At 65.8% G+C, this 55368-nt stretch carries 56 protein-coding genes and 2 tRNA genes (2 of these 58 cut by a window edge); 29 read left to right on the top strand and 29 right to left on the bottom strand.

Translation table 11 applies throughout. The features are described 5' to 3' along the window. From A9973_RS16400 to A9973_RS16365, 8 genes are all read left to right on the top strand, one after another. A protein-coding gene (locus A9973_RS16400) for an alpha/beta hydrolase (protein WP_183014794.1) crosses the window boundary here: on the top strand, positions 1–353 show its final stretch. It extends 535 nt beyond the left edge of the window; only the last 353 of its 888 coding nucleotides appear in the window; its start codon lies beyond the left edge, outside the window; it ends in the stop codon at positions 351–353. Positions 354–549: 196 nt separating this feature from the next. Continuing rightward, positions 550–1461: a dihydrodipicolinate synthase family protein gene (locus A9973_RS16395; protein WP_183014793.1), complete on the top strand. Its 912-nt coding sequence runs from the start codon at positions 550–552 to the stop codon at positions 1459–1461. A gap of 104 nt (positions 1462–1565) precedes the next feature. Further along, the gene (locus A9973_RS16390; RefSeq protein WP_183014792.1) at positions 1566–2321 is read left to right on the top strand and encodes an ABC transporter ATP-binding protein; all 756 of its coding nucleotides are present in this window, start codon (positions 1566–1568) and stop codon (positions 2319–2321) included. Next, positions 2314–3039, top strand: a complete 726-nt coding sequence (locus tag A9973_RS16385; RefSeq protein WP_183014791.1) for an ABC transporter ATP-binding protein — start codon at positions 2314–2316, stop codon at positions 3037–3039. Before A9973_RS16390 ends, A9973_RS16385 begins: the two co-directional genes overlap by 8 nt. Before the next feature lie 59 nt (positions 3040–3098). Further along, on the top strand, positions 3099–4304 hold the full coding sequence (locus A9973_RS16380; RefSeq protein ID WP_183014790.1) for an ABC transporter substrate-binding protein: 1206 nt from the start codon (positions 3099–3101) through the stop codon (positions 4302–4304). A gap of 19 nt (positions 4305–4323) precedes the next feature. Further along, positions 4324–5226 (top strand): branched-chain amino acid ABC transporter permease, encoded by a 903-nt coding sequence (locus tag A9973_RS16375; RefSeq protein WP_006217401.1) that lies wholly within the window; start codon positions 4324–4326, stop codon positions 5224–5226. A 1-nt stretch (position 5227) separates the two neighbouring features. After that, positions 5228–6193, top strand: a complete 966-nt coding sequence (locus A9973_RS16370; RefSeq protein WP_183014789.1) for a branched-chain amino acid ABC transporter permease — start codon at positions 5228–5230, stop codon at positions 6191–6193. After that, positions 6193–6843, top strand: coding sequence for a GntR family transcriptional regulator (locus A9973_RS16365; RefSeq protein ID WP_169274004.1), 651 nt, complete (start codon positions 6193–6195; stop codon positions 6841–6843). Before A9973_RS16370 ends, A9973_RS16365 begins: the two co-directional genes overlap by 1 nt. Here the strand turns inward: A9973_RS16365 and A9973_RS16360 are convergent. Continuing rightward, the gene (locus A9973_RS16360; protein ID WP_183014788.1) at positions 6830–7315 is read right to left on the bottom strand and encodes a multidrug/biocide efflux PACE transporter; all 486 of its coding nucleotides are present in this window, start codon (positions 7313–7315) and stop codon (positions 6830–6832) included. The two genes, A9973_RS16365 and A9973_RS16360, sit on opposite strands and share 14 nt — an antisense overlap. A gap of 109 nt (positions 7316–7424) precedes the next feature. On the opposite strand from A9973_RS16360, the gene A9973_RS16355 reads away from it, so the two are divergent. After that, positions 7425–8288, top strand: coding sequence for a LysR family transcriptional regulator (locus A9973_RS16355; RefSeq protein ID WP_183014787.1), 864 nt, complete (start codon positions 7425–7427; stop codon positions 8286–8288). 19 nt (positions 8289–8307) lie between these two features. Here A9973_RS16355 and A9973_RS16350 read toward each other — a convergent pair whose 3' ends face one another. Continuing rightward, on the bottom strand, positions 8308–9123 hold the full coding sequence (locus tag A9973_RS16350; protein ID WP_183014786.1) for a ChbG/HpnK family deacetylase: 816 nt from the start codon (positions 9121–9123) through the stop codon (positions 8308–8310). Between the two features lie 36 nt (positions 9124–9159). Between A9973_RS16350 and A9973_RS16345 the strand changes: the two genes are divergently transcribed. Further along, complete coding sequence (locus tag A9973_RS16345; RefSeq protein WP_183014785.1) at positions 9160–9555, top strand: GtrA family protein; 396 nt, start codon at positions 9160–9162, stop codon at positions 9553–9555. Here A9973_RS16345 and A9973_RS16340 read toward each other — a convergent pair. Next, the gene (locus A9973_RS16340; RefSeq protein ID WP_183014784.1) at positions 9515–11101 is read right to left on the bottom strand and encodes a glycosyltransferase family 39 protein; all 1587 of its coding nucleotides are present in this window, start codon (positions 11099–11101) and stop codon (positions 9515–9517) included. The genes A9973_RS16345 and A9973_RS16340 overlap by 41 nt on opposite strands. A 2-nt stretch (positions 11102–11103) precedes the next feature. Continuing rightward, positions 11104–12156 carry a glycosyltransferase family 2 protein gene (locus A9973_RS16335; RefSeq protein ID WP_183014783.1) on the bottom strand — a complete coding sequence of 351 codons (1053 nt, stop codon included), beginning with the start codon at positions 12154–12156 and terminating at the stop codon, positions 11104–11106. 273 nt (positions 12157–12429) lie between these two features. Here A9973_RS16335 and A9973_RS16330 point away from each other — a divergent pair, with 273 nt between their 5' ends. The 5 genes from A9973_RS16330 to A9973_RS16310 all read left to right on the top strand — a co-directional run bounded on the left by A9973_RS16330 (position 12430) and on the right by A9973_RS16310 (position 16603). Further along, positions 12430–12936, top strand: a complete 507-nt coding sequence (locus A9973_RS16330) for a GNAT family N-acetyltransferase (RefSeq protein WP_183014782.1) — start codon at positions 12430–12432, stop codon at positions 12934–12936. Between the two features lie 164 nt (positions 12937–13100). Continuing rightward, complete coding sequence (gene gltS / locus A9973_RS16325) at positions 13101–14309, top strand: sodium/glutamate symporter (protein ID WP_183014781.1); 1209 nt, start codon at positions 13101–13103, stop codon at positions 14307–14309. 2 nt (positions 14310–14311) lie between these two features. Next, positions 14312–15823 carry a TAXI family TRAP transporter solute-binding subunit gene (locus A9973_RS16320; protein ID WP_183014780.1) on the top strand — a complete coding sequence of 504 codons (1512 nt, stop codon included), beginning with the start codon at positions 14312–14314 and terminating at the stop codon, positions 15821–15823. 42 nt (positions 15824–15865) lie between these two features. Further along, the gene (locus tag A9973_RS16315) at positions 15866–16132 is read left to right on the top strand and encodes a hypothetical protein (protein WP_183014779.1); all 267 of its coding nucleotides are present in this window, start codon (positions 15866–15868) and stop codon (positions 16130–16132) included. 6 nt (positions 16133–16138) lie between these two features. Then, positions 16139–16603: a YaiI/YqxD family protein gene (locus A9973_RS16310; RefSeq protein WP_183014778.1), complete on the top strand. Its 465-nt coding sequence runs from the start codon at positions 16139–16141 to the stop codon at positions 16601–16603. Here A9973_RS16310 and A9973_RS16305 read toward each other — a convergent pair. From A9973_RS16305 to A9973_RS16275, 7 genes are all read right to left on the bottom strand, one after another. Continuing rightward, a complete protein-coding gene (locus A9973_RS16305; RefSeq protein ID WP_183014777.1) occupies positions 16590–16757 on the bottom strand; it encodes a hypothetical protein in 168 nt (55 codons plus the stop codon). The two genes, A9973_RS16310 and A9973_RS16305, sit on opposite strands and share 14 nt — an antisense overlap. Before the next feature lie 330 nt (positions 16758–17087). After that, positions 17088–17162 (bottom strand) — tRNA-Val (locus A9973_RS16300). A 61-nt stretch (positions 17163–17223) separates the two neighbouring features. Continuing rightward, positions 17224–17946, bottom strand: coding sequence for a DNA polymerase III subunit epsilon (dnaQ, locus tag A9973_RS16295; protein ID WP_183014776.1), 723 nt, complete (start codon positions 17944–17946; stop codon positions 17224–17226). Between the two features lie 3 nt (positions 17947–17949). After that, complete coding sequence (locus tag A9973_RS16290) at positions 17950–21066, bottom strand: efflux RND transporter permease subunit (protein WP_183014775.1); 3117 nt, start codon at positions 21064–21066, stop codon at positions 17950–17952. A gap of 33 nt (positions 21067–21099) precedes the next feature. Further along, complete coding sequence (locus A9973_RS16285; RefSeq protein WP_183014774.1) at positions 21100–22182, bottom strand: efflux RND transporter periplasmic adaptor subunit; 1083 nt, start codon at positions 22180–22182, stop codon at positions 21100–21102. Positions 22183–22360: 178 nt separating this feature from the next. Continuing rightward, the gene (gene rnhA / locus A9973_RS16280) at positions 22361–22822 is read right to left on the bottom strand and encodes a ribonuclease HI (RefSeq protein WP_183014773.1); all 462 of its coding nucleotides are present in this window, start codon (positions 22820–22822) and stop codon (positions 22361–22363) included. A 52-nt stretch (positions 22823–22874) separates the two neighbouring features. Beyond that, positions 22875–23654 carry a methyltransferase domain-containing protein gene (locus A9973_RS16275; protein ID WP_183014772.1) on the bottom strand — a complete coding sequence of 260 codons (780 nt, stop codon included), beginning with the start codon at positions 23652–23654 and terminating at the stop codon, positions 22875–22877. A gap of 22 nt (positions 23655–23676) precedes the next feature. Here A9973_RS16275 and gloB point away from each other — a divergent pair, with 22 nt between their 5' ends. The 3 genes from gloB (at position 23677) to fabI (ending at position 26831) form a co-directional block, all read left to right on the top strand. Then, entirely contained in the window at positions 23677–24498 is an 822-nt protein-coding gene (gloB, locus tag A9973_RS16270; RefSeq protein ID WP_183014771.1) for a hydroxyacylglutathione hydrolase, read from the top strand. A gap of 7 nt (positions 24499–24505) precedes the next feature. Further along, positions 24506–25924 (top strand): transglycosylase SLT domain-containing protein, encoded by a 1419-nt coding sequence (locus tag A9973_RS16265; protein WP_183014770.1) that lies wholly within the window; start codon positions 24506–24508, stop codon positions 25922–25924. A gap of 121 nt (positions 25925–26045) precedes the next feature. Continuing rightward, entirely contained in the window at positions 26046–26831 is a 786-nt protein-coding gene (gene fabI / locus A9973_RS16260; RefSeq protein ID WP_183014769.1) for an enoyl-ACP reductase FabI, read from the top strand. Between the two features lie 70 nt (positions 26832–26901). Here the strand turns inward: fabI and A9973_RS16255 are convergent, their stop codons facing one another. Further along, positions 26902–27300, bottom strand: coding sequence for an OsmC family protein (locus A9973_RS16255; RefSeq protein ID WP_183014768.1), 399 nt, complete (start codon positions 27298–27300; stop codon positions 26902–26904). Positions 27301–27457: 157 nt separating this feature from the next. On the opposite strand from A9973_RS16255, the gene A9973_RS16250 reads away from it, so the two are divergent. Beyond that, on the top strand, positions 27458–28150 hold the full coding sequence (locus tag A9973_RS16250) for a tellurite resistance TerB family protein (protein ID WP_183014767.1): 693 nt from the start codon (positions 27458–27460) through the stop codon (positions 28148–28150). A 7-nt stretch (positions 28151–28157) separates the two neighbouring features. Here A9973_RS16250 and A9973_RS16245 read toward each other — a convergent pair whose 3' ends face one another. The 3 genes from A9973_RS16245 to A9973_RS16235 form a co-directional block, all read right to left on the bottom strand. Continuing rightward, positions 28158–29144, bottom strand: a complete 987-nt coding sequence (locus A9973_RS16245; RefSeq protein ID WP_255469185.1) for a tripartite tricarboxylate transporter substrate binding protein — start codon at positions 29142–29144, stop codon at positions 28158–28160. A 78-nt stretch (positions 29145–29222) separates the two neighbouring features. Continuing rightward, positions 29223–30107, bottom strand: coding sequence for a carboxylating nicotinate-nucleotide diphosphorylase (gene nadC / locus A9973_RS16240; RefSeq protein ID WP_183014766.1), 885 nt, complete (start codon positions 30105–30107; stop codon positions 29223–29225). Between the two features lie 82 nt (positions 30108–30189). Continuing rightward, positions 30190–31167, bottom strand: coding sequence for a hypothetical protein (locus tag A9973_RS16235; protein WP_183014765.1), 978 nt, complete (start codon positions 31165–31167; stop codon positions 30190–30192). 173 nt (positions 31168–31340) lie between these two features. Between A9973_RS16235 and A9973_RS16230 the strand changes: the two genes are divergently transcribed. Then, positions 31341–31571, top strand: coding sequence for a hypothetical protein (locus tag A9973_RS16230; protein WP_183014764.1), 231 nt, complete (start codon positions 31341–31343; stop codon positions 31569–31571). Between the two features lie 43 nt (positions 31572–31614). Here A9973_RS16230 and A9973_RS16225 read toward each other — a convergent pair whose 3' ends face one another. Beyond that, positions 31615–32526, bottom strand: coding sequence for a LysR substrate-binding domain-containing protein (locus tag A9973_RS16225; RefSeq protein WP_183014763.1), 912 nt, complete (start codon positions 32524–32526; stop codon positions 31615–31617). A 140-nt stretch (positions 32527–32666) separates the two neighbouring features. Here A9973_RS16225 and A9973_RS16220 point away from each other — a divergent pair, with 140 nt between their 5' ends. After that, entirely contained in the window at positions 32667–33656 is a 990-nt protein-coding gene (locus tag A9973_RS16220) for a tripartite tricarboxylate transporter substrate binding protein (RefSeq protein WP_183014762.1), read from the top strand. Positions 33657–33728: 72 nt separating this feature from the next. Beyond that, on the top strand, positions 33729–35003 hold the full coding sequence (locus A9973_RS16215; protein WP_183014761.1) for a hypothetical protein: 1275 nt from the start codon (positions 33729–33731) through the stop codon (positions 35001–35003). Positions 35004–35058: 55 nt separating this feature from the next. Here A9973_RS16215 and A9973_RS16210 read toward each other — a convergent pair whose 3' ends face one another. Together A9973_RS16210 and A9973_RS16205 are read right to left on the bottom strand one after the other, a co-directional pair. Beyond that, positions 35059–35709, bottom strand: a complete 651-nt coding sequence (locus A9973_RS16210; protein WP_183014760.1) for a DsbA family protein — start codon at positions 35707–35709, stop codon at positions 35059–35061. 62 nt (positions 35710–35771) lie between these two features. Continuing rightward, entirely contained in the window at positions 35772–36575 is an 804-nt protein-coding gene (locus tag A9973_RS16205; RefSeq protein ID WP_255469184.1) for a LysR substrate-binding domain-containing protein, read from the bottom strand. Between A9973_RS16205 and A9973_RS16200 the strand changes: the two genes are divergently transcribed. Continuing rightward, the gene (locus tag A9973_RS16200; protein ID WP_255469183.1) at positions 36559–36681 is read left to right on the top strand and encodes a hypothetical protein; all 123 of its coding nucleotides are present in this window, start codon (positions 36559–36561) and stop codon (positions 36679–36681) included. The two genes, A9973_RS16205 and A9973_RS16200, sit on opposite strands and share 17 nt — an antisense overlap. A gap of 20 nt (positions 36682–36701) precedes the next feature. Here the strand turns inward: A9973_RS16200 and A9973_RS16195 are convergent, their stop codons facing one another. Next, positions 36702–38564 carry a PhoX family phosphatase gene (locus A9973_RS16195; protein WP_183014758.1) on the bottom strand — a complete coding sequence of 621 codons (1863 nt, stop codon included), beginning with the start codon at positions 38562–38564 and terminating at the stop codon, positions 36702–36704. A gap of 230 nt (positions 38565–38794) precedes the next feature. Between A9973_RS16195 and A9973_RS16190 the strand changes: the two genes are divergently transcribed. Beyond that, positions 38795–39145: a hypothetical protein gene (locus A9973_RS16190; RefSeq protein WP_183014757.1), complete on the top strand. Its 351-nt coding sequence runs from the start codon at positions 38795–38797 to the stop codon at positions 39143–39145. A gap of 126 nt (positions 39146–39271) precedes the next feature. On the opposite strand, the gene A9973_RS16185 is transcribed toward A9973_RS16190, so the two are convergent. The 6 genes from A9973_RS16185 to A9973_RS16160 form a co-directional block, all read right to left on the bottom strand. Further along, positions 39272–39739, bottom strand: coding sequence for a hypothetical protein (locus tag A9973_RS16185; RefSeq protein WP_183014756.1), 468 nt, complete (start codon positions 39737–39739; stop codon positions 39272–39274). A gap of 172 nt (positions 39740–39911) precedes the next feature. After that, positions 39912–40002, bottom strand: a tRNA-Ser gene (locus tag A9973_RS16180). 137 nt (positions 40003–40139) lie between these two features. Further along, positions 40140–41693: a SpoVR family protein gene (locus tag A9973_RS16175; protein ID WP_183014755.1), complete on the bottom strand. Its 1554-nt coding sequence runs from the start codon at positions 41691–41693 to the stop codon at positions 40140–40142. Continuing rightward, the gene (locus A9973_RS16170; protein ID WP_183014754.1) at positions 41690–42949 is read right to left on the bottom strand and encodes a YeaH/YhbH family protein; all 1260 of its coding nucleotides are present in this window, start codon (positions 42947–42949) and stop codon (positions 41690–41692) included. The genes A9973_RS16175 and A9973_RS16170 overlap by 4 nt, the downstream gene beginning before the upstream one ends. A gap of 12 nt (positions 42950–42961) precedes the next feature. Continuing rightward, entirely contained in the window at positions 42962–44878 is a 1917-nt protein-coding gene (locus A9973_RS16165; RefSeq protein WP_370539497.1) for a PrkA family serine protein kinase, read from the bottom strand. 537 nt (positions 44879–45415) lie between these two features. Continuing rightward, a complete protein-coding gene (locus A9973_RS16160; protein WP_183014752.1) occupies positions 45416–45727 on the bottom strand; it encodes a hypothetical protein in 312 nt (103 codons plus the stop codon). A gap of 76 nt (positions 45728–45803) precedes the next feature. Between A9973_RS16160 and A9973_RS16155 the strand changes: the two genes are divergently transcribed. Together A9973_RS16155 and A9973_RS16150 are read left to right on the top strand one after the other, a co-directional pair. Continuing rightward, positions 45804–47003: a DUF3142 domain-containing protein gene (locus tag A9973_RS16155; RefSeq protein WP_370539496.1), complete on the top strand. Its 1200-nt coding sequence runs from the start codon at positions 45804–45806 to the stop codon at positions 47001–47003. Continuing rightward, a complete protein-coding gene (locus tag A9973_RS16150) occupies positions 46990–49506 on the top strand; it encodes a hypothetical protein (protein WP_183014750.1) in 2517 nt (838 codons plus the stop codon). The genes A9973_RS16155 and A9973_RS16150 overlap by 14 nt, the downstream gene beginning before the upstream one ends. A 25-nt stretch (positions 49507–49531) precedes the next feature. On the opposite strand, the gene ribD is transcribed toward A9973_RS16150, so the two are convergent. Continuing rightward, a complete protein-coding gene (gene ribD, locus A9973_RS16145; protein WP_183014811.1) occupies positions 49532–50647 on the bottom strand; it encodes a bifunctional diaminohydroxyphosphoribosylaminopyrimidine deaminase/5-amino-6-(5-phosphoribosylamino)uracil reductase RibD in 1116 nt (371 codons plus the stop codon). 215 nt (positions 50648–50862) lie between these two features. Between ribD and A9973_RS16140 the strand changes: the two genes are divergently transcribed. Continuing rightward, positions 50863–51426: a cysteine hydrolase family protein gene (locus tag A9973_RS16140; protein ID WP_183014749.1), complete on the top strand. Its 564-nt coding sequence runs from the start codon at positions 50863–50865 to the stop codon at positions 51424–51426. A 31-nt stretch (positions 51427–51457) separates the two neighbouring features. After that, positions 51458–52423, top strand: a complete 966-nt coding sequence (locus tag A9973_RS16135; RefSeq protein WP_183014748.1) for a GlxA family transcriptional regulator — start codon at positions 51458–51460, stop codon at positions 52421–52423. A 49-nt stretch (positions 52424–52472) separates the two neighbouring features. On the opposite strand, the gene nrdR is transcribed toward A9973_RS16135, so the two are convergent. Next, complete coding sequence (nrdR, locus tag A9973_RS16130) at positions 52473–52952, bottom strand: transcriptional regulator NrdR (RefSeq protein ID WP_183014747.1); 480 nt, start codon at positions 52950–52952, stop codon at positions 52473–52475. Between the two features lie 216 nt (positions 52953–53168). After that, positions 53169–54419 (bottom strand): serine hydroxymethyltransferase, encoded by a 1251-nt coding sequence (gene glyA / locus A9973_RS16125; RefSeq protein ID WP_183014746.1) that lies wholly within the window; start codon positions 54417–54419, stop codon positions 53169–53171. Positions 54420–54623: 204 nt separating this feature from the next. On the opposite strand from glyA, the gene A9973_RS16120 reads away from it, so the two are divergent. Further along, positions 54624–55262 (top strand): LysE family translocator, encoded by a 639-nt coding sequence (locus A9973_RS16120; protein ID WP_183014745.1) that lies wholly within the window; start codon positions 54624–54626, stop codon positions 55260–55262. A gap of 73 nt (positions 55263–55335) precedes the next feature. On the opposite strand, the gene A9973_RS16115 is transcribed toward A9973_RS16120, so the two are convergent. Continuing rightward, positions 55336–55368, bottom strand: the 3' portion of a protein-coding gene (locus A9973_RS16115; protein WP_183014744.1) for a YbhB/YbcL family Raf kinase inhibitor-like protein. It continues 621 nt past the right edge of the window; the window shows 33 of its 654 coding nt (coding positions 622–654); the start codon falls outside the window, past its right edge; the stop codon is at positions 55336–55338.

The raw sequence follows: 55368 nt of genomic DNA, 5'->3' as shown, positions 1-55368 counted from the left end.
TGATCGTGGAATCCAGCTTCACCAGCATCGGCGCCATGCTGGGCACGCTGCGTTGGGGCAAGGTACCGGGGGCCGGCCTGCTGGTCACGCAGCCCTTCGATTCGGTGGACAAGCTGGCCCGCATGCACACGCCCATGCTGTTCATGCACGGCACCGCCGACCGCGTGGTGCCCCACACGATGAGCGACGAGCTGTTCGCGGCCGCCCGCAACGTGGCGCCGGACCTGAAGCGGCTGGTGAAGATCGAGGGCGCCTCGCACTCGGGCGCCTTCCGCAGCGGTCCGCAGTACGACGCCGCGGTCAAGACGTTCATGCAGGACGCGACCCGGGCCTACACGCGCAAAGCCGGCTGAACGCCCTGCCGTGCTTGCGGCCCCGCCACCGCGCGGGGCTTTTTTCTTGTCTGCCTGATCCGTGATGCCGCCGGGAAAACCCGATCTCGGGAAACCCCCATGCAAAAATATCTATTAAATATATTTAACGAATATTAGACTTTGCTTCAGCTCGCCGCTCCGCCATTGAAGCGACGGCATCCTGAGGAGAAGCCAGTTGAGTAACGTGCGTTGGCAGGGCGTATTTCCTGCCGTCACCAGTAAGTTCCATGCCGACGAATCCCTCGACTTCGAAGCGATGCAGAAGCACTTCGGCTTCTTGATCGACAACGGGGTCCACGGCCTGGTCACCTGCGGCTCGCTAGGCGAAGCCAGCACGCTGACACTCGAAGAAAAACTCGAGGTCACGCGCTGCGCGGTGCAAGTCAGCGCCGGCCGCGTTCCCGTGCTGGCCAACGTGTCGGAAACCAGCACCCGCGAAGCGCTGCGCTTCATCAAGGCCGCCGTCGCACTCGGCGTGGATGGCTTCATGCTGATGCCGTCGCTGATCTACGTGGCAGATGCACGCGAGGCGATGCAGAGCATCCGCACGATGGCGGAAGCGGCGCAAAAGCCCTGCATGATCTACAACAACCCGGTCGCCTACCGCGTCGACCTGAAGACCGAGCACATGGCCGAACTGGCCGACTGCCCGTGGCTCGTCGCCATCAAGGAAAGCAGCGACGACATCCGCCGCCTGACCGACCTGCGCAACGCGCTGGGCACGCGCTACCAGCTGTTCATCGGCGTGGACGACCTGTCGTTCGAAGCGCTGGCGCTGGGCGCGGACGGGCTGCTGGCCGGCCTGGTCACCGCCTTCCCCCGCGAAACCGTGGCGCTGTACGACCTGATGAAGGCCGGCAAGTGGCAAGAGGCGCTGGCGCTCTACCAATGGTTCACGCCGCTCTTGCACCTGGACGTGTCGACCAAGCTGGTCCAGAACATCAAGCTGGCCGAAACCCTGGCCGGCGTCGGCAACGAGCACGTGCGCCGCCCCCGCCTGCCGCTGGTCGGCGCGGAACGCGAACGCTGCACGGCCATCATCCAGGCCGCGATCGCCAAGCGCCCCAAGCAGTACCAGTCGACGTAAGCGCCCGCTCCGGACGCAGCACCCCCGCAAGCACGAACCCTCCGCCGCGCGGCCTGGCCGCCGGGCGCGGAGGGGCCTGTCCCCCTGCACGCCTATCGGACACCATGCCAAGCGACATCATCCTTCAGACCCGGGGCCTGACCAAGGAATTCCGCGGATTCGTGGCGGTCAACAACGTCGACCTGAGCGTGCGCCGCGGCGCCATCCACGCGCTGATCGGCCCCAATGGCGCGGGCAAGACGACGTTCTTCAACCTGTTGACCAAGTTCCACATCCCGACGCGCGGCGAGATCCTGTACGACGGCGTGGACATCACGCAGGAACGGCCCGCGCAGACCGCGCGCCGCGGGATCGTGCGTTCTTTCCAGATATCCGCCGTGTTCCCGCAACTGTCGGTGCGCGAAAACGTGCGCGTGGCGCTGCAGCGCAAGCTGGGCGTGGACTACTGCTTCTGGCGCTCGGAACGCACCCTGGAAAGCCTGCACCACCGCGTCGAGGAACTGCTGGACCAGGTCGGACTGCGCACCCACCTGGACGTGGCGGCGGGCGATCTGCCCTACGGCCGCAAGCGCACCCTGGAGATCGCGACCACGCTGGCGCTGGAACCCGAACTGCTGCTGCTGGACGAACCCACGCAAGGCATGGGCCACGAGGACGTGGACCGGGTCAAGCACCTGATCAAGCAGGTGTCGGCGGGGCGCACGATCCTGATGGTCGAACACAACATGAAGGTGGTGGCGGACATCTCCGACACCATCACCGTCCTGCAACGCGGCGAGATCCTGGCCGAAGGCCCCTATGCGACCGTGTCGGAGAACCCCGCGGTGCGCGAAGCCTACATGGGAGCCGAAGATGAATGAAGCCGTGGCCGGCGCCGCCGCGAACATGCTGGAAGTCCGCAACCTGCACGCCTGGTACGGCGAATCGCACATCCTGCACGGCATCGATCTGGACGTGAAGGCCGGCGAATGCGTGACGCTGCTGGGCCGCAATGGCGCGGGCCGCAGTTCGACGCTGAAATCCATCCTGGGACTGGTCGGCCGCCGCAGCGGTTCGATCAAGCTCCAGGGGCAGGAAACAGTGGGCATGCCCACCCACAAGATCGCGCGCCGGGGCATCGGCTATTGCCCCGAGGAACGCGGCATCTACGCGTCGTTGACCGCCGAGGAGAACCTCATGCTGCTGCCTTCGGTGGGGCCGGGCGGGATGTCGGTGGAAGAGATCTACGCGATGTTCCCTAATCTGAAAGAACGCGCGCACAGCCCCGGCACGCGGCTGTCGGGCGGCGAGCAGCAGATGCTGGCGATGGCGCGCATCCTGCGCACCGGCGCCCGCTTGCTGTTGCTGGACGAAATCACCGAGGGCCTTGCCCCGGTCATCGTGCAGTCGCTGGGCCGCGTGATCCGGCAATTGAAAGAGCGCGGCTACACCACCGTGCTGGTCGAGCAGAACTTCCGTTTCGCGCAGCATCTGGCCGACCGCCACTACGTCATCGAGCACGGCCAAGTCGTCGCCGTGATCGACCGTGCCGAGGTCCAGCAGTCGCAAGACAAGCTGAACGCCCTGCTCGGCATTTGATGTCTTCCGCTGTATTCCTTCCGACCGCAGTCCCCCCTTCCTACACGGAGCGTAGTCAGATGAAATTGAATCGAATCGCAGCAGCGCTGCTTACCCTGGGCGCGGCCGGCGCAGTCCATGCCCAGGCCAAGATCAGCGACGACGTCGTCAAGGTCGGCGTGCTGACCGACCTGTCCGGCGTGTATTCCGACCTGGCCGGCAACGGCTCCGTGATCGCCGCCCGCCTGGCTGCCGAAGAGATGGGCAACAAGGTGCTGGGCAAGCCCGTGGAAGTGGTCGCCGCCGACCATCAGAACAAGCCCGACGTGGCCGCCAACCTGGCCCGCGAATGGTTCGACCAGGGCAAGGTCGACATGATCACCGACTTCCCCACCGCGTCCACCGCGCTGGCCGTAATGGAGATCGCCAAGCAGAAGAACCGCGTGACGATGCCGTCAGCCGGCCTGTCCACGGCGATCCTGGGCGAGAAGTGCTCGCCGCTGAACGCGCAATGGACCACCAACACCTACGCGCTGGCGGCCGGCACGGCGCGCGCGCTGGTCCAGGAAGGCAAGAAGACCTGGTACTTCATCACCGCCGACTACACCTTCGGCCACTCGCTGGAAAAGGACGCGACCGAGGTCATCAAGGAAAACGGCGGCACCGTCGTGGGCGTGTCGCGCCACCCCTTCCCGGGCAACGACTTCTCGTCGTTCCTGCTGAAGGCGCAGGCCTCGAAGGCGGACGTAATCGCGTTGGCCAACGCCGGCAACGACACCGTCAACGCCGTCAAGCAGGCCAACGAATTCGGCATCAACAAGAAGCAGATCGTGGCGCCGCTCTTGACCTACATTTCGGACGTGCACAGCATGGGCCTGCCCAAGGCGCAGGGCATGTACCTGACCGAGGCGTTCTATTGGGACTACGACGACGCATCGCGCGCCTGGGCCAAGAAGTTCTTCGAAAAAGCCAAGAAGATGCCGACGGCTTCGCAGGCCGGCGTGTACTCGGCCACGCTGTCGTACCTGAAGGCGGTCGAAGCCGCAGGCACCGACGATGCGCCCACCGTGATGGCCAAGCTGCGTGAAATGACCATCAACGACGCCGTGATCCGCAACGGGAAACTGCGCGCGGACGGCGCCCTGGTGCACGACATGCTGCTATTGCAAGTGAAGACGCCGGCGCAATCCAAGGCCCCGTGGGACTACTACAACGTGAAATCGGTGCTGAAGGGCGAGGACGTGTTCCCCAAGCCGCAGGCCGCTTGCCCGTTGAACAAGTCGTAAACCCCTCACGCCGCCCGCCATGTTCGACATCTCGCTTCCCGCCCTGCTCGCCCAACTGCTGGTGGGGCTGATCAACGGCTGCTTCTACGCCATCCTGAGCATGGGGCTGGCCATCATCTTCGGCCTGCTCAACATCGTCAACTTCACGCACGGCGCCCAGTTCATGATGGCGGCGTTCCTGGCGTGGATCGGCTTCACGCAGCTGCCGCAGCTGCTGGGGCCCGGGGTGCAGATCAACTTCTGGGCGGCGCTGATCCTGGCGCCGCTGCTGGTGGGCGCGGTCGGCGTCGTGATCGAAAAGACGCTGCTTAAACGGCTGTATCACCTGGACCACCTGTACGGGCTGCTGCTGACCTTCGGCATCGCGCTGATGATGGAGGGCGGGTTCCGCTATTTCTACGGCATCTCGGGCGTCGGTTACGAGCCGCCCGAGATCCTGCAAGGCGGTTTCGACCTGGGCTTCATGTTCCTGCCGGCGTACCGGGGATTCGTGGTGGTGGCGTCGCTGACGCTGTGCATCGCGACCTGGTACCTGTTCGAACGCACCCGGCTGGGCGCCATGTTGCGCGCCGGCACCGAAAACCCGAAGCTGCTGCAGGCCTTCGGCGTGAACGTGCCGGTGATGATCACGCTGACCTACGGCTTCGGCGTGGCGCTGGCGGGCGTGGCCGGTGTGCTGGCGGCGCCCGTCATGCAGATCAATCCGCTGATGGGATCCAACTTGCTGAACATCGTGTTCGCCGTGGTGGTCATCGGCGGCCTGGGCTCCATCATGGGCGCCATCGTCACCGGCCTGGCCCTGGGCCTGCTGGAAGGCCTGACCAAAGTGTTCTATCCCGAAGCGTCCACCGTGGTCGTGTTCATCGTGATGGCCGTCGTGCTGCTGATGCGCCCCGCCGGCCTGTTCGGCAAGGAGAAATAAGGTGCCGCGCATTCCCCTTTCGATCCGCATCCTGGCGCTGCTGCTGGTGCCCGCGCTGCTGGTGCCCTTCTTTCCCCAGGTCGTCTACCCCGTCTTCATGATGAAGGTGCTGTGCTTTGCGCTGTTCGCGCTGGCCTTCAACCTGCTGACGGGCTTCACCGGCCTCGTGTCCTTCGGGCATGCGGCGTTCTTCGGCTGGGCCGGCTATGCCGCCGGCGAAATGATGATCCTTTTCGGGGCGCGCGGCCTGCCGCCCGAAATCGCCATCCTGTGCGGCGTGGCCATGGCCGCCGCCATCGGCTATGCGATCGGCTGGCTGGCCATACGGCGCACCGGCATCTATTTCGCGATGATCACGCTGGCGCTGTCGCAAGTCGCCTACTTCATGGCCGTGCAGGTGGGCTGGACGCGCGGCGAGGACGGCATGCAGGGCATCCCGCGCGGCAAGTTCCTGGGCCTGGTGGACCTGAGCGTGGATACGAACATGTATTACTTCACGCTGGCGGTGTTCGTGCTGGGCTTCCTGTTCGTCTACCGGGTGATCCATTCGCCGTTCGGCCAGGTGCTCAAGACCATCCGGGACAACGCGCCGCGCGCCATTTCGCTAGGTTACGATACGGATCGGTGCAAGCTGCTGGCCTTCGTGCTGTCCGCGGCAGTCGCCGGCCTGGCCGGGTCGCTCAAGGCGCTGGTGCTTCAACTGGTGGCGTTGAACGACGTGTCGCTGGCCACCTCCACCGAAGTGCTGCTGATGACGCTGCTGGGCGGCATCGGCACGGTGTGGGGCCCGGTGGTCGGCGCAACGCTGGTCGTCAGCTTGCAGAACTACCTTGCCACCCTGGGCGACGTCGTCACGATCGTCATCGGGCTGATTTTCGTGTTGTGCGTGTCGTTCTTCCGACGCGGGTTCGTCGGCGAATGGCTGGCCTACACGCAGTGGCGCAAAACGAAGGAAAACAATAATTGATGGCAGGAGCTGAACCCAAACGGCGCGCCGCGGATGTCGCCTACGACCAGATCGAGAGCATGATCGCCACGCTGCAACTGCAGCCCGGCAGCGCGGTCGTGGAGGCGGATCTGGTGGAGAAGACCGGCCTGGGGCGCACGCCGCTGCGCGAAGCGCTGCTGCGCATGGTCGCGGCCGGGCTGATCCGCCAGGAACCCCGGCGGGGCTTGCGCGTGTCGATGATCCAGCTGGCGGACCACATGGATCTGATCCAGACCCGCCGCGCGCTGGAGCAATTGATCGCCGCCAGCGCGGCGCGGCGCGCCACGCCCGCGCAGCGCACCCAGATCGTGGACTGCGCGGCGCAGATGATCCGCGCCTCGGAAGGCGGCAACCTGGACGACTACATGCACGCCGACCAACTGCTGGACTACGTCTGCCACGAGGCCTGCCGCAACGTGTCCGCCGTGAACGCCGTGGAGCCGCTGATCATCCAGTGCCGGCGCTTCTGGTACGCCTATCAGCACGAAGGCGATATCGCCGAGGGCGCCCGCCGCCACATGCTGATGGCCCAGGGCATCGCCACCGGCAATGAAGCCGCGGCCATCAAGGGCGCGGATTCGTTGATGGACTACCTTGAGATGTTCACGCGCAAGGTCATTGACGCGTAGCGGCCGGAACCGCGGCCGGGGACACGGCGCCCGCCTTGCCCCGGCTTAGCCACTGCATGACGCGCGGCCGCGACCGGTCGTAGGCCAGGTTGTACAGGAACGCATAGGGCAGATAGAACAGCACCAGCGCGATATCCAGCACGAAGGCTTCCCAGAGGCTGATGCTGAGCCACCACGCCGCCAGCGGGATCACGATCAGGATCAGGCCCAGCTCGAACCCGAAGGCGTGCAGGATGCGCACGCGCAGGTTGCGGGTCCAGCCGAAGCGGTTTTCGACGCGGTCGAAACCGGCGTTGTAGATCATGTTCCAGACCAGCGCGATCCAGGCGATGACCGCGGTCAGCACGCCCATTTCAAACAGGGATTTGCCCATGGCCCAGGCCGCAGCGGGCGCGCACAGGCCGATGGCGAGGATTTCGAACAGGAAGGCGTGGAAAAAGCGTTCTTTAAGGGTTTTCGTGGCTTGCGTCATGACCCACCTGAGGTCGGTTTCTACAGAGAGGAAGCGATTCTCGACGATATTTCCGGTACGATAAAGATTGAATCCATCGGAAAAACCGATAGCCCTTTCCCCACTGCCCATGCGCCACTCCCTTGAATCACTGGCCGCGTTCGCCCAAGTCGCCTCGGAAGGCTCGTTTTCGGCCGCGGCCCGGAAATTGGGCAAAAGCCAGTCCACCATCAGCGAAACCATCGCCAACCTGGAAGTGGACCTGAACGTCACGCTGTTCGACCGCAGCCAACGCCAGCCCGCCCTGACCGAGGCGGGCCATGTGCTGCTGGGACAGGCGTTGCAGGTGCTGGCCGCGAACGACCGGTTGAACCGCAGCGCCAGCCAGCTGGCCGACGGGCTGGAGCCCCGCCTGACCGTGGTGCTGTCCGACACGTTCCAGTCCGAGACCTTCGAGAACATGCTCAGCCAGATCGACCAGCGCTACCCGGCACTGCGCTTCGAATGCCTGATCGCGGAATACGAGGACGTGGTGGCGCTGGTGCAGCAGGGCCGCGCGCACGTGGGCCTGATGGCGGCGCAAGACAGCTACCCGCCCGACGTCGCGCACGCGACGCTGACGGAGCTGTCCGAAATCGTCCTGTGCGTGGGGCGCAACCATCCGCTGGCGGGGCGTGCGCGGGTCACCGGCGATGAACTCGACGCCGAACGCGAACTCCGCCTGAGCACCTACGAACTGGATGACAAGGAGGCCGCGCCGCCGCGCTCGACCTGGTCGGCGCCGGGCTATCTGATGCTGCTGGAAATGGCCAGCCTGGGCTTCGGCTGGGCCGAATTGCCGCGCTGGATGATCCAGCGCTTCGGCCGCGATCAATTGGTGGAGCTGACCGTGCCCGGCTGGCCGCGCCACATCCGGGTCGATGTCGTGTGGTCCACGCGGCGCCCGTTGGGGCCCGCGGGCGCCTGGCTGCTGGACAGCCTGACGCGCGGGTAGCCGGCGCCAGGCGGCCGGTTCAGCGCGCCGCGGCCGGCAAACGCGCGATGCGCACGCCGTTTTCGCTCATCCAGTCGCCCAGCTTGGGGCTGGCCAGCACGTCGAATTCTGCGCGGCGCTGGCGCGACATGGGGCTGCCTTCCTTGCAGTCCATCGCGGGATGGCACATCAGCAGATCGCCGTCGTGCGCATTGAACAGCCAGTTCTGCAGCAGATCCGCATAACGGCGCTTGCCGCCGTCGAATCCATACACGCCCAGCAGCCGGCGATTGGTGCGCAGGCCGTCTCGCCGGGCCTGCCGGGCCAGCGCCCCCGAGCCCAGGGCGCCGATGATGCGCGCCTTGATCGATTCCTTCAACGGGATGCCGCAAAGCGCGCCAGGCGCCGTCTGGCGCAGCCAGGGCCGTTCGGCGCCGTAGCGGCGCTTCAATTGCGCAAGCACCTGCTCGCGGATGCCGGGCAGCTGATGCACATGTTGATGGCCGTCCACATAGTCGGGCGCGCGGCCGAATGCGGCTTCGAAGGCATCGAACTGACGGTCCAGTTGCGCGCCGATCCAGACGGGATCGAGCCGGCCGGCATAAGCCCGCAAGATCAGTCCGCTCAATGACGGCATCGGCTCGGCGTCCGAGCCGAGCGCCTCCGAGAAATTCACATGCAGGCCAATGTCGATATTGTGCGCTGCCAGGCGATGGGCGTTCGTGACGAATGTGGGCCCGAGCGACAAGCAGCTGACCGCGCTGATGCGGCCCATGCCGGCCAGCGCGATCATGCCTTCATCGATATCGGCATTCATGCCAAAATCATCACCGCAAACGACGATTCGTTTACTCATCGCGTCACCTCGCATTCCCATTTCACCACAGCTTCCATGCGCGCCTTGCTTCAGCAGATCAGCCTTTTCGTCGCCGTCGGCTGCGCGGCCGCCGCGACCCACTGGGCGGTTGCGGTCGGCTGCGTGGAGGCTTTCCACATGCCGCCGCTGGCCGCCAACCTGATCGGCTGGCTGGTCGCCTTCGTGGTTTCGTTCTCCGGACACTACCGGCTTACCTTCCGACATACCCGCACACCCTGGACCGTAGCAGTCCGTCGTTTCTTCCTGATTTCAGCCATTGGTTTCGTGGTCAACGAATCCGCTTACGCACTGCTGCTGCACACCACCGCCATTCCCTATGACGTATTGCTGGCCCTGATCCTGGTCGGCCTGGCGTTTGCCACGTTCGCCGCTAGCCGGCTTTGGGCGTTCCGCCACAAGCCCGCTGCCTGAAGGCCTCGTCCACGTCCACCCGCCACATCACGTACTTCACGCTGCCAGCAACGGGCTCCAGGCCCCGCAACGGCGCGTACACCGGGCCGTCCGAACTGGTGCCCCACACCCAGTAACGGGCGCCGTCAGGCGCCGCGCATAGCCTGGCGCTGAATTCGGCGGAGCCTACCAGCAGTTGCTTGCCTGCGGCGGGATCGAACGCCGCCGCGTCATAGAGTTCCTTGCGCCAGTTGTCGCGCACCGGCACTTCCTGGTCCAGCCAGTCATCCACCACCCACATGGGACGCGGCGAGCGCGTGTAGAACGCCAGGTCGAAGGGATAGGTGTGCAGGGCGACGAACGTGTCTGCTGGCCGTATTTGCGCCCTGACCGCTTCCGCCAGCGGCGCGGCGCTGCCCCGCACGTTGTTGGCCGCCACCCCCACCGCCACGACGCAGATGCCGGCGGCGACGGCGGCGCTAAGCCGCACCAGCCGCGGCGACACGGGGTCGCTGGATTCGCGCCACGCGCCAAGGATGACTTCGGCCAACAGGAAGGCCAGCGGCGCCAACGCGGGCAGCACGTAGCCCACGAGCTTGGATTGCGGCAGCGAGAAGAATGCGATCACCACCGCGAACCAGACCAGCGCCAGGCGGCGCAGGTCGCGCATAGGCCCTTCTTCCCAGAACGCGCGGCGCATGATGCCCCCGCCCCACAACGACCACGGCAGGCTCAGGCCCGCCACAACCGGCAGGTAGAACCAGAACGGCTGCGCGTTGTTGAATCCGCTGGCCGCAAAGCGCTGGAAGTGCTGATAGACGAAAAAGTAGTGGTAGAAACCGGGGAAGCGCAGCTGCATCAGCACGAACCAAGGCACGGTCACGGCAGCGAACAACGCCAGCGCCGGCAGCCACAGCAGCGCGGCCAGGCCCCGCCAGCTTCGGCGCCAGACGATCCAGATCAACAGGATGGCGCCGGGCAGCACCAGACCGATCAGCCCCTTGGCCAATACCGCCAAACCGGCCAACACCGAGGCGGCCAGGGACATCCCGCGATAGGGCTGGCCGCCTTCGGCGCGCAACACCGTATCCACGGCAGCCAGCACGCACAGCGTAACCAAGCCAGCCACCAGCATGTCCAGGTTCGCGAACTGCGCACCGCCATAGAAGAACGGGATCGTCGACAGGATCAGCACGGTCAGCGCGGCGGCTGCGCCATCGCGGTAGCGGCGAACGAAATAGTAGAGTCCGGCCGCCGATCCCCAGGCCGCCAGCCACGACGGCAGCCGCGCCGCCCAGGGGTTGACGCCGAACATCGAGTAGGACAGCTCGGCCAGCCAGTAATAAAGCGGCGGCTTGTGGAAATACGGCATGCCGTCCAGCAACGGCACCGCGTGCGATCCGCTGCGCAGCATCTCCCAGGCGACGCCCGCGTAGCGGCCTTCGTCAGGAAGGGTCAGCGGACGGATCCAGGCCAGGAACGCCAGCCACAGGCCAACGGCCAGCAAGAACCGCCCCGCCCGCGGGTTCCATTCGGAACCCGCCGGGGTCAGGGAGGCGCCGGCCATCGTCAGCCCGTCGCCTTGCCCGCGCGCGAGGCCACGCCCTGGCGCCGGCGCACGACGTACAGCGGACGGCCCTTCACCTCGTCGAAGATGCGGGCGACATACTCGCCCACCACCCCAAGGGAAATCAGGTTGACGCCGGCGAAGAACAGCACGGCGGTGACAATCGTGGTCCAGCCCGACACGGGGTTGCCCGACATCAGGTAATCGCCGACCAGATAGGCGGCGTAGGACATCGCCAGCAAGGCGAAGGCGACGCCAACCAGGCTGACCAGGCGCAAGGGCCAGGTCGTGAATGCGGTCAGGCCATCCAGCGCCAGCCGGAACAGGCGCAGGCCGCTGAACCGGCTATCGCCATGCAGGCGTTCGTCGGGGGTATACGGCAGCGCTTCACCCTTGAAGCCGACCCAGGCGTACAGGCCCTTCATGAAGCGCGTGCGTTCGGGCAAAGCGATCAGCGCGTCCACCACGCCGCGGTCCATCAAACGGAAATCGCCCGCGTGCGCCGGCACGTTCACGCCGCGCGCGCTGCTCAACAACTTGTAGAACCAGCGTGCGCCGGAACGCTTCAACCAGGATTCGTCGACGCGGGTTTCGCGCACGGCATAGACCATTTCAGCGCCGGCGGCCCAGCGCGCCAGCATCTGCTCGATCAACGCGGGCGGGTGCTGCAGATCCGCATCGAGGCAGATCACGGCATTGCCGGTGGCGGCTTCCAGGCCGGCGCTCAGCGCGGCTTCCTTGCCGAAATTGCGCGACAGCTGCACATAGCGGAAACCGTCGTGCTGCGTCCATTCGGCCATCAGCGCTTCGGTGCCGTCCGTGCTGCCGTCGTCGGCCACGATGATTTCCCAGCTGGTGCACAGGGCGGACAGGCGGCTGCGCAGCAAAGGCAGCAGGATGCGCAGGTTCTCGGCCTCGTTCAGGCAGGGAATGACGCACGTCACGCACGTGTCATACGGCACTGCCGCAGCCTTCGAAGACCAGAGCGACTCCAGGGGATACGCTTTGGTCAACGCTTGCGGCGGGATCGGATCGGACCGGAATTGGATGTGCATAGGACGCTTTCGCTCGTAGTACAGGACGCTATGCCAAACAGTATGCGCAGGACCTCGTCGAATTTTCATGAAATGCGGCGCGCCCTTATGCCTGCTGGAACTCGAGTGAATTCTAGGGATCCGCCCGGCGAAAACTATGAAGTCGCGTGCAAGCCTCGTTAACCTGTGTCCCCGTTTTGTGAAGCCTCGTAAAGCGGGGTCATGCCGGACGCCGGTAAAATGCGCCGGCTTTTCTTGTTTTCACAGGTTGTCATGCAATACCGAGTCCGCCCTATGCTGGCCAGCGACGTAGACGGCATTTTGGATGCCCAGACCCTGGCCTACCCCGACTTTCTACTGGAAAGCGCGGAATTCTTCCTCAATCGCCTGACACTGGCGCCCGCCTATTGCTGGGTGGCGCGCGCGGCCGACGACGACACCCTGCTGGGCTATCTGATCTCGTACCCGTGGGATGCCGGCCTGCCCCCGGCGCTGGATGTGGCGCTGGCCGGGCTGCCGCCGCACGCCGACCACTGGTTCCTGCACGACTGCGCCGTAGTGCCGTCCGCGCAGGGGCTGCGCGTGGGCCAGACGCTGTTGCGGACCGCCGCAGCCCAGGCCATGGAAGCCGGCCTCTGCCGCGCCAGCCTGGTGTCGCTGGAATCCGCGGTGGGTTACTGGCTGCGCCATGGATACCAGCCGGTTTGCGGCCACGGCGGCGCGCTGCCCGCCGAATTGGCCGACAAGCTGGCGGGATACGGCCCGCAGGCCAGTTACATGTCGCGCGCGTTTCCGCTCTAGGCGGCGCTTGCCTCGGCCCCGCCTGACGGGGCCCCGCACGCGTTGCCGCGTCCCTATACACCGTTGCGATCGCGGCCGTAATATAGGGCCACACTCTGAACGATGTGGCGGCAACGGTCCCGATACTCTGCATTGCTGCGCCCCGCCGGGGCGCGAAGGCCCCTATGATTTCGCTTTCGCCCGTTCAATCCCTGCTTGCCTGCTGCCTGGTACTGGTCATCGGCCGGCTGCTGACCTCGCGGATAGGCATCCTGTCGCGCTACAGCATCCCCGACCCGATCGTGGGCGGCCTGCTGTTCGCCGTGCTGGCCTACTTGCTGTCGACGTGGGGCGGCGTGTCGATTTCGATGGAAACCAGCATCAAGCCCACCTTGCTGCTGCTGTTCTTCGGCTGCATCGGACTGACCGCGAACCTGAAGTTGCTGGCCAAGGGCGGCCCGCGGCTGATCGCCTTCCTGCTGGCGCTGATCCCCTTCCTGGTGTTGCAGAACGCCGTGGGCCTGGGCATGGCCTGGCTGCTGGACATGCATCCGTTGATGGGCCTGCTGGGCGGCACCATCACGCTGGTGGGGGGCCACGGCACGGGCGCGGCCTATGCGACGCGCTTCGCCGACTTCAACAACATCCAGGACGTCATGGCGCTGGCGATGACCTCGGCCACGCTGGGCCTGGTGCTGGGCGGCGTGGTGGGCGGCCCGGTGGCGGAATGGATCATGCGCCGCCACAAGCTGGCCGGCAGCCTGGACCACGCGGCCCAGCCGGGGCACGCGGCGCCGGACCTGGCCGAAGACGTCGCGCCCGCCACGGCCGGCTCGTTCATCGTGTCGCTGACCGCCGCCTTCGTGTGCCTGGTCGTCGGCGGCTATCTCGCCATGCTGGTGGAAGGCGCCCCGGTCAGCCTGCCCAATTTCTTGTGGTGCCTGGCGACGGGCGTGCTGATCCGCAACGCCGGCGTGCGCCTGGGCCTGAAGCTGGACGACCGCGCGACAGAGATCATCGGCACGATCTCGCTGTCGCTGTTCCTGGGCATGACGATGATGACGCTGGACCTGTCCAGCGTGGCGCGCCTGGCCGGCCCGCTGGCCCTGATGCTGGTGGTGCAGACGCTGTTCTGCGCGCTGTACGCCTCCTGGGTGGTGTTCCGGATGCTCAAGAGCGATTACGAAGCCGCCATCATGTCGGCCGCCTTCTGCGGCTTCGGGCTGGGCGCCACCGCCACCGCCATCGCCAACATGCAGGCCTTGACGCGCCGCCACGGCCCCGCGCCCGAAGCCTTCATCGTGGTGCCGGTCACGGGCGCGTTCCTGGTCGACATCCTGAACGTAATCGTGCTGACGACGCTGATCTCGTTGCCGTTCGTGGGGGGGATGTGACCATGGGCCTGCCTCTCCTCAAACGCCTTGCCCTGATCGGGCTATGCCTGGTTCTGGCGGCTTGCGGGCGCGCGCCCGATACCGACGCCCTGCGCGCCGACGTCGAACGCGGCCTGAACACCACCTATGGCCAAGGCCTCTTCCGCATCGCCGAGATCAAGCGCATGGGCTCGGCGGCGGACAGCAACGCGCCCGCCGGCGAAACCCGCCGCGTGGTCTATTACGACGTCGAACTGGACCTGAGCCGTGACATCGCGCTGGGCGCCTGGGACCAGCCGGGCGCGGCTTCGCTGGTGACGCTGCTGGGCGCGGGCCCGCGCAGCATCAGCGGCGTGAAATCAAGCGGCAACCAGGCGGGCGACCGCATCGTCGCGCACGCCAGCGCCATCTATCGCCAGGAAGGCGACGCCTGGAGGCTGGTGACCCCTGCCGGTTTCAAAGCGGCCGAAGCGCCGTCGCTGGATACCGGCGCGCCGCCGCCGGTCACGCGGCAATTGCTGGACACGCTGGACCAGATCACCCATTCCGTCGCCTACAGCGCGTCCAGCACGGCGCAGCACGTCGTGCAGCAGGAGCTGGAGCGTTCGGTATCCCGCATCAATGGCCGGCTGGCGCGGATGCAGCAGGGCTACCCGCTGGCCGGCGGCCCCGACCGCGGCGAGTACGTGGCCTTTGCCCGCGCGCTTGCCGCCGTCGGGCGTTCCCAGCAGATCCGCGTGACGCCGCTGATCACCGGCGGCGGCGCCGAGAACATCGCGCTGCTGCGCAGCGGCGACGCCGTGGTGGGCCTGGCGCAAGCCGACACCGCGCGCCTGGCCTATGAAGGCAGCGGCCCGTTCGCGGCGCAAGGCCCGTTCGTGGGGCTGCGCGCGTTGGGCAGCCTGTACCCCGAACTGGTCCACATCGTGGTCCGCGACGACCCGGCACTGCGCGCCGTGCGCGACCTGAAGGGCAAGACGATCGCGCTGGGGCCGGAAGGATCGGCGGTCCGTGCCACGCTGGAAAACGTGTTGGCGGCCCACGGGCTGCAGGCCGGCCGCGACTACAAGGTCGCCGACACGCCATTCGCGGCGTCGCTGCCGGCCCTGAAGGCCGGTACCGTGGACGCCGCCGCACAGGTGATCGGCGTGCCCGCCACGCCGCTGCGCGACGCGTTGACCCAGGCCCAGCTGAAGCTGCTGCCGCTGGACCCGGCCGCCATCAAGACGCTCACCGCGGGCGGCGACACCGCGCTGATGCCCCTTACGATCGCGGCGGGCACCTACCCCAACCAGCCGGACCCGATCCCCACCATCGGCACGGCGGCGCTGCTGCTCACCACGGCCGACCTGACGCGCGATGAAGCGCTGCTGGTCGTGCGGGCGGTGTACCAGACGGGCCAGGACCTGCTGGCCGCAGGCTCGCCCCAAGGCGTCCAGGTATCGGTGGCCAACGCCCGGCGCGGCCTGACCGTGCCGTTGCACGACGGCGCCGAGGAAGGATTGACGCTGCTGGAGCACGCCAAACCGCGTTGATGCCGGTTGCGCTTATGATTGCGCTCCTAATCAGGAATCTCCATGAATAAATTCGATCTTCAAAAGACCCAGGCCTTGAAGCTGGCCGGCCAACTCAAGCAGTCCGCCACCCCCGACCGCTTCGGCGTGGCCTCGCAGGCGCCCGACCGCCGCGAACAGCGCAAGCTGGATCAGGCCGCCGGCCTGGTGCCGTTTCCGCTGAAGCTGTCACAGGCGCATGCCGACAAGCTGCGCGCGCTGGCGGCGGAACGCGGCGTGTCCACGAACGACATCGTGGCCGACGTGCTGCAGAAAGCGCTGGACGCATAAACGCCCATGCACATCTGGGTCGATGCCGACGCGTGTCCAGTGGTCATCAAAGACATCCTGTTCCGCGCCGCGCAGCGCTGGCAGGTGCCGCTGACCCTGGTGGCCAACCAGCCCCTTTCCACCCCGCCCTCGCCGCTGATCCGCGCCGTGCAGGTGCCGCGCGGCTTCGACGTGGCGGATGCGCACATCGTCGAACGCGCGGAACCGGGCGATCTCGTCATCACCGCGGATATCCCGCTGGCCGCGGAAGTGCTGGAAAAAGGCGCCATGGCGCTGAACCCGCGCGGCGAACGCTATTCGCCGGAAACCATCCGGGAACGGCTGGCGGTGCGGGACATGATGGAAGAACTGCGCGCAAGCGGCGTGGACACGGGCGGCCCGCCCGCGTTCAGCCAGGCCGATCGCAAGGCCTTCGCGAACCAGCTGGACACCCTGCTGGCGCGCATCGCCCGCGGCGTCAATAAAACGTGATGTAGGCCTTGTACAGGATGGAGCCGATGGCCGTGATCAAACCCAGGCCCATCAATCCCATCCCGATATTGCGGTCGCGAAACCCGAAACCGACCAGCATCAACGCCACGCCCGTGACGATGATGATCAACATGGTGTTCGTGCTGGCATGCATGGACGTCTCCTGTTCGCGTAGGCGCTTCCCGGGACACTGCGCTCAGGGAATCGCCGCAAAACAATCATAGACATGCAAAGACCCGACGGGGCGCAAAGGCCCACGACTCGGTTGCGCCTGATCAAGATTACGCCTGATCAGTAGTGGCCTGAGCCAGGTCGATCACCACAATAATCGGATTGGCGCCGCAGAAAACAAAAAAGCCAACCGGTAAAGGTTGGCTTGTTTGCTTTGCACCCGGCAACGCATCTTGCGATGCGGTTTGCTGTGCGACTTGTAGACAGTTCTGGCTTGTTGGATATTGGGCCTGCGCCGTCTCTCAAGGGTCTTTGGTGGGTGGTACAAGTTTCGAACTTGTGACCCCTGCCGTGTGAAGGCAGTGCTCTACCACTGAGCTAACCACCCTGAAAGAGGCGAAATAATAGCATGTTTTTTAAAACGTGCGCAAGTCGCCTTGGGAAATTATTTATGCGGCCGCCACCGGCGCATCCAGCTTGCGCCACACGCACTCTCCGCCCACCGACTTGTCCAGGGCGGCCAGGTAGGTTTCGTGCTCGGCAAGCTCGTCGTCGCCGGCCTTCACCACCACCAGCCCCGACGCGTCGAACTTGGCCAGCACGATGCCGTCGCTGCCGGCGCCATCGTTGTCGTCCACGTCGATCAGCAGCGCGTCCTGGCCGCGGGTCATGGCCAGCCAGACCTCGGCCAGCAACTGCGAGTCAAGCAATGCGCCGTGCAACGTGCGGTGGGCGTTGGAAATGCCGAAGCGGTCGCACAGAGCGTCCAGCGAATTGCGCTTGCCGGGGAACAGCGACCGCGCATGCAGCAGCGAATCGGTGACCGTCTCGCAATATTCGGTGATCGGGCCGCGGCCCGTCTTGGCCAATTCGGCGTTGAAGAACTTCACGTCGAACGCGGCGTTGTGCGCGATCAGTTCCGCGCCCTGGATGAACTTGACGAACTCGTCCGCCACGTCGGCGAAGCGCGGTTTGTCGGACAGGAATTCCGTCGTCAGCCCGTGCACCGCCAAGGCTTCGGGGTCGCTGTCGCGGTCCGGGTTCAGGTAGATGTGCAGGTTATTGCCCGTGGACATCCGGTTGACCATTTCCACGCAGCCGATCTCGACGATGCGGTGGCCCTGTGCAGGGTCCAGTCCGGTGGTTTCCGTGTCAAAGATGATCTGGCGCATAACTTATTCCGACGCTGCGTTGGCCGAGGCCGGCGGCGCGTGGCCGCCCGGCGGATGGGCCGGGGGGTGCTCTGCGCTGCCGGCATGGCCGGGTTTCTGGCGCGCGGTGGCAATCAGCGTATAGGCCACCGGCACGACGAACAAGGTCAGTAGTGTACCCAGCATCAGCCCGCCGACCAGGACCCAGCCGATCTGCTGGCGCGATTCGGCCCCCGCGCCCGTGGACAGCGCCAGCGGCACGGTGCCCAGCACCATGGCGCCGGTCGTCATCAGGATCGGGCGCAGCCGCAGCACGCTGGCCTCGGTGACGGCGGCGAACAGTTCGCGGCCTTCGTCGCGCAGCTGGTTGGTGAACTCCACGATCAGGATGCCGTGCTTGGTGATCAGGCCCACCAGCGTGATCAGGCCGATCTGGCTGTAGATGGACAGCGTGCCGCCCGTCAGCCACAAGGCCAGCAGCGCGCCCGTCATGGACAGCGGCACCGACAGCATGATGATGAAGGGGTTGCGCCAGCTTTCGAACTGCGCGGCCAGCACCAGGTAAATGAAGGCCAGCGCCATGCCGAAGACCAGGTAGATGCTGCCCGACGAATCCCGGAATTCGCGCGACTGGCCGTCCAGGTCCGTCACGATGGTGTTGGGCAGCACGTCGCGCGCGACCTGGTGCATGTGGGTCAGGACCTCGCCCAGGGCATAGCCCGGCGCGACGGCCGCGTCGATCTTCACGGCGCGCAGGCGGTTGAAGTGGTTCAGCGACTGCGGCGACACGCCCTCGTGCACGCCCAGCAGGTTGTCCAGCTGCACCATGCTGCCGTCGCGCGCACGCACGTAGATGCCCGAAATGTCGGTGGGGTTGGCACGGTCGCGCGGGGTCACCTGCACGATCACGTCGTATTGCTCCCCTTCGTCCTTGTAGCGGGTGACCTGGCGCCCGCCCAGCATCGATTCCAGCGTGCGGCCCACGGTGTCCACGTTGGCGCCCACGTCGGCCATCTTGTCGCGGTCCACGCGCACCCGCAGTTCGGGGGTGTTCAGGCGCAGGTCGGTGTCCAGGTTGAGCAGGCCGGGGTATTTGCGCAGCTCGGTCAGGAAGACTTCCGTCAGCCGGGCCAACTCCGCGTAGGAGGCCTGGCTCATGATGATGAATTCCACCGGTTTGGAACGCGCCGACTGACCCAGCGACGGCGGGTTGGTCGGGAAGGCGCGCACGCCGGGCAAGGACGAGAACTGCGGCTGCAGCTGCTGGGTGATGGCCTGCTGCTTGCGGCTGCGCTCTTCCCACGGCTTCAAGCGCAGGATGGCGGTGCCGTCCGTCACGGTGGGGAAGCCCACGGTGACCTGGCTGCCGCTGGCCTCGGGGATATCGGAATAGAACTTCTCGATGCCCAGCATGCTGTCCAGCGTGTAGTTCAACGTGGCCCCTTCCGGCGAGCTGACGATGCCGAACACCACGCCGCGGTCTTCGATGGGCGCCAGTTCGCTTTTGACCACCTTGAACAGGACGCCGCTGCCGGCGGCCACGGCCACGCCGATGACGACGACCAGCCAGCGGTGGCGCAAGGACGCGCCCAGCAGGCGGCGGTAGCCGTTGCTCATGCCGTTCAGCCAGCCTTCGATCAGGTTGTACCAGCGGCTGTGGCTGCTCTGGTGGCGCAGCAGCACCGAACACATCATGGGCGTCAGCGTCAGCGCGACAAAGCCTGACACCAGCACGGCGCCGGCCAGCGCCAGCGCGAATTCGATGAACAGCCGGCCGGTGCGGCCCGTGGCGAACGCCAGCGGCGCGTACACGGTGACAAGCGTCATGGTCATGGCGACCACCGCGAAACCGATTTCCTTCGACCCGCGCAGCGCGGCCTCTTTGCGCGGCATGCCCTCTTCGATGTGGCGGTAGATGTTCTCGAGCACGACGATGGCGTCGTCCACCACCAGGCCGATGGCCAGCACCATCGCCAGCAGGGTCAGCGTGTTGATCGAAAAGCCGAAGAAGTACATCAGCGCGCAGGCGCCCACCAGCGACACCGGAATGGTGACGATAGGGATGATGCTGGCGCGCAGGTTGCGCAGGAAGAAGAAGATCACCAGCACCACCAGGACGATGGCTTCGCCGATGGTGTGGAACACGGAATCGATGGAGCGTTCGATGAACACCGACGAGTCGTAGGCGATGTTCAGCTTCATGCCCGCCGGCAGCGTCTCGTTCAGGCGTTCGACTTCCAGCCGCGCCGCCTTGGACAGTTCCAGCGGGTTGGCGGTGGATTGCCGCGTCACGCCGATGTTGATCGCCGGCTTGCCGTTGAAGCGCGACAGCACGCGGTCGCTGGCCGCGGCGATCTCGACCTTGGACACGTCGCGCAGGCGCACTGGATAGCCCTTCACGTTAGCCACGATCACGTCTTCGAACTGCGCGGGCGTCTGCAGGTCGGTGGACGACACCACCGAAAACTCGCGGGCGCGCGATTCGATGCGGCCGGCCGGGATTTCCACGTTCTGGCTGCGCAAGGCGGCCTCGACGTCCTGCACGGTCAGGCCGTAGGCGGCCAGCTTGTCGCGGTCGACGTAGATGCGCATGGACGGCAGGCGCTCGCCGAAGACGCGGACTTCGGCGGCGCCGGGCAGCACGGACAGCCGCGTCTTGATATAGCGGTTGATATAGTCGGAGGTCTGGATCGCCGAGTACGTGCCGGATTCCACCGCGATATAGATGATGGGCTGGGAGTCGGCCTCGACCTTGCCGATGATGGGCTCGTCGATCTCGTCGGGCAGGAAGCGCCGGGCGCGCGACACCTTGTCGCGCACTTCGGCCGCAGCGGCGTCCGGGTTGCGCGACAGGTTGAACTTGATGTTGATCAGGCTGCGTTCGGAGCGGCTGCGCGACGTCATCACGTCCACGCCCTCGATGCCGGCCAGCTGGTCTTCCAGCGGCTTGGTCACCTGCGACTCGATCACCTCGGGCGAAGCGCCCTTGTAGGTGGTATCCACCGACACGATCGGCTCATCGATCTTGGGATATTCGCGCACGGTCAGGCGCGAATAGGAAATCAAGCCGATCAGCACGATGATCAGCGACAGGACCGATGCGAACACCGGCCGCTTGATGCAGGTTTCCGAGATACGCATAGCGCTATCGCCAAAAAAGAAGAAGGGCCGGCGTCACGAGCCGCCGCCGACGACGTCCACGGTGGCGCCGTCCGTCACGCGCTGCATGCCCGCCACCACCAGCTTGTCGCCGGCCGCCACGCCCGTCAGTATCTCGACGCGGCCTTCGCGGCGTTCGCCGATGGTGACTTCACGGCGTTCCGCGCGGCCGTCCTTGATGCGGTAAACGTACTGCGTTTCGCCCGAGGGAGACAGCGCGGCTTCCGGCGCGACCAGCGCCTTGTCCTGGTTGAACAGCAACTGCACGCGGGCGAACATGCCCGGGCGCAGCACCGCGTCCTTGTTGGCGACGGTGGCGCGCAGCAGGATGGACCGGCCGCCCGCATCGACCAGCGGGCTGACGGCATAGACCAGACCCTGGCGTTCCTGGCCCGGCAGCGCGTCCAGGCGCAGCGTCAGCTGCTGGCCCACGCCGACCTTGCTCAGATACATTTCCGGCACGCGGAAATCCACTTTCAGGGGGTCGATCGCCTCAAGCGGCGCCAGATCCTGCCCCTGGTTCACGTAGTCGCCCACGGACACGCTGCGCAGCCCCACGATGCCGCCGAACGGGGCAGAGATCGTCATCTTGTCCAGCCGCGCCTGCGCCAGCGCCACCGCGGCTTCCTGGACTTTGAGCGTGCTGGCGGATTCGTCGCGGGCCTGCTGGCTGACGAAGCCCTTGCCCTGCAATTCCACGGCGCGGCGGTAGTGGCTTTGCGCCAAGGTCAAGTTGGCGCGGGCCTGCGCCAGTTCGGCGCGCGGCACGGAGTCGTCCAGCCGGATCAACGTCTGGCCGCGCGCGACCGGCTGGCCTTCCTTGAATTCGATCGACTGGATCCGCCCGGCCACTTCGGGCCGCAGCACGACGGATTCGTCGGACCGCAGGCTGCCCACGGCGGACAGGCCCCGCGCGAACGGGATCTCCTGGACGGGCGCCACTTCGACGCGCACGGGACTGGCCGGCGCCACTTGCGGCTTGGTGACGGTCTGGGCGGTCGTTGCGCCGGGCGCGAGCCAACGCGGCACAAAAACGCCCAGTGCGGCCCCCGCGGCCAACCCGGCCGCGACAGCGGCCAGCAGTACAGCTTTTTTCATGCGCGAATGTGGCGGTGGTGGAGCGGCGCGGACCGTTTTCCCCACATGGCCGACGCCGCAGGAACTGGAATGGGGATGGCACTGTAGCACCCGAATTTACATACTGGAACAATCCAGAAGCCGGATGAAAGAACTAAATCCCCCCATCAGGCGGAATTCAGGGTATATCCCGATGTCATCAGCCCCGCTTGGCCGATTCCACACCCATATTGGCCAGCTGGTCGGCCCGTTCGTTGCCGGGGTCGCCGGCGTGCCCGCGGACCCAGCGCCAGGACACCTGGTGGCGCTGGACCTGCTCGTCCAGGGCCTGCCACAGCTCGACGTTCTTGACGGGCTTCTTGTCCGCCGTCATCCAGCCGCGGCGCTTCCAGTTCACCAACCACTCGGTCATGCCTTTCATCACGTACTGCGAGTCCGTGTGGATGGTGACAACACAGGCGCGCTTGAGCGCACGCAGGCCTTCGATGACCGCCAGCAGTTCCATGCGGTTGTTGGTGGTCTGGAGCTCTCCGCCGTGCATGGTTTTCTCGTGGCCGCCCGCGCGCATCAGCACGCCCCAGCCGCCCGGACCCGGATTACCCTTGCAGGCGCCGTCGGTCCACATTTCCACTTTCTGATCGTTCGGTTTGTTGTCCTGCATGGTGCTGCCTGGTAATCCTTGTTCGTGCAAAGTGAATGCGGGTCCGGCCCGCTCAGGAACGGTCGAATCCGTCGTCGGCCTGGCGGTTGACCACCACCGAGGCGGCGCGCGCCCGCTTAGGCTTGGTTTTCCAAGCCGGCCCGATGATACGCATGCCGGCCACGCGCTTGACGGCCGACACCATATAGACCGCCCCGCCCACGCTCCACCAGCGGGCGCCGGCCGACTCCATGAAGCCCCAGCGCTGCAGCCACTTCTCGCTGCGGCAGGCGGGCGCGTAGCAGCCGAACTGGCTGGTCTCGACTTCCAGCGACAGCAGCTTGAACCAGTCTTTCAAACGCGGCAGCGACACCTGGGACGACGGCGGTTGCGGCAGCCAGGGCTCCATGCCGGGCATGCGCGTACGCGCGCCCCACATGCTCCAGGGGTTGAAGCCTGAAATCACGACGCGCCCTTCCGGGACCAGCACGCGCTCGACCTCGCGCAAGACGTTGTGCGGATCCGACGTGCATTCGAAGGCGTGCGGCAGGATCAGCAGGTCGACGCTTTGGGATTCGAACGGCAGCGCTTCGGGTTCGGCCAGCACCACGCGGGACTGCCAGCCGGCGATGCTTTCCGCCGACGGGGTCTCGGTGCCCACATAGCCCTTGAAGGGCATGCGGTTGGCCCGCAGCAGGTTCATATCGGCCAGCCCGACCTGCCAGGCGTAATATCCGAACACGTCCGCGACAGCCGCGTCGAACTGGGCCCGCTCCCAGGCCAGCGCGTACTGCCCCGGCGGCGTCTGGAACCATTCGGCCAGTTCTACAATCGGCGGAGTATCTTCTGCCACGTTATTTTTTCCTTCGAATCTCATGCAAGCCTTGACCGCCCCCGCAGGCGGCCGCGAACGCAATGCCGCGGTCTTGCCTCTACCCGCTTTTACCGACAACTACATCTGGGCCATCGTCCACGGCGACAACGCCGCCGTGGTGGATCCCGGCGAAGCCGGCCCGGTGCTGCGATGGCTTGAGCAGGAAGGCTTGAAGCTGCGCGCCATTCTACTCACGCACCATCACGGCGACCATGTGGGCGGCGTTCTGGAATTGTTACGCATCGGGGACATTACCGTATACGGTCCGGCGCGGGAACAACTGCCGCGCTGCGACGTGCCGCTGGCTGAAGGCGACCGCGTCGTCCTGCCCGAACTGGACCTGGACCTGCGCGTGCTGGACGTGCCGGGCCACACCGCCGGGCACATCGCGTACACCGGCCGCGCGGCAGGAATGGAACCCGTGCTGTTCTGCGGAGACACCCTGTTTGCGGGGGGCTGTGGCAGGCTTTTCGAGGGCACTCCTTCGCAAATGCATGATTCCTTAGGAAAATTTTCTGTTTTACCGCCGGATACACAGGTTTTTTGCGCGCACGAGTACACTCTAGCGAACTTGCGCTGGGCCTTGGCTGTGGAACCCGCCAATCGCACCCTGCAACAGTGGTATCAGCGAGCCCAGCAACTACGAGCAGAAGGTCTTCCCACGCTTCCATCGACGATCAGTCAGGAACGCGCGACGAACCCGTTTTTGCGTACGCAGCAAGTCGACGTCGTTCGTGCCGCAGCCAGCTGGGCCGGACGCAATCAACCTACGCCGGTAGAGGTCTTCGCCTCCCTGCGTGAATGGAAGAACGATTTCAAGTGACCGCCTGATGAATCTATCCCGACTCCTTCTGCCACTCATGCTGGCAGTCCTCGCCGGTTGCGCAGGAACCAAAGCCCCCGACAGCAAGAACCTCACCACCAATTCCCAAGGGCGTTACATCGCGCGGGACACGTCCCGAACGGTTGACTTGACCAACCCGCCGTCAGACGCCTGGGACCGCATCCGCCGCGGTTTCGCCATCCCCAACCTGAACACCGACCTCTCGCAGCAGTGGACCGACTATTACGCGTCCCACCCCGAGGCGGTGCAGCGCATGGCCGAACGCGCGGGCAAGTACCTGTATTTCATCGTCGATGAAATCAACCGCCGCGGCCTGCCGACCGAACTGGCGCTGCTGCCGTTCGTGGAAAGCGCCTACAACCCGACCGCCCTGTCGCGCTCGCAGGCCTCGGGCCTGTGGCAGTTCGTGCCGGCAACCGGCACGCACTTCAACCTGAAGCAGGACTGGTGGCGCGACGAACGCCGCGACCCCATCGCCTCGACCAACGCGGCGCTGGACTACCTGGAAAAGCTGTTCGAGATGCAGGGCGACTGGTATCTGGCGCTGGCCTCCTACAACTGGGGCGAAGGCTCGGTGCAGCGCGCCATGGCCAAGAATGAAGCGGCCGGGCAGAACACCGACTACCTGTCGCTGAACATGCCGGACGAGACCCGCAACTACGTGCCCAAGTTGCAGGCCATCAAGAACATCATCGCGGACCCGCAGCGCTATGCGGTGGCGCTGCCCCCGGTGGGCAACACCCCCTACTTCGTGACGGTCCAGAAGAACAGCGACATCGACCTGGAAATCGCCGCCAAGCTGGCCGAAATGCCGCTGGACGAATTCAAGGCCCTGAACCCGTCGTTCAACCGCCCGGTCATCCGCGGCGACCACGGTCCGACCCTGCTGCTGCCGGCCGACCGCGTCGAGATCTTCAACGCGAACCTGACCAACTACAAGGGCGACCTGAGCGCCTGGAAGGTCTACCACTCGCGCCGCGGCGAATCCTATGCGTCCATCGCCAAGCGTTTCGGCGTGACTGAAGCCAAGCTGCGCGCCACCAACGACATCGGTTCGCGCCAGAAGTCGGCCTCAGGCCAGGCCCTGCTGGTGCCCGGAGACCCCGGTACCGGCGGCGTGCAACTGGCCTCGCTGGCCGCGCCGGTAGGTGCGCTGGACTCGGTCCCGTCCGACAACAAGGCCGCCGCCCCGCGTGGCCGCGCCGCTCCGGCGCCGGCCGCCCGCGTGGCCAGCGCCCGCCCGAACGTGCGCACGCACAAGGTCCGCCAGGGCGACACGCTGTTCTCGCTGGCCAAGCAATACGGCACCTCGGTCGACGCGTTGCGCGCGCTGAACAACCTGAAGGGCAGCGCCCTGAAGGTGGGCACGCCGCTGCGCGTGCCGGGCACCAACGCCCGCGGCTGACCCGCTGCCAGGCCCGACAAAACGGCGCCCCTTCGGGCGCCGTTTTTTTTACACGCCCGCGACACCACCAAAATCCTTAAAATAGGCGGTCTTCAGCAGGTACGAATCAAAGGAAAAAAACATGGGCTTTCTCGCCGGCAAGCGCATTCTCGTCACCGGGGTGCTTTCGAACCGATCCATCGCCTACGGCATTGCGCGCGCCTGTCACCAGCAAGGCGCCGAACTGGCGTTCACCTACGTGGGCGACCGTTTCAAAGACCGCGTGAGCGAATTCGCCGCCGAATTCGGCAGCAAGATCGTGCTGCCTTGCGACGTGGCCGAAGACAGCCAGATCGAAGGCGCCTTCACCGAGCTGGCCCAGCACTGGGACGGCCTGGACGGCCTGGTCCACTCCATCGGCTTCGCCCCCCGCGAAGCGATCGCCGGCAACTTCCTGGATGGTCTGTCGCGCGAGGCTTTCCGCATCGCCCACGACATCTCGGCCTATAGCTTCGCCGCCATGGCCAAGGCCGCGCTGCCGCTGATGGAAGGCCGCAACGGCTCGGTGCTGACCCTGACGTACCTGGGCGCCGAACGCGTCGTGCCCAACTACAACACGATGGGCCTGGCCAAGGCGTCGCTGGAAGCCAGCGTGCGCTACCTGGCCACGGCGCTGGGCCCGCGCGGCATCCGCGCCAACGGCATTTCGGCCGGCCCCATCAAGACCCTGGCCGCCAGCGGCATCAAGGACTTCTCGGCCATCCTGAAGTTCGTGGAAGCCCAGGCCCCGCTGCGCCGCAACGTCACCATCGACGACGTGGGCAACGTGGCCGCGTTCATGCTGTCGGACCTGGCCGCCGGTGTCACCGGCGAAATCACGCATGTGGACGCCGGCTTCTCGACGGTCGTCCCGGGCATGGAAGACTGACCTGCCGAACAGGGCGCAGCAACGGGACGGGACAACGGGGCAAGACAACGCGCCCCGCCCGGCCGGCCATTCAGGCCGGCCGCACCACCAGCGTGGACACCTGCACGTCCACCGCCGTCATCAGCTTGTGGATCGGGCACTTTTCGGCCACCGCCAGCAATTCGTCGATCTGGGCGTCGGACAGTTCGCCGTGCAAGGTCAGCTTGGCCGTCAGCCGGTAGATGCCCTTGCGTTCCTCGCCGGCGTCGCGCACCACCTCCACCCCCACTGATTCCAGCGGAAGCTCCTTGCGCTGCGCGTAGAGCATCAGCGTCATCGCCTTGCAGCCGCCCAGCGCGGTATCGAAATAGTCGTGCGGATCAGGGCCCTCGCCCTGCGGCTGCGGCATCGCCAGCGGCAAGTCGTGGCCTTCGGCCGTGGCAGTGAACTGCAATGCGCCGGGCGCATTCTGTCGGACGCGGATACTCATGGGGCGGATCTCCTGGGAAACGGCGCCCGTCGCGGACGCCCATGCCATCTTGTAGCATCCGCCGCGCTCGCCGTTTACTGACGGAAACCTGAACTTATTGCGGTACGGCCGGTCGGATATTCCTATCCGCCATTCACGACAGACAAAAGGGGGCCGCATGAGCGCCAGACAACTTCTTGATCAATTGCTGCAATCGGGCCAAGGCCTGCTTTCCGACGCCACCAGCCGCGTGCAGGGTGCTACCGGCGGTTCAGCCGGCGGCAAGGGCTCGTTCCTGACCGGATTGGGCGGCGGCGCGCTGGGCGCGGGCGCCCTGGGGCTGCTGATGGGCAGCAAGAAAGCCCGCAAGATCGGCGGCAAGGTCGCCATGTACGGCGGCATGGCTGCGCTGGGCGCGCTGGCCTTCCGTGCCTATGGCGATTGGCAGCGCAACCAGGCGGGCGGCGCGCCGGCCACGCCGCCGCAGACGCTGGACCGCCTGCCCGCCCCCGAGGCCGAGCAGCACAGCACCGCCGTCCTGACCGCCATGATCGGCGCGGCCAAGTCCGACGGCCACATCGGCCCCGAAGAGCGCACCTTGCTGGAAACCGAATTGGCCAAGCTGTCGTCCGACGCCCAGGACCGCCGCTGGCTGGAAACCGAGCTGTCGCGTCCGCTGGACCCGGCCGCCGTGGCGCAATCCGCCAAGACGCCGGAAATGGCCGCCGAAATGTACCTGGCCAGCCTGCTTGTCGTGGACGAGGAAAGCTACATGGAACGCGCGTACCTGGACGAACTGGCGCGCCAGCTCAAGCTGGCCCCCGGTTTGAAGGAGCAGCTGGAGCAGCACGCCAAGGCGGCCGTCGCGTAACCGGAGTTCAGTCGGCCCGCAGCCCGATCGCTTCGGTCAACGCCGTGTAGCGGTCAATGTCGGCATTGATCATCTTCTGGAATTCGCGCGGCGTGCTGCTGGCCGGCGTGAAGCCCTGCTCGCGCAGCGACGCCTGCACGTCGGGACTGCGCACGATCTTCGCCACCGCGGCGTTCAGCTTGTCGACCACCGCCGGCGGCGTGGCGGCCGGCGTCAGCAAGCCGTGCCACTGGTCCAACGCGTAACCCGTGACGCCCTGCTCGGCCACCGTCGGCACGGTCGGCATCAATGGAGAACGCGCCGGCGACGTCACGGCCAAGGCGCGCAGCTTGCCTGCGGCGATCAACGGCGCGGCGCTGGACGCCGTCACGATACCCATGCCCACCTGCCCGGCCGTCACATCGGTCAGGGCCGGCCCGCATCCCTTGTACGGCACGTGCTGCAGCGCCGCCCCGGTCGCACGGGCCAGCATCTCGCCCGCCAGATGCTGTGGCGTGCCGTTGCCGCACGAGGCGAACGGCAGCGGCTTGGCCGCCTGCGCCGCGGCCAGGGCGTCGTCCAGCGTCCGCAGCGGCGACGTCGCCGGCACCACGAAGACGGACGGCACGAACGCCACGTTGATCACCGCCGAGAAGTCCCGCTTGGGCGCGAAGCCCAGGTTGCGGTAGACCCCGGGGTTGATCGCGAACGAACTGTTCACCATCAGCAGCGTGTAGCCGTCGGGCGGCGCTTCGGCGACGATGCGCGCGCCGATGTTGCCGCTGGCACCGGGGCGGTTTTCCACCACCACCGGCTGGCCCAGCTGCGCTTGCAGGCTGGCGCCGATGCGGCGCGCCAGCAGGTCGGTGCCCCCGCCCGGCGGAAACGTCACGACGATGGTGATGGGGTGCGTGGGGTAGGCGGCGTCGCCGGGGGCTTCGCCCGAAGGCGAATTGCCGCAGGCCGCCAGCGACAGCGCCAGCAGCGGGAGGGAAGATCGAAAGAGACGTTTCATGATGCGGGCCGGTAAGCGCCGCGGCGGCGCCTGCCGGCGCGCCGTGTCGTAAGAAGCCGGCCAAGCCGGCGGAAGGACTCAGGCGTCCAGGCCGATATCCAGCACCTTGGCGCTATGCGTCAACCAGCCGACGGCGATCTGGTCGACGCCGGTGGCCGCCACCTCGGCGGCCGTTTCGGGCGTGATGCGGCCCGACGCTTCCGTGATGGCCCGGCCGCGCGCCATGGCGACCGCGCGGCGCAGGTCCTCCAGGCTCATGTTGTCCAGCAGCACCACGTCCACGCCCAGCGACAGCGCCACTTCCAGCTGCGCCAGGGTGTCCACCTCCAGTTCGATCTTGACCATGTGGCCGATGCCGGCGCGCGCGCGCTGCACGGCCGTGGCCACATCACCCGCCAACGCAATGTGGTTGTCCTTGATCAGCACCGCGTCATCCAGGCCGTAGCGGTGATTGCTGCCCCCGCCCACGCGTACCGCGTACTTCTGCACGGCGCGCAGGCCCGGCATGGTCTTGCGCGTGCACGTGACGCGGGCGCCGTAAGCCGAGATGGCGCGGGCGATCGAAGCGGTGGCGGTCGCCACGCCGCTCAGGTGGCACAGGAAGTTCAGCGCCACGCGCTCGGCGGTGAGCATGGCGCGGGCGTTGCCGCGTATCCGGGCGATTTCCGTGCCCGGCCGCAAATCGCTGCCATCGCGCTGCGACACCGCGAACTCGATGGCCGGGTCCATTGCGCGAAACGCCAGGCGCGCCAGGTCCAGTCCGGCCAGCACGCCTTCCTGGCGCGAGACCAGGCGGGTTTCTGCGACCGCGTCCGTCGGCACGATGGCGTCGGTGGTGAGGTCGCCTGCGCGACCCAGGTCTTCCAGCAGGGCCGCGCGCACCAGCGGCTCCAGCATGACGTCCGGCAAGGGGGGGACTGCCAGGCGGGAGGCGGTCACAGGCGCTTCGGCTTTAATGCTCATTTTGAGTATTTGTGAGTTAAAAAAAGGCGCGCAGAGATTGCGCACCATTTATGCTAAAGACGAGCATAAGCCTTGTCAAGCGTCAAAGCGCACGCGACAACGGCAATTTGCTGCCGGCGATCGCGCGCTCCAGCAGCACGTCGCGGCGAAAACGGAACAGCTTGGCCGGCCGGCCGGCGGTGCCTGTCGCCATCTCGCCCGTTTCTTCCACCAGCGCCTGCTGTTCGATCAGGCGCCGAAAATTCTGCTTGTGCAGGCCCCGCCCGGCCAGCGCTTCGACGGCCAGCTGCAACTGCAGCAACGTGAACTGCGCCGGCATCAATTCGAACACCACGGGGCGATACTTGATCTTGGCCCGCAGCCGGGCGATGCCGGTGGCCAGGATGCGGCGATGGTCATGCCGCATCGGCTCGCCCGGCAGCACTGCGCGGCCGGCGCCGCGCCGCGCGGCTTCGGGCACCAGCCCCGCTTCGAACAGCAGCTCGTAGCGTTGCAGCACCATGTCTTCGTTCCAGGCGGCGCCTTCCAGCCCGAAGGTGATCGCCGCGCGCTGATGGCGGCGCGCGCGCACGGCGGCATCGGCGCTGTCTTCGCACCATGTCGCCAATTGCGGCACGATCAGTTCGTCGACCAGCGCCGGCGTGCCCGCGCGGCGGTCTTCCCATGGGAAATAGCGGTACCAGTCCTGCCAGCCCACTTGCGCCACGCCGGTCTCGCCGGCCTCGCGGGTCAGGCCCAGATAGCTGACCGACATGACCCGCGCGCCGGATTCATCGGAGCGGTCGCCATCGGCGAAGGTGTAGAGCTGCTCGACATAGCCCAGCGGATGGTGCGTCTGCGTTTCCACCCAGGCGCGCAGGCCCGCTTGCAGCGACCGGTGGGACAGTTCGAACGGCCCCGCCGGCAAGGCCCGCGCATCGTCCGTCGTCAGCACGCGCGGTTCGCCGTTGGTGACGGCGACAAGCACGGCGACGAGTTCGGCATGGACGGAGCGTTCGACGGATTCGGTCAAGTTGGGCGTAGGGGCAGGAAGAGGAAATGGAAAAGGGGCAAGCCGCATGCGTGGTGGCCGCAAGCGCCGCGAGAACCGAATTATAAGGTTCCGTCCCTGCAACAGCCCCTTGCAAACGTGACAACGCGATCCGCCTCGGCATTCGCCCGAAGGCCTAAGATGAAACCTGCATCCAGGCGCGCCGCCATCCCGGGACGCGCCGCTACAGCGGAGTCACCGACATGTTGAAGCCCGCCCCCGAAACCGTCACCGAAAAGCCGGCCGCCAGCGAGGAAAAACCGCAGGCCACCGATCCCCGCAAAGGCACCGGCATCATGCCCATGCCCGACCAGAGCAATATGGTCGCCGGCATGCCCCGACGCGGACGCGCCATCGAAGAACCAGGCGACCCTGGCATCATCACGCCCGAAGACGACGTGCTGGATACCTCTTACGAGAACCACAAGCGTTGATCGCCTGATGGCCGCGGCCGTCCGCGCCACGGCCGCCCCGTGCCTACGCTTCGCCGCCCTCGTCTAGCGCGGCGAAGCGCTGCTCCAGGACCTCGACAAACGCCTCGGTCACGTCCGACGGGGCGATCTGCGCCGGGCACGCCATGCTGACCTGCACCGGCAAGCGCGGGGTGAACGGCCGGATCGCCAATTGGCTGGCGAACACCCGCGCGATATAGGCGTTGACCACGCCCACGCCGCTGCCCGCCGCGGCCAGCGCGCAAATCGTCGACGAATAGGTGGTTTCGATCTCGCCTTGCGGCTGCACGTCGCGCGCCTGCATGGCGCCGCGCAACTGCTGATGCACGTCGTCGTCGGCGTTCAGCACCAGCAGCCGGCGCGCATTCAGGTCGCCGATATCAACCGCAGCCTGCGCCGCCAGTTCATGGCCGGGCCGCATGACGCATACCGCCGAACTGCGGTGCAGGCAGCGCAGCGACAAATTCGCGTCGTCCAGTTCCGCCGTCGTGATCACGACGTCGTAGGTCCCGTGCAACAGGCCTTCGCGCAGGTACTGGCTGCCGACGGTCTGCATGTTGATGCGCACGTCGGGATAGCGCTGCAGGAACGCCTCCAACGCCTCGGGCATGATGCCCAGCCCCAACGCCGGCGTGCACGCCAGCCGCAGCACGCCCGTGCCGCTGCGGCGCATCGCCGCCACGCGGTCTTCGATCCGCTCCAGACCCGCGAAGTGGCGCTTGACGGTATCGAACAAGTCCTTGGCTTCACGCGTGGGACGCAGGCGCCCCCGCTCCAGATCGAACAGCTTCACGCCGCAGGCCTGCTGGGCCTGCGCCAGCAGCCGGCTGACCGAGGGCTGGGTGGTGCGCAGCATCTGGGCGGCGCCCGTGGTGGTGCCGGCCAGCATCACGGCGCGGAAGGCTTCGATCTGGCGGAAATTAAGGGGCCGGCTCATGGAAAATCCAGGTATAGCAATCTTGCATAGACTATGACTAAAAAAGAATTTTTTCAAATACCTGGGCACTCCTACACTCGGTTTTCCAAGGACGCCATCAGACGCGTCCGCCACGACACCGATCCGATAGGGGAAACACCATGAGTCCAATCCGTCCCTGGCGCCGCGCGCTGCGCGCCATGTGCCTGGCCCTGGCGGGCGCGGCGCTGCCGCTGGCCGCCCACGCGCAAGCCAACTACCCCGACCGCCCGCTGCGCATCGTGGTGCCGTTCACCGCCGGGGGCAGCTCGGACATCCAGGGCCGCCTGCTGGCCGAACATCTGGGCAAGCTGTACGGCCAATCCGTCGTCGTGGAAAACCGCCCCGGCGCCGGCGGCCACATCGGCGGCAAGTACGTCGCGGATTCCGGGCCGGACGGCTACACGCTGCTGCTGGGGTCCATCGGGCTGCACGCCACCTATGGCGTGTACAAGTCGCTGAACTACCGGCCCGCCCAGGACCTGAAAGTGATCACCATCGTGGCCGAGATGCCGCATGTCGTGGTCGCCACGCCCGGTCTGCCGGCCAATACGCTGGCCGAGCTCACCGCGCTGGCCCGCGCCAAGCCCGAAACGATCCACTTCGGGTCGGCCGGCGTCGGCTCGTCCGTGCACATGGTGGGCGAGCTCTACAAGATGGCCGCGCAGGCGCCCATCGTCCATATTCCGTATCGCGGCAGTTCGGCCGCCACCAACGACCTGCTGGGCGGTCAGATCGAACTGCTGTTCGAAAACGTGCCCACCACCATCGGCTACATCCAGGCCAACAAGCTGCGCGCGCTGGCGATCACCGGCGCCACGCGTTCGCCTGCATTGCCCGACGTGCCCACTGCGGCGGAAGCGGGGCTGCCGGGCCTGACCGTCACGTCCTGGACCACGCTGGCCGCCAGCCGCGACGTGCCCGACGCGCTGATCGAAAAGATCAGCGCGGACCTGCGCCGCGTCTATGCCGATCCGGCGTTCCGCGCCGGGCTGGAAAAGCTGGGCATGACGCCCATCGGCAACAGCCCCGCCGACGCCCGCGCATTCGTGGAGCGCGAACGGTCCCGCTGGAACAAGGTCATCGAAACCGAACACATCACCGCCGGCTGACGCCGGGGCGCGGCGGACCGCCGCCGCGCGCCTTTCCACCCCGGGCACCGCCCCTTTCCACGAATCCCATCCATGAACCGCATGACCGCCACGCCCATCCCGTGCCGCCGCCTGGGCGCGCGCCCGCACCACCACTTCTTCGGCTATTACAACAAGACCGCCTGGCATCGCGATGGCCGGTACGTGCTGGGCAACCGCACGCCGGTGATGGATGCGGTGCTCACGCCGGACCTGCATGCCGAAGTGGGCTATTTCGACCGCCAGGACGGCGACCGCTATCACGCCGTGGGCGGCACCACCGCCTGGAACTGGCAGATGGGCTGCCAGCTGCAATGGCTGGATGGCGCCGTGTCGCCGCAGTTGATCTACAACTGCCGCAACGACGACGGCAGCGGGTTCTATCCGGGCTTGCGCTCGGCGGTCCACGACGTCGCCACCGGCGAAACACGCTATCTGCCGCTGCCGATCTACGTCGCCGCCCCGAACAGCCGCTACGCGCTTTGCGTGGACTACCGCAGGCTCTACATCACCCACCAGACCATCGGCTACAGCGACCATGCGCCCGCCGACGTCGCCCAAGCGCCCGCCGACGACGGCATCCACACGCTCGACCTGGCCACCGGCGCGCACCGGCTGCTGGTCAGCTACGCCGACCTGCGCCGCTTCCATCCGCGCGCGTCGATGGACCGCGCCATCCACTGGGTCAGCCACATCGAAGTGAACCCGTCGTCGTCGCGCATCCTGTTCCTGCATCGCTGGACCGAACGCGTGGAAGACGAGACCTGCTTCCTGCACCGCCTGATCACCATGAATGCGGACGGCAGCGACATGCGGCTGCTGGAGTGTTCCGACCATCCCCTGCCACAACTGGCGGACGATTTCGACCCCACCGCCGTCGGCACCTTCGACTACGAGAAATCCGAATATCAGATTTCGCATCCGCTTTGGCGCGATGACCATGCCATCATCGTGTGGGGTCCGCATGCCGGCAGCATCCACTACCACCTGTATGAAGACGCGCCTGGCGGCCGCGTGCAGGTTGTGGGCGAAGGCGTGCTGACCGAAAACGGGCACATGAGCTTTTCGCCCGTGGACCCACGCTGGCTCTTGAGCGACACCTATCCGGATGCCGCCACGCACGAGCGCATCTTGTTCATCTACGACATGCAGACGGGCCAGCGCCACGCGCTGGGCAGCTTCTACGCCGATCCGGGATTGTCGAAGGAGAACCGCTGCGACCTGCATCCGCGCTGGAGCCGCGACGGCATGCAGGTCTGCATCGACTCCGTCCATGAAAGCGAACGGCAGATGTACGTGCTGGACGTCGCGGCGATCGTGCGCGCCTGACGCAGCGCCAGGCGTTGGCTTTCCCGCGTGGTTTTCCCGCGTGGTTTTCCGCGGGCTAGCCTTCCGCCGCGACCTGGCGCAAGGCCTGCTCGAACGTGTCCGGCGGCTGGCCGCCCGACACCAGGTATTCGCCGTTGATGATCACCGACGGCACCGACGTGATGCCGCGCTTGCGCCATGCTTCCTCTTCGGCGCGCACCTCGTCGGCGTAGCGGCCCGATGCCAGCACCTCGCGCGCAGCGGCCTCGTCCAGGCCGGCCTCGCGCACGGCTTCCGCCAGCACGTCGGCGTCGCCGGTGTCGCGGTTCAGGTAGTGATAGGTCTGCAGCAGGCTTTTCTTCAGCGCGATCTGTTGCGCCTGCCCCTGCAGGCCCGCCCAATGGATCAGGCGATGCGCATCGAAGGTATTGAAAGAGCGGTTGTCGTCGTCCATGCGCATCGGCATGCCGACGGCGGCGGCCCGCTCGCTGATGACCTTGCGGTTGGCCTGCACGCGCTCGCGGTCGTACCCGTACTTCGCCATCAGGCGTTCGATGGTGTTCTGCCCGCCGGCGGGCATGTCGGGATTCAATTCGAACGGACGGAAATGCAGCTCGACGTCGGCCGTGCCTTCCAGCCGGCGCATGGCTTCCAGCAACCCGCCCAGGCCCACCGCGCACCACGGGCAGGCGACGTCAGAGACGAAATCGATCGTGATCTTGGCCATGGTTCTCTCCGGAATTAATTGTCGATATCCCAGAGAGTAAATCAAACCTTCTTGCCAGGCTGCTAGCAGGAGCCGCCCATCACCAGCGCGCGGAATTCCTTCATCAGCGGCGACCAGGTCGTCGCACGCCGCGTGATCAACACGATGCTGCGCCGAAACGGCTTGCCCAGCGCGACGGGCAGCACGGCAATGTCCGCGCCCGAGTCCAGCGCACTCTGCGGCAGCACCGCCAACAAATCCGATACGGCCAGCAGCGCCAGCGTGCCCCGGGAAAAGTGCTGCACCTCCAGTGCGGCCGTGGGCAGGTCCAGCCCCGCTTTGGCATACCGCGCGTCGAGCGCCTTGCGCGCAAAGGACGTCGGCTGCGGCAGAATCCAGCGCTGGCCCGCCAGGTCGCGCAGCGCCAACTTGCGCCGGCCCGCCAGCGGGTGCCCTCGGGCGGCCGCCACGCACAACGCATCCTCTTTGATCAGTTCCTGATGCAGCGTCGCCGGGACGTCGGTATAGATGGGCGTCACGGCCAGATCCAGTTTGCCGCTGGCGACCTGGTCGTTGAGGTCGTCGGACAGGCCCTGGGTCAGTTGGACGCGCAACGCCGGGCGCCTCGGCAGCAAGCGCTGCAACGCGAGCGTCACAACACTGTCCACCGTCGCGCCCGTCGCGCCGATGCGCAGCAATCCCGCTTCGCCCACCCGCAATTCCATCGCGTGCCGCACGGCATCGCGATATTCGGCCTGGAGCTTTTCCGCATGCTCCCTGAAGGCCAGCCCGGCCGACGTCAGGCGCAATCCGCGCCCGCCACGATCCAGCAGCGCGAGGCCCGTGTCGGCTTCCAGCCGCTGCAATGACTTGGACAACGCGGGCATGGTCGCGGGCGGCGGCTCCCGGGAAGACCTGCTGGGATTCATCCAGGCGGACAACGCCAAATGGAAGACGTTGCTGGACAGCGGTGCGATCAAGCTCGCAAACTGAACCGCTGCCCAGCACGCGCGTCAGGCGCCTACCGGCTTGCCGTCCTGGCGACGCACCACCACCGTCGCCGAGCGCGCGTCGCCGCCGCCGGCCCGCACCGTGTTCCAGGTCCGGTTGGGATGCTGGATGTTGATGAAGAACGTCGTCAGGTCCGGTGTGTAGGCGATGCCGGTGATCTCGCAGCCCAGCGGCCCCACCAGGAAGCGCTTCGACTCGCCCGTCTCCTGGTCGATGTAGTACATCGAGTTGTTGCCGAAGATGTTGGTGATGTCCGTGCCGGTGCCGGCATCGGTCTGCACCCACAGGCGACCCTTCGGGTCCACGCGGATGCCATCGGGGCTGGAGAACTCGTCGCCCTTGATGTTGCCCGTGATATTCGACGCCGCGCCGTCGGCGGCATCCTGGCCAGCCAAGAGCAGCAGTTCCCATTCGAAGGTCGTGGCCAGCGGCGAGTCGCCGCGCTCTTTCCAGCGCACGATGTGGCCGTGGCGGTTGGTCACGCGCGGATTGGCGGCGCTGGTGCGGCGGCGGCTGCCGTTGTTGGTCAGCGTGCAATAGACCGTCTTGTCCACGCCCACCGTGATCCATTCGGGACGATCCATCAGCGTCGCGCCCGCCACCCGGGCTGCCGCCTTGGTGTTGATCAGCACGTCGGCCTGGCTGTTGAAATCGATCAGCGTGTTGGTCGGAACGTCGGTCGGACGCACCTGCGTGTAATTGCCCGGATCGATGGCGCCCACGATCAGGTTGTTCTTGCCCACCGCCAGCTCGACCCAGTTGCCGCTGCCGTCATCGTTGAAGCGCGCCGCATACAGCGTGCCCTCATCCAGCAGCGTGCTGTTGTTGGCGCGATTGGCCGCATCAAAGGGCTTGCTGGGCACGAACTTGTAGATGCAGCCCGGCGTGCTGTCGTCGCCCATGTAGAACGCAACGCGGTGGTTCTCGTCGGCCATGAACGCCGTGTTCTCGTGATCGAACCGCCCCATCGCCGTGCGCTTGACGGCGGTCGATCCCGGGGTGCTGGGGTCGATCTCGACCACCCAGCCGTAGCCGTTTTCGGGCTGCGTGGGATCCAGATAATTGTCGGTCGTCTCTTCGCAGGTCAGGTAGGTGCCCCACGGCGTATTGCCGCTGGCGCAGTTGTTCAGCGTGCCCACGACGGTCGCGCCCACGATCGAGGCAGCCGGGCCGCTCACGTTGTAGACGGTGTTGCCGGTATAGCGCTTGTTGTAGCGGGAATCGGCCTTGACCGCCCACTTGCCATCCTTGTCGCGCCCGATCTCGACGACCGACACGCCCACGTTCGACAGCCGGGTCTTCACCGCTTCGACGGACACGTCCAGCGTGCTGCTGTCGAGGCTTTCGTGGTTCAGCACCAGCAGGCCGCCCTGGTTGGGGTCCACGCCGTCCAGCGCATAGAAATGCATGCCGTCATGCTGGCCGCCCGCCTGGGTCTCGGTGGCGGGGAAGGACTGCGGCACGCCCAGATAACCCGTCGAACCGATCACGCACTTGTCGCCGGCCGAATACAGCACTTCGGCCACATAGCCTTCGGGAACCGTGACCGTATCGGCGGCAATCTTGTCGCCCAGCGGCTTGAACGTGACGGAATAATCGGGGCCCGGCTCGGGCGTCGGGACAGGCGTCTCGGGCGTGGGCTGTTCCGGCGTCGGCGCCGAATCGTCATCATCGTCATCGCTGCTACAGCCGGCCAATGCCGTCACGCCGAACACCGACAGGACAGACAGCCCGAAACTGTTCTTCAACAACGTCCGGCGGGTGGGATTGGCGGCGATGATCTCGTCGAACATCTGGCCGGGAACAGTCACTTCGCCACGGGCTTCACGGGAAGGCGCACGCAATTTGTCAGTAAGGTAGGACATCTGGGTCTCTTGGTTTGACGGTGGATCTGGCAAGCAATTTGTCAGCTGATTGAAAGTTTGCTGACGAATGGCTGAGAGATTACGAGACCGATGTGACAGACTGGAGACGTTTGGATGAATCATTCCGCGCAGGTTGATGATCGGCCGTTACGCACGGCTCGCCTATCGTCTACTGTGCCTAGGACCTATCCGCTGCTGACCCTTCCATGCCTCTCGCGCGCACCTACTTCATGAACACGTTGAGCGATGACGAACTGCGTTCGTTGCTCGGCAAGCGAGAGGACTTCTTTCTTGAAAACGTCATTGAGATGGCGCGCACCCTGCAACATGCGCAAGCGATGATCGCGGCCGACGGGCTGACCAGCCGATTCGTGCACGAACCCGCCAACCCGTTCGTGAACTTGCACCATGGCGTCATCGGTGCGATCCCGGTCATCGGCCCGTTGTGGCTGTTGGGCTGGGGAGCGATCCGACTCGGCAGGCCGGGTGCTGATGTGACGTTCAAGCAAACAGCCGAGCAATCCGTCAGCGTGATCTTTTCGCGCACATCTCGGCGCGCCGGATCGGCGGACACGGCATAAGGTGGCCATGGCCCATTTACACGACCGCAAACAAAAAGCCCCTGACTTCTTTCGAAGTCAGAGGCTTTCATGCATTCTTGCCGGCCCGAAGGTCACCCATGTTGATGGCCAAGCCCGCTTTGACCATCACTTCTTTTTATTGCAGTCGATCACGCTGGCTTCGGTAATGATGTTCTGGTTGTCGGTGTACAGGGTGATGCTGCAGAAGTAGTCGATCACGGTTCGGTTTTCCTCGTAGCCGGTCTTGCGATAGATCGGTTCACTGCTCACCGGCATCATGCCGCCGACGCCGCCACCGCCAATGCCCACCATGGTCTGCTTCTGGCCGACATACTCGACGCCGGTCTGCACGAAAACCTTCTCTGCCGTGGTGTGGGTCTGCACCCGATTCCACAGGTAGAAGCCCCCGCTGCCATAGGACGAGGGCCCCAGGCCCTGATCGGGCTTGCCAAACAATTTGAACGCGTTCTTGGCGGGCTGGCCTACGAGCTTTTGGGCCGCTACCTGGACGTCATTAGGTTGGGAGGTCGGGGTAGCGCAGGCGCTGAGCGCCAGAACCGTCAGCGCGAAGCATCCGAGCTTGAGTGAAGGCAAGGTACAGACTCCTTGAAAATTGGTTGCGAGACTACCGGCTAATCTAAATGGTGTCAGACTACAAATTACCCCGGATGCGCCCCAAGGTGGGCGCGGCCCGTTTTGCACGACGGCACGACCGCAAACAAAAAGCCCCTGACCTCTTTCGAAGTCAGGGGCTCTTATTCATTCTTGGCGGACAGAGGGGGATTCGAACCCCCGATACGTTGTTCACGTATACACGCTTTCCAGGCGTGCGCCTTCAACCGCTCGGCCACCTGTCCTAATTGCCAACGTCGAAGCGGGTCAGAAACACCGCTACGAAATTTGCGAATCCGCGATTCTAGCAGAATCTGGCCGGCCACCACAAGTCGGCAAAGAAAAAGGGACGCACTAGGCGTCCCCTTCCCTGTACACCGCCTTACGCCGCAGCAGGCGCTTCCTGTTCGCGGTACGAGCTGACCGTGCCGTCCGGCTCGGTCTCTTCCAGCCGGACCTTGAAGCCCCACAGGCGGGCCAGGTGCTTCATCACCTGCTCGGCGTCATCCCCCGCCAGCGGCCGGCCACGGCTCTTCAGATGGCGCAGCACGAGCGACCGGTCTGAATCGCGGTTGAAGCGCACCACCTGAATATCCGGCACCTGGTTGTCGCGGTTGTGCTGCGCGGCCAGCAGGCGGCGGATGTCGCGGTAGCCTTCGTCGTTGTGGATGGCGGCCACTTCCAGCTTCGGATTCGCCTGGTGGTCCGAAAGCGCGAAGAAGCGGAATTCGCGGATCAGGCGCGGCGACAGGTATTGCGAGATGAAGGACTCGTCCTTGAAATTGCGCATCGCGAAGTCCAGCGTCTTGCCCCAGTCGCTGCCGGCAATGTCCGGGAACCACTTGCGGTCCTCGGGCGTGGGCGCCTCGCAGATGCGGCGGATGTCCGACATCATCGCGAAGCCCAGCGCATACGGGTTGATGCCGCCGTACCCGCGCTCGTCGAAGCCGCGCTGGCTGACCACGTTGGTGTGGCTTTGCAGGAACTCCATCATGAAGCCGTCGTCGACCAGGCCTTTCTCGTGCAGGCGGTTCAGGATGGTGTAGTGCCAGAACGTAGCCCAGCCTTCGTTCATGACCTTGGTCTGCGACTGCGGATAGAAGTACTGGGCGACCTTGCGCACGATGCGCACCAGTTCCTTCTGCCATGGCGCGAGCTTGGGCGAGTACTTCTCGATGAAGTACAGCAGGTTCTCTTCGGGCTCGGGCGGGAACACCGAGGCTTCGGCGCGCGCGTCCTTGCCGGCTTCCAGGCGCGGCAAGGTGCGCCACAAATCGTTGTATTGCAGCCGGGCGTGTTCCTGGCGCTCGGCCTGGCGCGCGGCCTCGCCCTTGAACGACATGGGCGTCGGGCGCTTGTAGCGGTCCACACCATGGTGCGACAGCGCATGGCAGGAATCCAGCAGCGCCTCCACCGCGTCGATGCCGTAGCGGTCTTCGCACGACATCACGTACTTGCGCGCGAACACCAGGTAATCCAGCACGCCGTCCGCGTCCGTCCACTGGCGGAACAGGTAGTTGCCCTTGAAGAACGAATTGTGCCCGTAGCAGGCATGCGCAATCACCAGCGCCTGCATCGTCATGGAATTCTCTTCCATGAGGTACGAGATGCAAGGGTTGGAGTTGATCACGATCTCGTACGCCAGCCCCTGCATGCCGCGCCGGTAGTATTGCTCGTTGCGGATGAATTCCTTGCCGTACGACCAGTGCGGATAGCCGATGGGCAGGCCCGCCGACGCATAGGCGTCCAGCATCTGTTCCGAGGTGATCACCTCGATCTGGTTCGGGTAGGTATCCAGCCCGAATTCCGCCGCGACCTTGGAGATCGCTTCGTCATAGGACTGGATCAGTTCGAACGTCCATTCGGAACCTTGGGAGATCGGCCGCGCGCCGCTGGCCGAATCCGGCTCCACGAGAGCACCTACGATGGCATTCATGCGGTTTCCTTCTTGAACAGGTCATGGAACACGGGGAAGATTTCGCCGCGGTCGCAGATGCGCCGCATGACGAAATGCGGCTCCAGCTTCTGTTCATACTCCGCCCACAGGCTGCTCTTGCGAGCCTCTTGCGAGTCGGGGATTTCGATATAGGCGAAATAGCGTGTCGACGGCAGCAGGTGCTCGGCCAGGAAGCGCGCGCTTTTGCCCGCGTCGGCGCCGAACGAATCGCCGTCGCTGGCCTGCGCCGCGTAAACGTTCCAGGCCGCCGGCGGATAGCGCTTTTCAAGGATCTCGCGCATCAGCTCCAGCGCCGACAGCACGATAGTGCCGCCGCTCTTGGGGTCGTAGAAGAACGTCTGCTCGTCCACCTCCTCGGCGTTGTCCGTGTGGCGGATGAAGACCAGGTCCACGTGCTCGTACTTGCGGGACAGGAACAGGTACAGCAGCGTGAAGAAGCGCTTGGCCAGATCCTTCTTGCCTTCGTCCATGGACCCGGACACGTCCATGAGGCAGAACATGACCGCGCGCGCCATGGGAATGGCGACCGACACGCGGTTGCGGTAGCGCAGGTCCAGGTCGTCCAGGAACGGCACGCGGGCAAGACGCTCGCGGCAGTCCTCGACGTCCTGCTCCAGCGTGCGGATCTCGGCGGCGGTCGCACCCGCCGCCAGCGCCTTGGCCAGGGCTTCCTCGGCGTCTTCCAGATCGGCACGCGCCTTCACGTTCAGCGCCACCCGCCGCGCCAAGGACGACTTGAGCGTGCGGCTGATGCTCAACATGCTGGGCGAGCCGGTCGTGGTGTAGCCCGCGCGCTGCCATTTCTTCTGGCTGACTTCGCCCAGCTGGTTGCGCGCCAGGTGCGGCAGTTCCAGATCCTCGAAGAACAGGTTCAGGAATTCGGCCCGCGACAGGCTGAAGGTGAATTGGTCTACCGATTCGCCTTCGCCGGGTTCGGACCCGCCCTCGCCTTGCCCGCCCTGCGGCCGGTCGATGGTGTCGCCCTTGGCGAATTCACGATTGCCAGGGTGCACCATCTCGCGGTCGCCGCCCGATCCGTGCCGGAACGTCGGCTCGGAAATATCCCGGGCGGGCAGATTGATCTCTCCGCCTTGATCCATATCCTGAATCGAGCGGTCACGGATCATCCCGTGAACCGCCTTGCGGATCTGGTCCTTGTAGCGCCGCAAGAAGCGCTCACGGTTGACGGCGCTTTTATTGCGCCCATTAAGACGGCGATCGATCAGTGAATTCATGATTCACCTCACTCAGGAAGACTTCCTCACTCGGAGATACCATTCGCACAGCAGACGGACTTGCTTTTCCGTGTACCCTTTTTCAACCATGCGATCCACGAAACTCTGGTGTTTCGACTTGTCCTCGGCCGAGGCCTTGGCGTTGAACGAAATCACCGGCAGCAGATCTTCCGTGTTCGAGAACATCTTCTTCTCGATCACTTCGCGCAACTTTTCATAGCTGGTCCACGTGGGGTTGCGGCCGTTGTTGTTGGCGCGCGCCCGCAGCACGAAGTTCACGATCTCGTTGCGGAAGTCCTTCGGGTTCGCGATACCCGCCGGCTTTTCGATCTTCTCCAGTTCGTCGTTCAACGCGCTGCGGTCGAAGCTTTCGCCGGTTTCTGGATCGCGGAATTCCTCGTCCTGGATCCAGCAGTCGGCAAACGTGACGTAGCGGTCGAAGATGTTCTGGCCATACTCGGAGTACGACTCCAGGTACGCCGTCTGGATTTCCTTGCCGATGAATTCCGCGTAACGCGGCGCCAGGAAACCCTTGATGAACTCCAGGTAGCGCCGGCGGATTTCCTCGGGGTAGTCCTCGCGGCCGATCCGTTGCTCAAGCACATACATCAGGTGCACCGGGTTGGCCGCCACTTCCGTCTGGTCGTAGTTGAAGACGCTGGACAGGATCTTGTACGCGAAACGCGTGGACACCCCGTTCATGCCTTCGTCCGTGCCGGCGTAGTCCTTGTACTCCTGCAAGGCCTTGGCCTTCGGATCCACGTCCTTCAGGCTTTCGCCGTCGTAGACGCGCAGCTTCGAATAGATGCTGGAGTTCTCGGGTTCCTTCAGACGGGTCAGCACCGAGAACTGCGCCATCATGTCCAGCGTTCCCGGCGCGCACGGGGCGGCCGACAAGGAGCTGTGGTGCAGCAGCTTTTCGTAGATGCGGACCTCTTCCGACACCTGCAGGCAATAAGGCACCTTGACGATATAGATACGGTCGAGGAAGGCCTCGTTGTGCTTGTTGTTGCGGAAGGTCTGCCATTCGGACTCGTTAGAGTGGGCCAGGATCGCGCCGTTGAACGGGATCGCGGAGAAGCCCTCCGTGCCCTTGAAGTTGCCTTCCTGGGTCGCCGTCAGCAGCGGATGCAGCATCTTGATCGGGGCCTTGAACATCTCCACGAATTCAAGCAGCCCCTGGTTGGCCAGGCACAGCCCGCCGGAATAGCTGTAGGCGTCGGGATCGTCCTGCGAATGGCGGTCCAGCTTGCGGATGTCGACCTTGCCGACCAGCGACGAAATGTCCTGGTTGTTCTCGTCGCCCGGTTCGGTCTTGGCGATGGCGACCTGGCGCAACACCGACGGATTCAAGCGCACGACGCGGAATTGCGAGATGTCTCCGTCGAACTCCTTCAGGCGCTTGACGGCCCAGGGCGACATGATGCCGCTCAGGTAGCGCCGCGGAATGCCGTATTCCTTTTCGAGCGTGTCGCCGAAGCGTTCCGGATGGAACAGGCCCAACGGCGTTTCGTTGACGGGCGATCCTTTCAAGGCATAGATGGGATAGCTTTCCATCAAGGCCTTGAGCCGTTCCGCGATGGACGACTTGCCGCCGCCCACCGGCCCCAGCAGATAAAGGATTTGCTTGCGCTCTTCCAGCCCCTGAGCCGCGTGCTTGAAGAACGCGACGATCTGACCGATCACGTCCTCCATGCCGTAGAACTCCTGGAACGCCGGATAGCGCCGGATGGTCCGGTTGGAAAACAAACGGGAAAGACGTGGGTCGTTCCGCGTATCCACGACTTCGGGTTCGCCGATCGCCGCCAGCATGCGCTCAGCGGGGCTGGCGTACGCCATGGGATCGCGTTTAGCGAGGTTCAGATACTCCTCAAGAGAGAGCTCTGATTCCTGCTCTTTTGCATACTGCGACTTGAAGCCTTCGACGATGTTTTGCACGGAAACCTCCTACAACACGCGAAAAATTCAGCACGTCCCTACGTGTCCCCATTGTGCCTCAGTGCCCGCGCTTTACTAGACAATCCAGCGATAAGCATTGTCGGCCTGGTCTTATGTTGCTTTCGCCACACATCAACCATGAAGCACGATCGGGGCCCTTTCCATTTAGGCCGCATCCCGCGGATACAAGTTCCGTCAGGGAATGCAACTTACGTGAAGAAGTTATCGGACACGCCTTCAGCATATTGCTATGGCAGGCGCGCATGGTGCGGCCGCACATGAAATGGTCAGCAATCATTTGAAGGGATGAACGATATCCCGGTGGATTCTTATGATTCGGGCGTAAACCCGATGCGCCCGCTATGCGATGGCAGCGGACGGTCTGAACAGCGCCATTGGCGTCCTTGTTCAGCAGCGTGCCGGTCCGGTCGTGAAAAGCGCCGATATCGCGGCACGGGAATCCGTGGTGACGTGGGCGCGTAGCACTGTTCGGTGAAGGCCGTTAGCACGTAGCGCCAAGTCATGTGCCTATGCTAAAGCCAATTGACCGTTTTGTGGCAATTCATTTGACGCATCGGCCAAAATAGTGATGAGGGTTTTCGCCATGAAAAAGCGCGTGTGCGAATCGCTCGCAAACTTGATGCGATCGCTGCGCGGCATCGCTACGAAAGGCATTTCGCGCGGTTTCAACCGCACAATTAGCAGCCGAGCATGGCGAGTGCTAGTACCCATGGCGTAAACGCGGATACTTCCTGCAAGCGTTGCCGACGGCAAGAAACCCAGCGCCGCCTTCAACGATAGAATCACGCATCCCAACGCGCTCCGCGTGTTTTCGAACACGCGATTTTTCCGACATTACGTCATGTTGCTCCGCTTGCGGCAACCCTTTGGCCTGATCTTGAACCCTGCGAAAGCCGTGATTCGACGCAGAACCGCCGCCGGTTTTTCGGCCTTGCTGCTGATGCTGAGCGCTTGCGGAAAACCCGCGCCGGACCTGCCCAATGACGCCTATGTCTGGCAGCGCCGATGGACACCGGCCGTACAGGAAGCCCTTTCCGCAAGCGCCGACGCCGTTCGCGCCTGGCGCGTGCTGATCGCCGAAATGAGCGCGGACGGCCGATGGTTCGACGCCGCGCCCGACCTGGCGGCGCTGGTCGCGGCCCGGCGCCCGGTCATCATGGTGTGGCGGCTGGATGGCCGCGTCGATGCGCTGAACGTGGAGGACACCGCCGCGCGGATCGCAACGGCCAGCCACGCCTGGCGCGCGGCCGGCATCACGCCGGCCGGCGTTGAAATCGACTACGACTGCGCCACGTCGAAACTGCCCGCCTACCGCAAATTCCTGACCGCGTTGAAAAGCCGTATGGGGTCCGACAGCGCCTTGTCGATCACCGCCCTGCCCACCTGGCTGAACAGCCCCGAGCTCGACGCGCTGCTCAACGTGCCCGACGAAGCCGTGCTGCAAGTGCATGCGGTGCTGAATCCCACGCAAGGGCTGTTCGACGGCAAACGCGCGCAATCCTGGCTGGACGCCTTTGCGGAACACACGCGCAAGCCCTGGCGCGTCGCACTGCCCGCCTACGGCAGCCGGGTGGCCTGGGATGACGAGGGGCGCGTGGCCGCCATTGAAAGCGAACAGCCCGCGCTGCGGCCAGGCGGCCGCGCCAGCGAGCTTGTTGTCGCGCCCGTCGCCATGGCGGCCTTTGTCGACCAGATCCATCAATCCCGGCCGCGCGGTCTGGCCGGCATCGTCTGGTTCCGGCTGCCGACCGCGCGCGACGAACGCGCCTGGAGTCTGGCGACATGGCGCGCGGTGCTGACGCGGCAACCGTTGCAACCGGCGCTGCGGGTCGACGCGCAAGCGGTTGCGGAAGGCGGCTCGCAGGATCTGGTGCTGTCCAATACCGGCAACGCCGATGGCGCATTGCCGTTCATCGTCCGCTGGAACGGCGCTTGCCGCGGCGCGGACGGCATCAACGGCTACACCCTGGAACGCGACGATGCGGGACAATACCTGCGCCGCGCACAAGACGGCCTGCTGCGCGTCGGCAGCCAACGCCAAATCGGCTGGATACGCTGTGACACCCCACCCACGACCTTCCATGTACAACCGTAGATCGATCATCCGGCTGACGCTGCTGGCCTGCGCCATCGGTGCAGGCATTGCCGTAGCCTGCGGACCGGACTTCCCGCCGCAGTTGCTGGACGACCGCGCCGGCGCGTTGAAAAGCACGCCGGCGAACTCCTTCAACTTCGAGGCGTCGCGGCTGGTGGTGCCGGCCGATGCGCTGCGCGCCCAGGAATCCGGCGTGCTGCCCGATGGCAGCTACCCGCAAGACGCCATTCCCGAAGATTTCGATCCGACGCTCAACGCGGCGCAACGCGCCGTGGCCCACGCGATGCGGGCGCTGCCGGACGGCGATCAAGCGTATGCGGCGGGCAGCGCCCTGCCCGAAGCCCTGCGGCTCTACACCGCGGCGGCGGTGGACATCCGATCGGCCGCGCATGGCGATTCCGACGCGGCGCTGGCGCGTGCCCGCGCGCGCTTGCTGGATATCCTGGCGCTACCAGGGCGCGAAGGATCGGCGCGCAGCGTCTGGGCCGCTTATATGCTGGCTGAAATCGGGCTGGCTGAAATCGACGCGAACGAAACCGGGGACACGGCAGGCATGACCGTGGGCGACGCGTCCGCCGCGTATGCCCGCGTCCGCCGGCTGGCGCAAGACGGTGCGCCGGATCCTTTGGGCCTGGCGGTCGCCAGCTACGGGCAAGAAGCCCGACTGCTGCTCATTGGCACCCATGGGTCCTGCGCCGCCGAGGATTTCCTTGCCGCGACGGCCTGCCCCGACACCATTCCCGCCCGCGCATTGAAACAGGCGATCCGCCTGTACGCCGAGCAGGCGGCGCGCGGTTCGCGCAGCGGCCAGTCGTCCTTGAGGCTGATCGCGGATTGGGCGCTGGGCACGCCCTCGCGCGCGCGCCAGCTGATCGACGACCCGGTCGCGCAGCGGCTGCTGGTGGCCTACGCGCTGGCAAGAGTGGGCGATATCGTGGACGGCAACCCGGAGAGCGCGTTCGACATGTTCGCCACGTTCGATCAAACCGGGCAACGCGGCTACGCCGATGCCGGCACGGGCGCGCGCAACGTCACGCCCAACCCGGCGCTGCAAGCGCTGGCGACGGCGCTGGCCAAGCAGGATGTGAGCCGCATCGAGGATGCGGACCGGGTGGCCGCGCTGGCCTACCGCGTCGGCCGCTATGACCTGGCGCAAGGCCTGGCCGGCCGGCTGGACACGCCGCTTGCCTGGTGGGTCCGCGCCAAACTCGCGATCCGCCAGGGCGACATGCCCGCCGCCGCCCAAGCGTATGCGCGCGCCGCCAGCGCCTTCCCGACGGCCGCGGGCCTGGAAGCCCCAGGCGTGGCCCGCCTGAAGGCCGAGCAAGGCGTGCTGGCGCTGTCCCGCGGCCAATATGTGGAGGCGCTGGACATGCTGCTGCACGCATCGCTTCCCGATGCCGGCAACGGCGTGCAGGAGGAAGGCTGGCCTCTTTCCCCCTACTGGAACGACGCGGCCTATGTGGCGGAACGCGTCTTGACGGCGGACGAACTCAAGGCCTACGTGGACCAGCAGGTGCCGGCATCCGCCGTGCTACCTGCGCCGGCCGGCTTTGCGCAGTTCGACTATCAGCCCTTCTACGACTGGATGGTGAAGCATCCGATTCCCGATGGCGACCGCTTGCGCACCCTGTTGGCCCGCCGCCTGATGCGCGAAGGCCGCATTGACCAGGCCTTGGCCTACTTCCCTCAAGACGACGACGCCCGCTTCGCCACCATGGCATATGACGACGGTTCATGGCGCGTCACGCCATCCCGCAGCCATCGGCATGCCGTCGAATACACCGCGGCCCTGCAACAGGCCGGCAGCGCCTGGGGCCGCACGGCGCGGGCCGAAGCCTGGTTCAAGGCCGCGCAATTGGCCCGCCGCAATGGCCTGGAAATCATGGGCTACGAGCAAGATCCGGACTTTGCGGTGTACGACGGCAATTACACCTACGGCGCGGGCCGCAGCCCGGAACCGTGGCGGCAGGGCACGGACGGCAGCGATCCGCTCCCCCAGGACACGCCGGCGCAGCGGGCCGACGCGGCCCTGCCTGGGCCGCTGGTGACGCCCGACGAACGGTTGCGCTTCGCCGCCAGCGAGGCGAAACCCTATGCGCGCTTCCACTACCGGCAGGTGGCGGCCGACCACACGCTGGAATCGGCGGCGCTGCTGCCGAACCGGTCGCAAGCGTTCGCGGCCGTGCTGTGCCAAGGCGCGCGCTACATCATCGACGATTCGCCCGAACGGGCCCAGGCGCTGTATCAACGCTATATAGCGCAAGGCGCCCAGGTGCCGTTCAGCGCCACATTCGGGCGCGAATGCCCGCCGCCCGACTTCCAGGCGGCGGCCTGGTTCCACTACACCCAGGCCTGGAAGGCATGGGAGCGCTTGCGCCGGGACCACGGCGGCCTGCTGCTGGCGGCGGGGCTGCTGATGCTTTTAGCGGGCGGCGCCTGCGTTTTCGCGTGGCGCCACAGCTCGGCGCCACGCCAGCCGAAGGCAAACGGGCGGGGCTAGGACGGCGGGTGCGGGACCCGTGGACTTACGCCTGCGCCGGCAAGGCCACGCGTTGCGCCAATTGCCGCCAGGTGCCGGGCACCCTGGCGCGCAAGCGCATGTCAGCGCCCAAGCGCGCGGCATCGATGAATTCGTAGCGCTGGGCGGCATCCAGGTGTTCAAGCATGGGCAGGCGCACCATGCCCGCCGCATCGCCCAGCAGCACCGGCGCCAGATACAGCAGCAGTTCGTCCACGCAGCCTGCGGCGACCAGCGCGCCGGACAGGCCCGCCCCCGCCTCGACGTGGACCTCGTTGAATTGCTCCTGGGCAAACCAGCGCATCATGGCCGGCAGGTCCACCCGTCCGGGCGCTTGGCCCGGCAGCGCCACCACGCGCGCATTCTTGTCCGCCAGGCGCGCGGCCTTATCGGCATCTTCGCGGGCGGTGAAGATGATTACCTCAGCGCCATCGAACAAGCGGGCGTCCTCCGAAATCTCGAAACGGCCATCCACCACCGCCTTGCGCGGCTGGCGCGGCGTCGGCACGCCGCGCACGTTGAGTTGCGGGTCGTCCTTCAGCACGGTGCCCATGCCGGTCAGCACCACGCAACTGCGCGCGCGCCAATGGTGGCCGTCGGCACGCGCCTCGGCGCCGGTGATCCATTGCGACATGCCGTTATGCAGCGCGCTGCGGCCGTCCAGCGACGCGGCCATCTTCATCCACACCCAAGGCAGCCCCCGGCTCATGCGCGAGATGAAGCCCGCATTGACTGCCAGCGCTTCCTCGGCGCACACGCCGACCGTGACCTCGATGCCGGCCGCGCGCAAGCGCGCCAAGCCCTGGCCGTTGACCAGCGGGTTCGGGTCGCCGATGGCCACGACCACCCGTGCGGGCTTGGCGGCCAGGACGGCGTCCACGCAAGGCGGCGTGCGGCCGAAATGGCTGCAAGGTTCCAGCGTGACGTACATCGTCGCGCCTTCAACGGGTGCCTGGCGGGCCTGGGCGTCGCGCAACGCGCGGATCTCGGCATGCGGGCCGCCGGGCGGCTGGGTCGCGCCTTCGCCCAGCACGCGCCCGTCGCGCACGATGACGCATCCGACCCTTGGGTTGGGCGCCGTCGTGAACAGCACGCTCTCTGCCAGCGTCAGGGCGCGTCGCATCCAGAAGATATCGTCGGGGAGGCTTTCGGTCGTCATGGCAGGAATTGTATGTCCGGCGAAGCGCCGCGGGGCGCGACCCGCCACTGCCAGGAGGGGTATGCTCACAGTATGTCCGTTTTGGGCCGCTCGGCGTCTTGCGACGATCTCGCGCAGGGACGGAATCCGCATCAGAATGGCGCCGTACCCCCTGAAACCCTTGGCCTGGAGCCCGGAACATGAAACAAGCACTGATCGTCATCGACGTCCAAGAGTCTTTCCGGCACCGTCCGTTTTGGGATGAAACCGAGTATCCGGCCTTCCTGGCGCAGATCCAGGGCCTGATCGACTCGGCGTCGGCTCAGGGCATTCCCGTGCTGCAGGTGTTCCACGTCAGCAAATCCACCGACCCCGCCAATCCGTTCTCGCTGGCTTCCGGCCACGTCAAGACGCTGCCGGAATTGCGCATTGCGCCCACCGCCGTCTTCCACAAGACGGTGCATTCGTCGCTGTACGCCGAAAGCGCGGATGGCCGCTCGCTGCATGACTGGCTGTGGGAAAACGGCATCGAAGGCATCATCGTCAGCGGCATCCGAACCGAACAATGCTGCGAAACCACATCGCGCCACGCCAGCGACGCGGGCTTCAAGGTGGTCTTTCCGACCGACGCCACGCTGACCTTCGCCATGCAAAGCCCGTCCGGCAAGCACTACACGCCGGCCGAAATCCGCGACCACACCGAACTGGTGCTGCAAGGCCGTTTTGCCCGCGTCACCCGCGCCGCCGACGCGCTGGCGGCCTGACCCGGACCCGGACCGGAACCAGGAGGGCGCCATGATTCCCGTGTACTTCGTGCTGTCGCGGGGCATCGTCCTGCTGGACCTGGCGGGTCCGGCAGAAGCCTTCCGCGTGGCCAACAAGCTCTGCCCCGGCACGTTCGAGCAGCATTTCTGCGGCCCGTCCGAGGCCGTGGAAAGCGGTATCGCCGGACTGCACCTGGCCCGCATCCAGCCGCTGCCGGCTGCTTTGCCCGCCCAGGCGCTGGTCATCGTTTCCGGCGTGGTGGGCCAGCCCACGCGCCTGGAAGGCCACGACGCCCATGCCATCATCGACTGGCTGGCCGTGCGGCATCCGGCGGACGGCTTCACGCTGATGACCGTGTGCGCCGGCGCGCTGTTCGCCGCGTCGGCCGGATTGACGCGGCACCGCGACTGCACCACGCACCACTCGTGCGTCGCGCAATTGGCGGACATCGACCCGACCGCGCGCGTGCATGACAACCGGATCTTCGTCGAGGATGGCAACCTGGTCAGCAGCGCCGGCATCACGGCGGGCATCGACCTGGCGCTGCACATGGTGTCGCGCCATTGCGGACCGCGGGTCGCCAGCGAGGTGGCGCGCGACATGGTCGTCTATCAGCGCCGTGCCGGCACGGATTCCACGCTGTCGCCCTGGCTCGAGCACCGCAGCCATATGCATCCGGGCGTACACCGGGTGCAGGACGCCGTCGTGCGCAATCCGGCCGCGCCGTGGTCGGCGCAGTCGCTGGCGGACCAGGCGCACACCAGCGCGCGCCACTTGACGCGCCTGTTCCACGAACACGCTGGCTGCACCCCGATGGACTACCTGTATCAGATACGCGTCGCGCTGGCGCGCGACCTGCTGCGCGACACCCGGCTGGACCTGGAGCGCGTGGCGGAAAAATCCGGGTTCGGCTCGGCGCAGCACATGCGCCGCGTCTGGCGCAAGTTCCAGCCTCAGACGCCCAGCCTGGCGCGCTCGTCGCCCGCCATGCAATGACGGCGCCGAAGCGCCGTCACCCTGCCTGTCTTGCCAAACCCGGCCGGCGCTATTCCTTGCGCAGCTTGCCGGGCAGCAAGGGCCCTTGCATTTCGCGGATGGCCTCGACGAATTCGCCGATGTCCTCGAAGCTCTTGTAGACCGACGCAAAGCGCACGTAGGCCACCTTGTCCAGCTTGCGCAGCTCGGTCATGACCAGTTCGCCGATGTGTTCGGTGGGCACTTCGCGCAGCCCGCTTGCCAGCAACTGCTCTTCGATGCGCGCCACGGCGGCGTCCACGTCCTCGGTGCTGACGGGCCGCTTGCGCAGCGCCAGGCTCAGGCTGGCCCGCAGCTTGGCGGGGTCGTACTCGCTGCGGCTGCCGTTGCGCTTCACGACGGAAGGCAAGGCAAGCTCCACCCGCTCGTAAGTGGTGAACCGCTTGTCACAGGACAGGCAGCGGCGGCGGCGGCGGATGGCGTCGCCCTCTTCCGAGACCCGGCTGTCTACGACCTGTGTTTCGGCATTGCCGCAAAATGGACACCGCATGTGTGTTCCCTAAAGGCCCGGATAGCAATAATTGAGCATATTGTAACGATGCGCCCCGCGGGAAGCGCCAATACGGCTTATTCGTCCCCGATTCATGGACAGGCCCGGTCGAGGATAGCGCCTGCCGCCCGGAAAGCAAAGGGACGGCGCCTGGCGGGGCCGTCCCTTTGGTCTGGCCCCTACGGCGGATAGCCTCGGGGCCGGGGGGATGCTGCGTTACAGCTTGCCGTAGACCGGCAGGCGCGAGGTCAGTTCGTTGACACGGGCGCGCACGGCGGCGATGTTGGCTTCGTCACGCGGATTGTCCAGCACATCGGCGATCAGGTTGGCGGTCAGCTCGGCGTCGGCTTCCGTGAAACCGCGGGTGGTCATGGCCGGCGTGCCCAAGCGGATGCCGCTGGTCACGAAAGGCTTTTCCGGGTCGTTCGGGATAGCGTTCTTGTTGACCGTGATGTGGGCCTGGCCCAGCACGGCTTCCGCTTCCTTGCCCGTGATGCCCTTGGCGCGCAGGTCCACCAGCATGACGTGGCTTTCGGTACGGCCGGACACGATGCGCAGGCCACGCTTGACCAGCGTGTCGGCCAGCACCTTGGCGTTCTTGACCACTTGCTGCGCGTAGTCCTTGAAGCCGGGTTCCAGGGCTTCCTTGAACGCCACGGCCTTGCCGGCGATGACGTGCATCAGCGGACCGCCCTGGATGCCGGGGAAGATCGCCGAGTTGATGATCTTCTCGAATTCGGCCTTCATCATGATCACGCCGCCGCGCGGGCCGCGCAACGACTTGTGCGTCGTCGACGTGACGAAGTCGGCGTGCGGGACCGGGTTGGGGTAGGCGCCGCCAGCGACCAGGCCGGCGTAGTGGGCGATGTCGACCATGAACAGCGCGCCGTTTTCACGGGCGATGCGGGCCATGCGCTCGAAATCGATGTGCAGGGCGTAGGCCGAGGCGCCAGCGACGATCAGCTTGGGCTTGTGTTCTTTTGCCAGCTGTTCGACTTGCGCGTAGTTCAGGACTTCGTTTTCGTCCAGTCCGTACGAGATGAAGTTGTACAGCTTGCCCGAAGCGTTGACCGACGCGCCGTGCGTCAGGTGGCCACCTTCGGCCAGGCTCATGCCCAGCACGGTGTCGCCCGGCTTCAGCACGGCCATGTACACGCCCTGGTTCGCCTGCGAACCCGAGTTGGGCTGCACGTTGGCGGCTTCGGCGCCGAAAATCTGCTTCAGGCGGTCGATGGCCAGTTGCTCGACCACGTCCACGTACTCGCAACCGCCGTAGTAGCGCTTGCCCGGATAGCCTTCGGCGTACTTGTTCGTGAGCTGCGTGCCCTGGGCTTCCATGACGGCCGGGCTGGCGTAGTTCTCCGAAGCGATCAGCTCGATGTGCTGCTCTTGGCGAACGTCTTCCTTCTGGATGGCGGCCCAAACGTCCGGGTCAGCCTTGGACAAGGTGAGGTTGCGGTCAAACATGACGGGGGATTCCTGAGGCGGTAAGAGAGGAGAAAGCCGTGTCGGGTGGGAAAACCCGAAGAATGGACGATAGTTTACCGCGTCAGGCGGCTTCAATTGCCGCCAAAATGCGCCGAAGCCGGGCAAAATACCTGCGATGGGCGCGAAAACCACGCCAACGCGCCGCGCCCGGAAACCGCTCTCAATCCGACTTGAGAAACTTTCATGCAAACCGCCACCCTCATCACCTACTCGCTAGTAGCTGCCGCCAGCGTCATCAGCCCGGGCCCCGCCACCATGCTTGCCATCCGCAACGGCGCGGCGGGCGGCGTGCGCGCGGTCGTGCCGTCCACGCTGGGCAATGTCACCGGATTGTTCCTGCTGTCCGCCGCCGCGATGCTGGGGTTGGGCGTGGTGCTGCAATCCTCCGCCCTGCTGTTCATGGCGCTGAAGATCGCCGGCGCCGCCTACCTGATCTACGTCGGCCTGCGCCACCTGCTGGGCCGGGCCCACATCGCGCCGCCGGAAGACGCCGCCATCGGCGCCCCGCCGCGCCGCCCCGGCCGCCTGTACCTGGAAGCCACGTTCGTAGCCGCCATGAATCCCAAGCCCATCCTGTTCTTCACGGCGCTGTTCCCGCAATTCCTGAATGCGCACGAGCCGCTGCTGCCGCAGTTCTTCATCCTGACCGGCATCTTCATGGCGATGTCGCTGGTCTCGCTGCTGGCCTACGGCGCGCTGGCACGCCGCGCCCGCCGCCTGCTGCGCCAGCCGCGCATCGTGGTCTGGCTGAACCGCCTGGTGGGCTCGATCTTCGTCGCCTTCGGCCTGGCGCTGCTGCGCCTGAAGCGCTCGGCCGCCTGACGGACGGTGCCGGGGGGGGCTACAAAAAAAGGGCCGCGATTGCGGCCCTTTATCCGTGCACCAGAGGCTGTCGTTATGCCTCGGTGGCTCCGATCTGCTTGGGTGC

It is taken from the genome of Achromobacter sp. UMC46 (genome assembly GCF_014170335.1).
Classification (GTDB): domain Bacteria; phylum Pseudomonadota; class Gammaproteobacteria; order Burkholderiales; family Burkholderiaceae_B; genus Achromobacter.
This window is presented reverse-complemented; position numbering and strand designations above follow the sequence as displayed.

Excerpts from the sequence above, each read along its gene's own strand:
- A9973_RS16205 (WP_255469184.1), bottom strand. The coding sequence starts at position 36,575 with ATGCCCGCGTTGTCCAAGTCATTGCAGCGGCTGGAAGCCGACACGGGC.
- A9973_RS16255 (WP_183014768.1), bottom strand. The coding sequence starts at position 27,300 with ATGAGTATCCGCGTCCGACAGAATGCGCCCGGCGCATTGCAGTTCACT.
- A9973_RS16210 (WP_183014760.1), bottom strand. The coding sequence starts at position 35,709 with ATGGCCAAGATCACGATCGATTTCGTCTCTGACGTCGCCTGCCCGTGG.
- A9973_RS16380 (WP_183014790.1), top strand. The coding sequence starts at position 3,099 with ATGAAATTGAATCGAATCGCAGCAGCGCTGCTTACCCTGGGCGCGGCC.
- A9973_RS16250 (WP_183014767.1), top strand. The coding sequence starts at position 27,458 with ATGAGCGCCAGACAACTTCTTGATCAATTGCTGCAATCGGGCCAAGGC.
- dnaQ (WP_183014776.1), bottom strand. The coding sequence starts at position 17,946 with ATGCGCCAGATCATCTTTGACACGGAAACCACCGGACTGGACCCTGCA.
- A9973_RS16305 (WP_183014777.1), bottom strand. The coding sequence starts at position 16,757 with ATGCATGCCAGCACGAACACCATGTTGATCATCATCGTCACGGGCGTG.
- A9973_RS16315 (WP_183014779.1), top strand. The coding sequence starts at position 15,866 with ATGAATAAATTCGATCTTCAAAAGACCCAGGCCTTGAAGCTGGCCGGC.
- A9973_RS16195 (WP_183014758.1), bottom strand. The coding sequence starts at position 38,564 with ATGTCCTACCTTACTGACAAATTGCGTGCGCCTTCCCGTGAAGCCCGT.
- A9973_RS16175 (WP_183014755.1), bottom strand. The coding sequence starts at position 41,693 with ATGAATGCCATCGTAGGTGCTCTCGTGGAGCCGGATTCGGCCAGCGGC.
- A9973_RS16215 (WP_183014761.1), top strand. The coding sequence starts at position 33,729 with ATGAACCGCATGACCGCCACGCCCATCCCGTGCCGCCGCCTGGGCGCG.
- fabI (WP_183014769.1), top strand. The coding sequence starts at position 26,046 with ATGGGCTTTCTCGCCGGCAAGCGCATTCTCGTCACCGGGGTGCTTTCG.
- A9973_RS16335 (WP_183014783.1), bottom strand. The coding sequence starts at position 12,156 with ATGCACATCCAATTCCGGTCCGATCCGATCCCGCCGCAAGCGTTGACC.
- A9973_RS16340 (WP_183014784.1), bottom strand. The coding sequence starts at position 11,101 with ATGGCCGGCGCCTCCCTGACCCCGGCGGGTTCCGAATGGAACCCGCGG.
- A9973_RS16245 (WP_255469185.1), bottom strand. The coding sequence starts at position 29,144 with ATGAAACGTCTCTTTCGATCTTCCCTCCCGCTGCTGGCGCTGTCGCTG.
- A9973_RS16120 (WP_183014745.1), top strand. The coding sequence starts at position 54,624 with ATGCAAACCGCCACCCTCATCACCTACTCGCTAGTAGCTGCCGCCAGC.
- A9973_RS16375 (WP_006217401.1), top strand. The coding sequence starts at position 4,324 with ATGTTCGACATCTCGCTTCCCGCCCTGCTCGCCCAACTGCTGGTGGGG.
- A9973_RS16170 (WP_183014754.1), bottom strand. The coding sequence starts at position 42,949 with ATGAATTCACTGATCGATCGCCGTCTTAATGGGCGCAATAAAAGCGCC.
- A9973_RS16355 (WP_183014787.1), top strand. The coding sequence starts at position 7,425 with ATGCGCCACTCCCTTGAATCACTGGCCGCGTTCGCCCAAGTCGCCTCG.
- A9973_RS16350 (WP_183014786.1), bottom strand. The coding sequence starts at position 9,123 with ATGAGTAAACGAATCGTCGTTTGCGGTGATGATTTTGGCATGAATGCC.
- A9973_RS16140 (WP_183014749.1), top strand. The coding sequence starts at position 50,863 with ATGAAACAAGCACTGATCGTCATCGACGTCCAAGAGTCTTTCCGGCAC.
- A9973_RS16290 (WP_183014775.1), bottom strand. The coding sequence starts at position 21,066 with ATGCGTATCTCGGAAACCTGCATCAAGCGGCCGGTGTTCGCATCGGTC.
- A9973_RS16285 (WP_183014774.1), bottom strand. The coding sequence starts at position 22,182 with ATGAAAAAAGCTGTACTGCTGGCCGCTGTCGCGGCCGGGTTGGCCGCG.
- A9973_RS16265 (WP_183014770.1), top strand. The coding sequence starts at position 24,506 with ATGAATCTATCCCGACTCCTTCTGCCACTCATGCTGGCAGTCCTCGCC.
- A9973_RS16385 (WP_183014791.1), top strand. The coding sequence starts at position 2,314 with ATGAATGAAGCCGTGGCCGGCGCCGCCGCGAACATGCTGGAAGTCCGC.
- A9973_RS16365 (WP_169274004.1), top strand. The coding sequence starts at position 6,193 with ATGGCAGGAGCTGAACCCAAACGGCGCGCCGCGGATGTCGCCTACGAC.
- gltS (WP_183014781.1), top strand. The coding sequence starts at position 13,101 with ATGATTTCGCTTTCGCCCGTTCAATCCCTGCTTGCCTGCTGCCTGGTA.
- A9973_RS16220 (WP_183014762.1), top strand. The coding sequence starts at position 32,667 with ATGAGTCCAATCCGTCCCTGGCGCCGCGCGCTGCGCGCCATGTGCCTG.
- A9973_RS16345 (WP_183014785.1), top strand. The coding sequence starts at position 9,160 with ATGCGCGCCTTGCTTCAGCAGATCAGCCTTTTCGTCGCCGTCGGCTGC.
- A9973_RS16235 (WP_183014765.1), bottom strand. The coding sequence starts at position 31,167 with ATGCGGCTTGCCCCTTTTCCATTTCCTCTTCCTGCCCCTACGCCCAAC.
- glyA (WP_183014746.1), bottom strand. The coding sequence starts at position 54,419 with ATGTTTGACCGCAACCTCACCTTGTCCAAGGCTGACCCGGACGTTTGG.
- nrdR (WP_183014747.1), bottom strand. The coding sequence starts at position 52,952 with ATGCGGTGTCCATTTTGCGGCAATGCCGAAACACAGGTCGTAGACAGC.
- rnhA (WP_183014773.1), bottom strand. The coding sequence starts at position 22,822 with ATGCAGGACAACAAACCGAACGATCAGAAAGTGGAAATGTGGACCGAC.
- A9973_RS16190 (WP_183014757.1), top strand. The coding sequence starts at position 38,795 with ATGAACACGTTGAGCGATGACGAACTGCGTTCGTTGCTCGGCAAGCGA.
- A9973_RS16360 (WP_183014788.1), bottom strand. The coding sequence starts at position 7,315 with ATGACGCAAGCCACGAAAACCCTTAAAGAACGCTTTTTCCACGCCTTC.
- ribD (WP_183014811.1), bottom strand. The coding sequence starts at position 50,647 with ATGCGACGCGCCCTGACGCTGGCAGAGAGCGTGCTGTTCACGACGGCG.
- A9973_RS16135 (WP_183014748.1), top strand. The coding sequence starts at position 51,458 with ATGATTCCCGTGTACTTCGTGCTGTCGCGGGGCATCGTCCTGCTGGAC.
- A9973_RS16310 (WP_183014778.1), top strand. The coding sequence starts at position 16,139 with ATGCACATCTGGGTCGATGCCGACGCGTGTCCAGTGGTCATCAAAGAC.
- A9973_RS16230 (WP_183014764.1), top strand. The coding sequence starts at position 31,341 with ATGTTGAAGCCCGCCCCCGAAACCGTCACCGAAAAGCCGGCCGCCAGC.
- A9973_RS16330 (WP_183014782.1), top strand. The coding sequence starts at position 12,430 with ATGCTGGCCAGCGACGTAGACGGCATTTTGGATGCCCAGACCCTGGCC.
- A9973_RS16225 (WP_183014763.1), bottom strand. The coding sequence starts at position 32,526 with ATGAGCCGGCCCCTTAATTTCCGCCAGATCGAAGCCTTCCGCGCCGTG.
- A9973_RS16390 (WP_183014792.1), top strand. The coding sequence starts at position 1,566 with ATGCCAAGCGACATCATCCTTCAGACCCGGGGCCTGACCAAGGAATTC.
- A9973_RS16150 (WP_183014750.1), top strand. The coding sequence starts at position 46,990 with ATGTACAACCGTAGATCGATCATCCGGCTGACGCTGCTGGCCTGCGCC.
- A9973_RS16320 (WP_183014780.1), top strand. The coding sequence starts at position 14,312 with ATGGGCCTGCCTCTCCTCAAACGCCTTGCCCTGATCGGGCTATGCCTG.
- nadC (WP_183014766.1), bottom strand. The coding sequence starts at position 30,107 with ATGAGCATTAAAGCCGAAGCGCCTGTGACCGCCTCCCGCCTGGCAGTC.
- gloB (WP_183014771.1), top strand. The coding sequence starts at position 23,677 with ATGCAAGCCTTGACCGCCCCCGCAGGCGGCCGCGAACGCAATGCCGCG.